A 43,108-nucleotide genomic window follows, 5' to 3' on the forward strand; every position below is an offset into this window, starting at 1 on the left:
CCTGGCGGCGCATGGCCTCGACCTGGCTGGCGGCAGCGGCCGCCGCTTCGCCGGGCAGGCGCTCGGCTTCGTTGGCGAGGATGGCGAGGGGCGTCTTGACGGCGTGGGCGAGGTCGGCCGCCTGGCGCCGCGAGCGCTCCAGCGCATCGGCGTTGCGCGCCAGCAAGGTATTGATCTCGGTGACCAGCGGCACCACCTCGGACGGCCACGTGCCCCCCAGCCGGCTCTCGCGGCGTGCCTGCAAGGTAGCCAGTGCCTGGCGCAGCCGCGCCAGCGGCGCGAGGCCAAACTTCACCTGGGCCGCCACCGCCAGCAGCAGGCCCGCGCCCAGCGCCGTCAGCGACCAGCCCAGCAGCCGGTTGAAGGCCTGGCGCGCCGCGCGCAGCTCGGTGCGATCCAGCGCCACCGACAGCATCACCGGCGTATCGGCCGACGCCAGCACGATGGGGCGCGACACTACCAGCAACGATTGCCCGCTTGGCCCGGGCCGGATCTCGGCATGGCTGCCCGCTACCTTGTTGCCCACCGTGGCTGGCATCTCGGCGTCCCAGAGCGAGCGTGAGCGCAGCGTGGCCCCTGGCGCCTGTGCCTGCCAGTAGGCGCCGGAGTAAGGCAGATCGAAGCGCGGGTCGGCCGGGGCGCGGGTCAGCGCGAGCTTGCCGTCGGCGCTCCAGTCCAGCGCGGCAGCCAGGCTGGTGAGCTGGTTGTCGAGCTGGCGCACATAGGTATCGTTGACATGGCGCGCAAACAGGGTGGAGAGCAGCCAGCCGGTGCCGCCCAGCGCCGCGGCCAGCCAGATGGCCGCGACCGCTAGCAGGCGGATGGCTAAGGACTGGCGCATGGGTAAGTTGGCGGGGGCTGCCGAAGCTTCGGGAGCGTCGGGAGACGCCGGCGGGCGCAGGCGGTAGCCCTGTCCGCGCACGGTCTCGATCACGTCCACGCCGAGCTTGCGCCGCAGCCGTCCGATGAAGACTTCGATGGTGTTGCTGTCGCGGTCGAAATCCTGCGCGTAGATGTGCTCGGTCAGCACGGCCTTGCTGATGATCGCGCCCGGGTGGTGCAACAGGTAATCCAGCACCTTGAACTCATGCGCGGTCAGCATCACCGCGGCGCCGTCGACGGTCGCCACGCCCGTGCGCGCGTTCAGGCGCACCGGGCCGCATGCGAGCTCAGGCGCGGGCATGCCGTGGGCGCGGCGGATCAGCGCGCGAATGCGGGCCAGCAACTCCTCCATGCGGAAGGGCTTGGCGAGATAGTCGTCGGCCCCGGCATCGATGCCTTCCACCTTGTCGGTCCAGCTGTCGCGCGCGGTCAGGATCAGCACCGGCAGGCTCACCTGCGCCGCGCGCCAGCGGCGCAGCACGGACAGTCCATCCAGCCCGGGCAGGCCGAGGTCGAGCACCACGGCATCGTAAGGCTCTTCGGCGCCCAGGTGCCAGGCATCGATGCCGTGCGCGGCCGTATCGACCGCGTAGCCCGCGCTGACCAGGCTGGCGTGGATCTGGGCGGCCAGCACGGCCTCGTCTTCTACCAGGAGGATGCGCATGGGGGGGCAGGGCTTCTTGCGAGCCTGGTCAAGGTCGCGCCCCTTGGCCTTGAGCAGGGTGGCGGTCTTTGCGTCGTACTCGAGCTTGGCCACCGAGCCGCTCGCCAGCAGCAGCTTGACCTCGTACTGCCAGACGCCATCGTCGCGGTCGAGCTTGACGCCGATCACATCGCCCGTGTACTGCGCCGACACCGTCTCCAGGATGCGCGTGAGCGGCAAGATCTCGCCGGACTGCACGGCGGCGCGGGCGCGGTCGGCGTCCTTGTCGGCATGGGCGTGCGGCGGTGCCGCCAGCAGCAGCGACAAGGCAGCTAGAAACGGCAACAGTGCGCGAGGCAGGGATGAGGTGCGCGGGGAACGCGCGGTGCGGGACGAAGGCAATGGCGTGAGGGAGCGGGGCAATACGATTGTGAGCAAGCCTTGATGGAACGAAGCAGTCTGCCGTGCCTTGCCTGAACGCAAGCTGAACGGCGCGCTCAGCATGGGTTCAGGCAGGGATCACGACAATGGGCGCCATTGAATCGATTGTCATCGTCACAAGTTCCCAGGAGTCAGGCCATGCAAGGCGTCCGCGCTTCCAATGATAACCCTTCCGATATGCACCGCCGTGCCACGCGCGACTCCTCGCGCTGGCCGCCGCGGTGATCGTCGTCCTGTTGGGCGTCGTGTCCCTGTTCTGGGCGCAGGTCGATGCGCGCGCCGTGCTGCACGAATGGAAGCACATGGACAGCGGCCTGTCCATGATCGTGCTCGGGGCCCTGGTGCTCGGGCCGCTGCTGGCCTTTGGGCTGGGCGACTGAAGCGGGTCCCTGAAACCCTCGGACGGGTTTCCATGTGTGGACATTGTCCTGCGCCTGGTCCTACACTCGACCCACAATAAAACGCACGACCGTTCTAATTTATGTTCTCCACGCATGTTCGACCATGCACCGCGGACATGACCGGCACAGTGCGATCCCCCAGGGTCAATCCAAAAAGGAGACATGGCATGGAATCGAAGAACGTCCCGCTGGTAGCCGAGTTGCTGCGCGATGCACCGAAGAACTGGGGCAAATGGGGGCCGGATGACGAGGTCGGATCGCTGAACTATCTCACCCGGGCGGAGGTGCTGCGCGGCGTGGCTTGCGTGCGCTCCGGCAAGACCTTCACCCTGCAGATCCAGATGGGAAACCCCGCCGGCGACCCGGTCTGGCCGGGGCGTTCGCAGGCACGCCGCCTCAACGTGATGGACAAGGGCCACTACCTTTGCGGCAAGGGCCCGAAGTTCCCCGGCGAGGCCGAGTACGCGGACGACATGATGATCATGTACCTGCAGGGCTCGACCCAGTACGACGCCCTGGGCCATGTCTGGTACGGCGATCAGCTGTGGAACGGCTACGATGCCAAATCCACCATCGGCGGCCTGGAAAAGGCCAGCATCCTGCCGATCGCGGAGCGCGGCGTGGTCGGGCGCGGCATCCTGATCGACATGGCGCGCCATCGCGGCAAGGACGTGTTCGGCCCGGGCGAGACTTTCACCCACCTGGACTTGCTGGCCGCGGCCGAGATGCAGGGCGTGCGCATCGAGAAGCACGACATCCTGGTGATCCGCACCGGCTGGATCGGCTCCTTCTACAAGCGCGACCAGGCCGAGTTCTATCGCGAGTTCGTCGAGCCGGGCCTGACCTACAGCCCCGAACTGGTCGAGTGGTTCCATCGCATGGAGATTCCCAACCTCGTCACCGACACGATTGCCAACGAGGTGACGGTGGACCCGGTCTCGGGCGTGGCCTTGCCGCTGCACAATGCGCTGATGCGCAACCTGGGCGTCACCCTGACCGAGATCGCGCAGCTGGACCCGCTCGCGGCGGACTGCGCGGACGATAAGCAGTGGACCTTCCTCTATACGGCAGCGCCGCTCAAGGTCGTGAACGGCAGTGGCGCGCCGGTCAACCCGGTGGTCATCAAGTAAACCAAGCAGAAAACCAGCCCTCGGCGCCGCCCGGTGGAGAAGCCTCAATGGCCTCTTGCGCCGGGCGGCGCCAGCTTCGTTTCGACCAAGCGCAATTCTTGACACTACCCGCCGTGCCTATCGAGGTGCCTCATGACGCCCTATGAAGAGAAACCCTGGCTCTCCAGCTACAACGCCGGCCAGCCGCACACCATCACCCCGCAGTTTACCGACGCGCTGTCCATTTTCCGGGCCGCCGCGGAGCGCGCGCCGGCCAGCCCGGCAATCCACTACTTCGACGCCACGCTCAGCCATGCCGAGGTGGATGCGCTTTCCGACGCGCTGGCGGTAGCGCTATCATCGCGCGGCTGTACGCGCGGCGAGCGGGTTGCACTGTACCTGCAGAACGTGCCCCAGTTCGTCATCGGGCTGGTTGCCGCGTGGAAGCTCGGCGCCATCGCGGTGCCGGTCAACCCCATGAACCGGGCGCGCGAACTGCGCCTGGTGCTGGCCGACTCCGGCGCGAAGGTACTGATCTGCCACGAATCGCTCTATGCCGATGTGGTGAGCGGGCTGTTCGATGCTGAGCGGCGCGGCCAGGGCGACGGCAGCGCGCCCCTTGCGCTGCCAGCGGTGATCACCACGTCCGAGCTGGATTTCCAGACGCGCGCCGATCCGCGCTTGTTTGCCGCGACCAAGCGCCAGCCCGCCGAGGGCGTGCCCGATCTGCTGGCGCTGGTGCAAGAGTACCTGGGCCAGAGCCCTGCGCCGGTCACGCTCGAGGCAAACGATATCGCGATGCTGGTGTACACCTCCGGCACCACCGGTGTGCCCAAGGGTGCGATGAACACCCATGGCAATGTTGCTTTCAATGCGCAGGTGTACCGCGACTGGATCGGATTGCGGGAGGGGGGACCGATCCTCGGCGTGGCGCCGCTCTTCCATATCACCGGCCTGGTGGGCCACGTGGCGGCGGCCTTTATCTGCGCCGCGCCCCTGGTGCTTGCCTGCCGCTTCGAGCCGGGCGTGGTGCTGGAGGCCATCCGCGACCGGCGGGTCGAGTTCACCATCGGCTCGATCACGGTCTTCATCGCGCTGATGAACCACCCCGAGGCTACCCGCGAGCATTTCGCCACGCTGGGCAAGATCTACTCGGGTGGCGCGCCGATCCCGCCGAGCGTGGTGGAGCAGTTCCGCGCCAGGTTTGGCCACTATATCCACAATGGCTACGGCCTGACCGAAACCAACTCGCCCACCCACGTGGTGCCGCTGGGCCGGGCGGCACCGGTGGATCCGGCCTCCGGCACGCTGGCGATCGGCGTGCCCGCCTTCAACGTCGATTCCTTCATCGGCGACGATGCGGGCGCGCCGGTGCCGGTGGGCGAGGTCGGCGAGATCATTTCGCGCGGGCCGATGATCGTGCCGGGCTACTGGAACAAGCCGGAGGAAACAGCAAAAGCCATGGCGGGCGGCTATTTCCACACCGGCGATGTTGGCTTCATGGACGCGCAAGGCTGGTTCTACCTGGTCGACCGCAAGAAGGACATGATCGTTGCCGCCGGCTACAAGGTCTGGCCGCGCGAGGTGGAAGACGTCTTGTATACGCACCCCGCGGTGCGCGAGGCGGCGGTGGTGGGCATCCCCGACGCCTATCGCGGCGAGACGGTGAAGGCCGTGGTCAGCCTGAAACCGCAGGCCAGTGTCACGCCGGAAGCGCTGCTGGCCTGGTGCAAGGAGCGCATGGCCGCCTATAAATACCCGCGCGTGGTGGAGATCATCGACGAGCTGCCGAAGACGGTCACGGGCAAGATCCTGCGGCGCGAGCTGCGCGGCTAAGGGTGCCGCGCGCGCAAGAAGGCGGCTGAAATCCTCGGCGCGCGCGCGGCATCCGGCGTGGCAAAAAAGACGAAATCGCGCGTTTACCCCTTGTAAATAGAGTCCACGGACGCATCCACTGCTGCGTCCGCGCGACACAACGGCAGGCCGCGCGAGGTAAAACATCGAAAAAACCCGGGGAAAACCCCGGTTTTTACACTCGCACACACGAAAACCCCTTGACGTGCCGTTGTTTCCGCTATGATTCAGTCGATGCCGCGCGCCGCCGATAGTCGATCGACGAAGCGTCGAGCGACATCGGATGCCACATCCCGTGCGACATCATTCTGTTCAACTCATATTTATCGATATGGCGACCAAAGCGAATCCGACCGCGAAGACTGCAACCAAGACCGCTGCCAAGAAGGCACCGGCAACCAAAGCCGCTCCCGTAAAGGCTGTTGCCAAGAAGGCCGCGCCGGCCAAGAAGGCTGCTCCGGCTGCCGCGGTGACCCCGCGCCCGCTGAAGGACACCTTCAACAAGTCGAGCCTGGTCGCTCACCTGGTAGCACAGACCCAGCTGGACGCAAAGGCCGTGAAGACGGTGCTGGCCCATCTGGAAAACACCATCGTCAGCGCATTGCACAAGAAGGGCGCAGGCGAATTCACGCTTCCCGGCCTGATGAAGGTCACGGCTCAGCAAGTACCGGCCAAGAAGAAGCGCTTCGGCAAGGACCCGTTCTCCGGTGAAGAGCGTTGGTTCCCGGCCAAGCCGGCGAGCGTCAAGGTCAAGGTACGCCCGCTGAAGAAGCTGAAGGACGCAGCTGCCGCCTGATAGGGGCCCTGATTCCAGCTTGAAAAGGAGCCGCTAGCCGGCTCCTTTTTTGTATGCGGGATGCGCCCAAGCCGTCTGGAATGACGAGGGCTGTCGCTCCCTTTCCCCCGGCCCCTCCCGCGAGCGGGAGAGGAGAGCAAACCGGTTGCGGAAGTGGGACGTTTTTCGCTTCCTTCCCGCGTTGCAATCGACCAGCCGGCCAGCACGAAGCCGATGCAAGACTCCGGGAGATCGTCATGCCTAGCATCCAGTGCCGCCTGTGGCGGCTTGCCTTGCGCCTGGTCCGGCGCAAACAGCGTTTTTCCAGCGCGCAGGCGCTGCATGAGGAAATTCGCCGCCGCCGCAAGATCGGCCGCGCGGATCCCACGCCGCGCTTGATGGCGCGTCATGCGGTGAGCATGGAACCCGTGGCCGGCGTGGAGGTCTACACCGTGCGCCCGCGGGACGGCGACAGCGGCAGGCAGATCCTTTACCTGCATGGCGGCGGCTACGTCTTCGATATCGTCAGCCAGCACTGGGACTTCATCGGCAAGCTGGTGGACGCGCTCGGCGCGACGGTGACCGTGCCGATCTATCCGCTGGCGCCCGAGCATACCACCGTGAAGTCTTTGCAGGATTACTGCCGCTCTACGACCAGCTGGTCCGCGGCAAGCCGCCCGCCAGCCTGACCGTCATGGGCGACTCCGCCGGCGGTGGCATGGCGCTCGCGCTGGCGCAAGTGGCCCGGGATACCGGGCGCGCGCTGCCCGGCCGCCTGGTCTTGCTGTCGCCGTTCCTGGATGCCACCGGCAGCAACCCGGCCATCGATGCGCTCGAACCCCTCGATCCGATGCTGTCGAAGCTCGGCGGCATCGAGTGCGGCCGCGTCTATGCCGGCGGCGATCCGGTCACGCTCCCACAGGTCAGCCCCATCTACGGCAGCCTGCGTGGCCTGCCACCAGTGACGCTTTTCATCGGCACCCACGACGTCCTGCTGCCAGACTGCCGCACCTACCGCGCGCTTGCGGAGCAACAGGGCTTGCCGCTGCGGTATTACGAGTACGAGGGCATGTTCCACGTGTGGATGCTGTTGCCGATGCCGGAACCGATGCCGCCTTCGCGCAGATCGTCGCGGCCGTGGAGGCCGATCAAGCCCCGCAGCGGCCACCGGAGGTGCGCGCCGGGCAGGGCGGTGCAACCGGGTATCAGCCCATGTAACAAGGAACGGCGATAATCGTGGGGTTGCCGGCCGTGTGCCGGCCATAAGGAGTCAAGGAGTCCCCATGCTTTCTCGTCGTTACGGCGCGGTCTGGCTGACCGCGCTCGCCTTGCTGGTCCTTGCGGCACTCGCCGCCGTTCAACGCATCTCCCCGGCGTGGCTGGCAGCGCCGGTCGTGCTGCTGCTGGTGGGCATGCATGACATCGCGCAGTCGCGTCACTCCATCCTGCGCAACTATCCGATCTGGGGCCACCTGCGCTTCTTGTTCGAGTTCATCCGCCCGGAGATCCGCCAGTATTTCATCGAGGACGACACCAATGAGATGCCGTTCTCGCGCCAGCAGCGCAGCCTGGTCTACCAGCGTGCCAAGAACGAGGTCGACAGCCGGCCCTTCGGCACCGAGATCGATGTGCGCCTGGCGGGCCACGAGTGGATCAGCCACTCGCTCGCGCCGACCCGCATCCCCTCCGCCGACTTCCGCATCACCGTAGGCGAGGGCCGCGCCCAGCCTTACTCGCTGTCGATCTTCAACGTCTCGGCCATGAGCTTTGGCGCGCTGTCGGGCAATGCGATCCGCTCGCTCAATCGCGGCGCCAAGCTCGGCGGCTTTATCCACGATACCGGCGAAGGCTCCATCTCGCCGTATCACCGGGCCGAAGGCGGCGACCTGATCTGGGAGGTGGCCTCCGGCTACTTCGGCTGCCGCCGCCCGGACGGTGGCTTCGATCCCGACAAGTTCGCCGAACAGGCGCGCTCGCCACAGGTCAAGATGATCGAGGTCAAGCTCTCGCAAGGCGCCAAGCCGGGCCACGGTGGCGTGCTGCCGGCGGCCAAGGTGACGCCGGAGATCGCCGCCACGCGCGGCATCGGCATGGGCGAGGATTGCATCTCGCCGGCCACGCACAGCGAGTTCTCCACGCCGCTGGGCCTGCTGCAGTTTGTCGACCGGCTGCGCACGCTGTCCGGCGGCAAGCCCACCGGCTTCAAGCTTTGCATCGGGCACCCGTGGGAATTCTTCGGCATCGTCAAGGCCATGCTGGAATCCGGCATCCTGCCGGACTTCATCGTGGTGGATGGCGCCGAAGGCGGCACGGGAGCGGCGCCGCTGGAGTTTGTCGACCATATCGGCGTGCCGCTGCAAGAGGGGCTGCTGCTGGTGCACAACACGCTGGTGGGCGTGAACCTGCGCGACAAGATCCGCATCGGCGCGAGCGGCAAGATCATCACCGCCTTTGACGTGGCGCGCACGCTGGCCACCGGTGCCGACTGGTGCAACTCGGCGCGCGGCTTTATGTTTGCGCTCGGCTGCGTGCAGGCGCAGAAGTGCCATACCGACCGCTGCCCCGTGGGCGTGGCCACGCAGGATCCAGTGCGCCAGCGCGCCATCGTGGTGCCTGACAAGGCGGATCGCGTAGCCAGCTTCCACCGCCAGACGCTGCATGCGCTGCTGGAAATCCTGCAGGCAGCCGGCCTGAAGCATCCGGGCGATCTCAAGCCGCACCATATCGTGCGGCGCATCTCGCCCAACGAAGTGCGGCTGATGTCCGAGTTGCTCAAATTCCTCACGCCGGGGGACCTGATCAACGGGAACTTCCGCTACCAGCTCTACGAGAAGTACTGGCCGCTGGCGCGTTCCGACAGTTTCTCGTTGTAAAGCAAGGGGCTAGCGCGCGGCTTGCGGCGCCGGCAGGCGAGCGCGCCCGTGCTGCCGGAAAGCGCTCGGTGTCTGGCCCACGTGCTTGGCAAAGAAGCGCGCGAAATACGCGGCATCCGCAAAGCCCAGCGTCGAGGCGATCTGCTTGATGTCGAGATCGCTATAGAGCAGGTCGCGCTGCGCCTCCACGATCAGGCGCGAATGAATCAACTGCAGCGCACTCCTGCCGGCCAGTTGCTGGCAGATGCGGTTGAGCTGGGTGGGTGAGATACCGAGCGTGTCGGCATAGCCCGCCAGGTCCTGGTGATTCCGAAAACGCGCCTCCACGAGTTGCTGGAACTGCTGGAAGTGGCGCGCGGTCCTGCCCGCCGGCTGCGCCCCGGTTGCACCCGCGCCGCAAGCGCGCCGGGCAATGCCCACCAGCAGCAAGGACAGCAGCGCCGACAAGGCAGCGCCGCGCCACAGCGATACCGCGTTCATCTCCGCGCGGAACAGTTCCAGCGCTCCGGCAAGCACGGTGGCGTCATCGCGTTCGCTGCCGACCGGGCCACCGAACTGGTCATGGTAGGGCCGCTCGAACAGCGGTAGCGCATCCGGCACGCCAGCCAGCAGCGTGTGCAGGTAGTGGTCGGTCATGGTGATTACGATGCCATCCACGTCCGGCGTAAACCGAAAGCCATGCACGCAACGCGGCGGCACCGTCACCACGGTACGCGAGCCCAAGGGATACTCGCGGTCATCGAGCAGCGCGCGGCCGCCGCCCTGGTGCACGTAAAGAACCTGGAAGAAGCGTTCGTGGCGGTGCGGCTTGATTTCCCAGTCGTTGACGCCGCTGCGCTCCGGGATCGACTCGAAATGCAGTTGTTCCAGCAGGGGCTCGTTGGAGTTGACCCCGTAGAGGGAGTAGGTCGGGACGGTTTTCATGGGGCGGGGGCGGGCACCGGGATGGCAATTGTCCCGCCGGGGGTCGGATCTGTCCATCGGCGCTGCCGCCTGCCACGGCAGCGCGCCGATGGCTATTGATCCGCCTTGGCGCCCGACTTGCGCACGATCTCGGCCCACTTGTTGCCCTCTGCCACGGTGTAGCGCGCGAACTCGGCGGGGGAGGAGCCCACCGGCTCGGCGCCCATGTCGGCGTACTGGCGCTGCACGTCCGGCTGCCGCAGCGCTTGCGCGGCGTGGGCCGCCAGCTTCTGGACGATCGGGGCCGGCGTGCCGCGCGGCGCCCACAAGCCGTACCAGGTGCTGATATTGAAGCCTGGCAAGCCGGATTCCGCCACCGTGGGCACGTCCGGCAGGGCACGCGCGCGCTTGAGCGTGGTGACGGCCACGGCGCGCAGCTTGCCGGCCTTGATGAACGGCATCGCGGACGGCATCGAATCGAACATCAACTGGATCTGGCCGCCCATCAGGTCGGTCAGCGCGGGCGAGCTGCCTTTGTACGGCACGTGCTGCATCGAGACATTGGCGGCGAACTTGAACGATTCGGCCGCCAGTTGCTGGGCCGACGCATTGCCGGCCGAGCCGAAGTTGATGCTGCCGCCCCTGGCCTTGGCATAGGCGATCAGGTCCTGCACGGTCCTGACCGGCGAATCGTTGTTGACCACCAGCACCAGCGGCACATCCGCCAGTTGCGTGATGGGCACAAAATCGCGGAAGGCGTCGTAGCGCATCTTGGGGTAGATGCTCGGGTTGATCACATGCAGCGAGGCATTGGCCAGGATCGTGTAGCCATCGGGCGCCGCCTTGGCAACCACCTCCGCGCCGATCATGCCGCTGGCGCCCGCTTTGTTGTCGATCACCACCGTCTGCCCGAGCGTGTCGCCCATCTTGACGGCGACCACGCGCGCGAGCAGGTCGGTAGGGCCGCCCGGGGGGTAAGGCAGCACCATGCGGATCGGGCGCTGCGGGAAATCGTCGGCGCCGCGGGCGGGCGACGTGCCCAAGGCAGCAAGGGCGGCTGTTGCCAACGTTGCCATCAGAGCAAGGCGTAGCGCGGATCGGCGATGTTTGGTGTGCTGTGTACTGCGCTGCGTGTTCAGGACCCTGAATCGGAATGGCATGAATTTGTCTCCTTGATTTTTAGCACGACTTTGCCGACGACCTGCCTGGCTTCCAGAGCGCCCAGCGCCTCGGCCAGCCCGGTCATCGGGTACACCTTCGACACGGTCGGTCGAATCTTGCCTTCGCTGGCCCAGCCGCACAGCGTCTGCATGACGGCCTGCAGCGCAGGCGCATGCTGTGCCCGCTCGTTGGCAGGCGTCCAGCCGATATAGCGGCCTGCAAAAAATCCATGCAGCGTCAGGTTCTTTACCAGCAGCAGGTTCAGCGGCGCCTGCGGGATGCGGCCGCTGGCAAAGCCGATGCTGAGTATCCGCGCATTGGCCGCCGCCGCGCGCAGCGCCTGGTCGAACAGGTCGCCGCCTACCGGGTCCACCACCACGTCGGCACCGCGCCCGCCAGTCACGCGTTTGACGGCGGCGGCGAGGTCGTCCGGTGCAAGTGCATGCATGGCGCCGCGGCGCAGGGCCTGCGCGCGTTTCGCTTCGGTGCTGGCACAGGCGATCACCTGCGCCCCGAGCTGGTGGGCGATTTCCACCGCCGCCAGGCCGACGCCGGCGCCGGCGCCAAGCACCAGCACCGTGTCGCCGGGCTGCACCGCGCAGCGCCACACCAGGCCGCAGTAAGCGGTGCCGTAGGAGAGCGGGATCGGCAGGGCTTGCAGCGCGTCGAGCGTATCGGGAATGGGGTAGACGGTGTATTCCGGCAGCGTGACTTCTTCTGCAAAGCAGCCCCAGTCGGCAATGGCTACCACGCGGTCGCCAGGGTGCAGGCGGGTTACGGCGGCGCCGCAAGCCACCACGCGGCCGACCGCCTCGGTGCCAGGCACGAATGGCAATGGCGGCTTGGTCTGGTAGCGGCCCGCCACCATCAGGCCTGTGGCATGGCTTACGCTGGCGTATTCCACGGCCAGAGTGACCGCGTGCGGATCCGCAAGCGCCGGCCGCGGGATGCTAGCAAGGCGGACGTCCTGCGCTTCGCCGAAATGTTCGCAGAGCAGGGCCCGCATCATGCCGTGCCTCCCGTGGTGGTTTTACCCGCCAGAGGGCTGGCCTGCCTGGCCACGCCCGTCGCCAGTAATTGCGCGAGCTGGTCCGGGGTGACACCGAATTCACGCAGCACGGCTTCGGTGTGTTCTCCGACACGCGGCGCGGCGGTGGCCGCTCGCCGCAGGCCCTTGGTGGGGATGCCGGCAAACGGCAGGGCGCCCAGCCCCGCCTGCTCGACCGTCTGGAAGGTCCCCTGCTGCGCCGCTTGCGGGTGGTCGAGCACTTGCTGGTAGTCGCGCACCGGCGCATGAAGGATGTCGTGCGCCTGCAAGATGCCGAGCCAGTGCGCCGTGCTTTGGCTGCTGAGCACCGTAGCCACGGCGTCCTGCAGCCAGGCCGCGTGCGCCATGCGGCTGGCGTTGTCCGCAAAGCGCGCATCTTCCGCCCAGCCTGGGCGATCCAGCGCGCGGCAGAGCCTGCCGAATTGCGCATTGTTGAGCGCCAGCAAGGTGAGGCTGCCATCTCTGGTGGCAAAGACGCCATTCGGTGCGCTCACCGGCCCGGCGGCCACGGCGCCCTGGATGGCGTACTCTAGGATGTTGTTGGCCTGCAGCGCCACGCAGGCGTTGAACAGGCTCAGCTCGACATGCGCGCCCACGCCGCTGCGAAAGCGCCTGCACAAGGCGGCGGCACAGGCCTGCGCCGCGTACAGGCCGGTGGCCGCGTCAGCCAGCAGCATGCCGATGCGGCGCGGCGTGCCGTCGGCCATGCGGTTCGTATGCATCAGGCCGCTGTCGGCCTGCATCACGGAGTCCGAGGCGGGATAGTCGGCATAGGGGCCGTCCGCGCCGTAGCCGCTGATGGACACATAGACCAGCGCCGGGTTGCGCGCGGACAGCGCGGCGTAGCCCACGCCAAGCCGCTCGGCAACCTGCGGCCGGAAGTTCTGCACCACGATATCCGCCTGCAGCGCGAGGTCGAACAACAACGCCTTGCCGGCGTCGGTGGCCGCATCGATGCAGACGCCGCGCTTGCCGGCGTTGTACGCGATCGACAGCGCGCTGTGCTCGCCGCGTACCACGCCGACATGCCGGCCCCAGTCTCCGGCGGGCGGATCGACCTTGATGACGTCCGCGCCTTGTTGCCAGAGGATATGCGCGCAATACGGGCCCGCAATGCCCTGGCTGATATCCAGGATGCGCAGGCCGGCGAAGGGCAGGTCGGCGTCGGCTTCGGATGAAGGAACGGAATGCGATGGTAGTGGGTGTTGCGAGTTGGTCTGGGTCATCGGTAGGGATCGAAGAGTCGTAAGGTGGCGTCGGATGCTTTATGCTAGGGCGTACTCCTGGCCGCGACAATCCGCCGACCTGTGCCATCCGTGTTGACTCATGATTGACAATAACGCTAGCTTCGACCTGAACCTCATCCGGCTGTTTGTCACCCTGGTGGAATCCAGGACACTCACGGCCGCTGCCGTGCGCGGTGGCATGACCCGCTCCAATGTCTCGCGCCGGCTCAAGGCGCTGGAGCAGCACATGGGCGCGCAACTGATGCGGCGCACCACCCGCCACGTGGAGTTGACCGAGGCCGGGCGCCTGCTGTATGCGCACGGCGTGCGCATGCTGGATGAGTTGCAGGCGGCGGGCACCTCCATCGACAGCCTGGGCCAGACCGTGCGCGGCGATGTGCGGATCCGCCTGCCAACCGGGCTCGGGCACCTGTACCTGGCGCAGGTATTGCTGGAATTTGCCCGGCAGTACCCGGCCATCTCCCTGCGCGTGCTGATCAACGACTATATCGGCGACCTGATTTCCGCCGAGGTGGATGTGGCGCTGAAGATCACCTCCCTGCCGCCGGAGGATCACGTGGCGCGCAAGATTTGCGAGGTGGGCTGGTGCCTGTGCGCATCGCCCGGCTTCCTGGCGGAGCGCGGGCCGGTGAGCCGCGCGGAGGATCTCGGCCACTGCGACCTGATCGCGCCGGCGTCGCTGGGGCGCCGCTTCGATCTCAAGCTGAAGCTGGCCGGCACGCCGCTGATCCTGCGGGTCGCCCCGCGCATCCAGTCCGGCGACTACCCCTTCTTGTTCGAGTCGATGATGGCGGGGCTTGGCGTTGCCTTGCTGCCGCGCTATGCCGTGTGGCAGCAGATCGGGCGCGGCGAAGTGGTGGAGGTGCTGCCGGAGTACGAGCCCGAAGGCGTGGGCGACAGCATCTACATGCTGACCGCGCCGAACCGGTTTCCCACGCTGGCCACCCGCACGTTGATGGACTTCATCCGGGCGCGGCTGGAAAGCCAGGCGGGGAATTGGGTTGGGCGTGGGGCCTTATCGATCCCGTAGCCAGGATGCGCGGCGCGCTCGCATAGCGGACACACGCGCATCAGCAATGGCCCATCGTAGCGCCGCCGTCCATCTGCGTAGGGCGTCTCGGTAAAGGAGGGCTCATCTGTTAGCGGGAATGAGCTTGATCGGATGCGCGTCAAACCTCGGCCTTCAGGCCGAGGAAGGATAGCGCGGACGGCGTAGGCGTCCAATGCTGAGCCTAGTGCGGCGTTTTCTGCTGTTCGATGTATTGCCGCACAATCTCGATAGGCGCACCGCCACAGCTTCCAGCGAAGTAGGACGGCGACCAGAGAGCGCCTCAGTTTCTTGCGGATGCTGAGGTATCCCTTTTGTCGAATCGGGCGGCTGGACATGCCTTTCAGGCTGTTCACCAAGAATGACACTGAGACCTAGGGCGGATAGTTCACCAGCAAGTGAACATGGTCGTCCTCGCCGTCGAACTCCACCGGTTCGGATTCGAAATCCAAGCAGACGCTGGCAAAGATGCCGCGCATGTCGCCGAGTATCTCCTTGGTGAACACATTGTGCCGATACTTGGTCACGAAGACCAAATGCACGTGCATCAGGAAAACGCAATGCGATCAGCCAAAACCACGCGATGGTGTGCATCGCATCTGCGTAGCGCCGTAGGAATCCCCTCCCTTTCCACCGAAAGGCGGCGGCCGCAGGTCGAGGGAGGGGAGGATGTCAACATCTGTCGCCAAGGTCAAGATCGGCTTCACGCCACGGCTGGGCAAATCCGGCCGCGACAACGAAGACGACGTGGTCACCGCCGTCGTGGTGATGAACCGGACTTTGCGGACCAATGAGGTGGTCGCACGCGTCAAGGCCGAGATCGAGAAGATCAATAGCGACGGCACTTTGTCCGCCGGCGTCAAGGTCGAGTCCTACTACGATCGCTCCAGCCTGGTGTCGGTCACCACCCACACCGTCCTGCACAGCCTTTTCTTTGGCTGCCTGCTGGTGTTCTTCATCCAGTCGGATGCGGCCAATGCTGATGACCGCGTTGTCGGCATGTATCGGCTTGCTGCCGGCGGCGATCTCCACCGGCATCGGCAGCCAGGTGCAGCGCCCGCTGGCGACTGTGGTGGTGGGGGGGATGCTGGTGGGGCCGTTGATGCTGCTCGTGATCGTGCCTGCGCTGCGGATGGTATTCCTCGGCAAGGATGCGGACTCGGACAATGCTCTCACCGTGGTCAAGCCTACCGTCCCCCATTGATGGATGCCCATCAGGCCCATGTGAGCAGAGCCTGATGGGCAAGGGCTACCAGTAGGTCCGAGATGGCCGCGCGAGCGGCGAAAATCATGCAAGAGGCGTGGTGCGTCACTAGCTATGCCGGGGCGCAACAATGCCTCGCTGGACGACGAGGCAATAGCGCATGTTGCGTTACCTCGTCGGCGGAACGTGTGAAGATCGACTACAACTACTGTCCATACTGGTCTCCTTACTCCTTATTGGTAGTGGGTTGCGTTACCCGGCGCAAAGCTTGGAACGCTCTCCCATAGCACAGAGCGCACGTTGCGCTCCAGGCCAAGTTGCCCTACCGGTCGCGACAGCGCGGCCCGCCCGGGTGCCACGCAGTATCCGGCCCGAATCCAACCGTGTTCCGTGCCCGGGCTTTCCCGCGCCAGACCTGGGGCCTGGGTGGGGGCGAAGAGAAGGTGGAGGCGGATTTCAACCAGCTCGCAACCACCGTCGACAAGCGGCGGGTGGTGCTGACGGCCGGCAACGTTCCCGTGCTCGACATCTTCAATGCGGTTGAGTACGCGCACGATCCGCGCATGCGGTTTCTCATCTGGTCATTCATGACGCACGGCTCGTTCGACTACGCGGCAGATGCACGCGGCTACAACTGGGGGATCGCGCTCGAATACATCGACGATGACTGGGCGGTTCGCATCGGGCGTTTCCTGCAGCCAATCGAATCCAATGGCCTGCCGCTCGATACCCGCTTCCTGCAGCACTACGGCGACCAGATCGATTTGGAGAAGGGCTACCGGCTGTTCGGCCAAGAGGGCAAGGCGCGCTTGCTGCTATGGCGCAACAAGGCGAAGATGGGCAACTTCCGCGACGCCATCGCCTTTGGCAATGCCAACGGCAGCACGCCAGGTGTGGGTGATGTGCGCAGGGAGCATGCCAAGGTCGGCGTTGGCCTGAGTTTCGAGCAAAAGGTCGGGCAAGACCTTGGCCTGTTCGCGCGCGCGGACTGGTCGGACGACAAGACCGATACTTACGCCTTTACCGAAGTTGGCCGCAGCGTTTCCTTTGGCGGCATTTACCTCATGCCATCCCTGTTCAGCCAGCCCTTGCAGAGACGCTAGTTCGCGCGATGGGTCTCAGCGCTCGCGCCAAGAATGCGAACGACTCTAATTGCGCTTTTCATTGGTGAATTCGGATATGCATGACAAGCCAGGTGCGCGGAGCTAATATTCCGGCAGCTTCGCCGCGAGCCTCCACGAGTCAGCGCTGAATGAACGCCTTGTCCCGCGTATCCGCCGTTCTTTGCCTGTGCTCCGCGTTGCCCGGCTTCATGGTCCATCCAGCGTGGGCGGTGCTGCCGGATGAGTTCCAGGTGTACACCGGCGATATCAACGCGCCGGGCAAGTTCGGCCTCGAGCTGCATCTCAACACCACGCCAAGCGGCCATTCACAGCCATCGTATCCAGGCGAAGTCACCACCCCGCACGGCTGGCGTGTGACCGCCGAATTCTCTTACGGCCTCTCGCCTTCCTGGGAGCTTGGGCTTTACATCCCTACCATGCTGTCGCGTGACAACAGCTACTACGTGACGGGACCCAAGCTTCGTGTGAAATGGATGCCGGTCCGCGCGGTGGATGGCGCTGGATACTTTGCTGGCGCAAACGTGGAACTCGCGCGAGTTGGACAGCGATTCGAGAGCGCCACCAAGGCGCTGGAGCTGCGACCCATCATCGGCTATCAAGACGCGAGCTGGCTCTTTGCCTTTAACCCTGTGCTCGGATGGGACCTGGCCGGCGTGGACAAGAGCGCGGCACCGAGCGCAACGCCTAGCTTCAAGGTGGCCCGAACGGTGTTGCCAGGCTTGCGCGCGGGCGCCGAGTATTACATGGATCTGGGCCGCGTCAATCATCCGGCGACCGGGCCCGGGCAAGCGCAAACCGCCTATCTTGCTTTCGATGTGGATCGCGGCCCAATCGTCTTCAACTTTGGCATCGGCCGCGGGCTGTCGCGCGCGGCTGACCGTTGGACGCTCAAGTGGATCTTCGAAATACCATTCTCCTGAGCGGCCGGCGTCCAGAGGGGCGAGCGAGAATGGAGCTGGGCATGGCCGCACCGGCGCTTGTGCACGCCGGCGCGGCTAACCGGCCCCTTACTGCGGGCCCAGCTTCTTGATCAGCGCATCCAGCATCGCCAGTTCCTGCTCGTCCAGGTCCGTCAGCGGCGCGCGGACCGGGCCGGCATCGTGCCCGACCAGCTTGGCGCCGGCCTTGACGATGCTCACGGCGTAACCTGCGCGGCGATTACGGATGTCCAGGTAGGGCAGGAAGAACTCGTCGATCAGGCGGTTGGTGGTGGCGTGGTCGTCTGCGGCAATCGCGCGGTAGAAGTCCATCGCCGTCTTGGGGATAAAGTTGAACACGGCCGAGGAGTACACGGGCACGCCCAGCGCCTTGTAGGCGGCGGCGTAGACTTCCGCGGTGGGCAGGCCGCCCAGGTAGGACAGGCGGTCGCCCAGCTTGCGGCGGATGCGCACCATGCCTTCGATCTCGCCTACGCCATCCTTGAAGCCGATCAGGTTGGGGCAGCGGTCGGCCAGGCGCTCGAGCATTTCCGCGTTGATGCGGGAATTGCCGCGGTTGTACACGATCACGCCGATATTGACCGACTTGCAGACTTCTTCGATATGGTTGGCAATGCCGTCCTGGCAGGCTTCGGTCAGGTAGTGCGGCAGCAGCAGGATGCCCTTGGCGCCCAGGCGCTGGGCTTCCTTGGCATAGGCGATGGCCATGCGGGTCGGGCCGCCGGCGCCGGCCAGGATGGGCACCTTGCCTGCGCAGGTTTCCACCGCGGTACGGATGACATTGGAGTAGTCGTCCGGCGTCAGCGAGAAGAACTCGCCGGTGCCACCGGCGGCGAACAGGGCGGTGGCGCCGTAGGGGGCCAGCCATTCCAGGCGCTCTACATAGGTCTCGGGGCGGAAGTTGCCTTGCGCGTCGAAGTCGGTCACGGGGAAGGAAAGCAGGCCTTCCGAGACGATCTGCTTGAGTTCTTGTGGTGTGGTCATGATGGCTGGTCCTGATACCCGCAAGGGCAGGGTTGGTTCACTGGGTCTTGTGCTTGATTTTTGCAGGCACAATTTCGAGATACGTCATCGTACAACTACGAATTTGAATGTGCAAGTATTTTTGCTCGGGTGCGGTTGGATCCCCGGGGTTGCTTGCGTGGCACTTTGCCTGAAGGCGGCGGCAGTCATCTGAGACGGCCTGGGCGAGGCGTCGAGCGGCGCGAGCAGAATCTCCGTAAATCACTGTGAAAGCTGGCTGAAAGCTTGTCGCGTCCCGTTTTTCGGGAGAAGGGCGCGGGTGCGATCACGGCTGGGCGGTTAGGACGGTCTCGCTGAGGGTGTTGCATCCTAATTCGGGTAAACACTTAATGTTGTCGACCAAGCCGGATGCCTATAATTCCGGTCATACGATGACATATCACGTAGCCGACCAAGCACGCGAGAAGGAGGCCAGCCGCAAGCCTGCTTCCAGATCTTCCAGCCGGCTCCGTGCAGGAGACCCCATGAATCTCAGCAATACCATCAGCGTGGCCGGCGAGGCCACGCGTCGCAGCAATGTTCGTTACTGGATCCTGCTGATGATCTTCGTGGTGACGACGGTGAACTATGCCGACCGTGCCACGCTCTCCATCACCGGCCCGGCGATGCGCTCGGAGTTCGGTTTCGATGCCGTGCAGATGGGTTTCATCTTCTCGGCCTTCAGCTGGGCCTATGTGATGGCGCAAATCCCGGGCGGCTGGCTGCTAGACCGCTTTGGCGCGCGCCGCATCTATGCCTGCAGTATTTTCCTGTGGTCGCTCTTCACGCTGCTGCAGGGTTTTATCGGCGTATTCGCCACGGTCGGCGCGGCCGTGACCACGTTGTTCGTGCTGCGTTTTGCCGTGGGGCTGGCCGAGTCGCCGGCGTTCCCGGCCAATGCCAAGGTCGTGGCCAGCTGGTTTCCCACGGCGGAGCGCGGCACGGCTTCGGCTATCTTCAATTCCGCGCAGTATTTTGCCGCGGTGCTGTTTACGCCCCTGATGGCCTGGCTGACCCACGCGTTGGGCTGGCACCACGTCTATATGTGGATGGGCGCGCTGGGCATGGTGCTGGCCGGTCTCTGGCTCAAGGTGGTACGCAGCCCGGCGACCCACCCGGGCGTGAATCGCGCCGAACTGGACTATATCAAGCAGGGCGGCGGCCTGATCGAGATGAGCGGGGACGCTGGCAAGAAGGACAAGGAAGCACCCGGCACGCGCTGGTTCTACGTGCGCCAGCTTCTCTCCAACCGGATGCTGCTGGGCGTGTACCTGGGCCAGTACTGCATCAACGTGCTGACGTACTTCTTCCTAACGTGGTTCCCGGTGTACCTGGTGCAGGCGCGCGGCATGTCGATCCTGAAGGCGGGTTTTGTCGCTTCGTTGCCGGCGATCTGCGGCTTCCTGGGTGGCGTGCTGGGCGGCGTGATTTCCGATGGGTTCCTGCGCCGGGGCTATTCGCTGACGGTAGCCCGCAAGGTGCCGATCGTCGCCGGCATGCTGCTGTCGGTCAGCATGATTGCCTGCAACTACGTGGATAGCGAATGGCTGGTAGTGGGCTTCATGGCGCTGGCCTTCTTCGGCAAGGGCATCGGCGCGCTGGGCTGGGCCGTGGTGGCGGATACGGCACCGAAGGAAGTGATTGGCCTGGCCGGCAGCATCTTTAACATGTTCGGAAATATCGCGGGCATCGTCACGCCGATCGTGATCGGATATATCCTTGGCACCACCGGTTCCTTCAATGGCGCGCTGGTCTTCGTCGGCGCCAACGCGCTGGTGACCGTGATCAGCTACCTGGTGATCGTCAAGGAAATCAAGCGCGTCGAGCTCAAGCATCCCTGAATTCAGTGGCGCCGGCTGCGCGGGTGCAGCCCCGGCGCAGCGGCCAAGCGTTTCGGAAGGAAAAAAAAGACATGTCGGTTATCGATATCAAGGTAGAGCAGCCAGCCGGTGCGCAGCCGGCTGCGCAGGTGCAGGGCACCCCGCTGTACATCCGCATCCACGAGCTGGATAACGTGGCGATCGTCGCCAACGATGGCGGCCTGCCCGAGGGCACGGTGTTTCCCTGCGGGCTGACCCTGCGCGAGCGGGTGCCGCAGGGCCACAAGGTGGCGCTGGCGGATCTGGCAGCCGGTGATGCCGTGGTGCGCTACAACGTGGTGATCGGCTATGCGCTGCGCGACCTGCCCAAGGGTAGCTGGGTCAACGAGCGCGTGATCGAGATGCCGGTGGCGCCCGAGCTGGACAACCTGCCGATCAGCACGCGCGTGGCGGACCCGCTGCCGCCGCTGGAAGGCTATAGCTTCGAGGGCTTCCGCAATCCGGACGGCTCGGTCGGCACCCGCAACATCCTCGCCATCACCACCACCGTGCAGTGCGTGTCGGGCGTTGTTGCGCACGCGGTGCGGCGCATCAAGGCCGAGCTGCTGCCGCGGTATCCCAATGTGGACGACGTGGTGGGGCTGGAGCATACCTACGGCTGTGGCGTGGCCATCGATGCGCCGGACGCCATCGTGCCGATCCGCACGCTGCGCAATATCGCGCTGAACCCGAATTTCGGCGGCACCGCCATGATGGTGAGCCTGGGTTGCGAGAAGCTGCAGCCGGAGCGCCTGTTGCCGGCCGGCAGCTTGCCCGGCGGCCTGGATGTTGGCGTGGTGTGCCTGCAGGACGACGAGCACGTTGGCTTCGAGAGCATGATCGATTCCATCATGGCGATGGCGCATACCCACCTGGCCAAGCTTGACCAGCGCCGCCGCGAAACCTGCCCGGCCTCGGAGCTGGTGGTGGGCGTGCAGTGCGGCGGCAGCGATGCGTTTTCAGGTGTGACCGCCAATCCCGCCGTGGGGTTTGCCACCGACCTGCTGGTGCGCGCCGGCGCGACCGTGATGTTCTCGGAAGTCACAGAGGTGCGCGACGGCATTGACCAGCTCACGGCGCGCGCGGCCACGCCCGAAGTGGCGCAGGCGATGATCCGCGAGATGGACTGGTACGACCGCTACCTGGAGAAGGGCCGGGTCGACCGCAGCGCCAACACCACGCCCGGCAACAAGAAGGGCGGGCTGTCCAATATCGTCGAGAAGGCCATGGGCTCGATCGTCAAGTCGGGCAGCACGGCCATCACCGGCGTGCTCTCGCCCGGCGAAAAGCTCAAGCACAAGGGCCTGATCTACGCAGCCACGCCTGCCAGCGATTTCATCTGCGGCACCTTGCAGCTGGCCGCCGGCATGAACCTGCATGTGTTCACCACCGGCCGCGGCACGCCGTACGGCCTGGCCGAAGTGCCCGTGATCAAGGTGGCAACGCGTAGTGATCTTGCACGCCGCTGGCACGACCTGATGGACGTGAATGCCGGGCGCATCGCCACCGGCGAGGCCACTATCGAGGACGTTGGCTGGGAGTTGTTCCGGCTGATGCTGGATGTGGCGAGCGGGCGCAAGAAGACCTGGGCCGAGCACCATAAGCTGCACAATTCGCTGGCGCTGTTCAACCCGGCGCCGGTGACCTGACCCGTTTGCACGGCCAGCGCGCCCGGAAAAACCGGGACAACGCTACACGGCCGGGACCAGTGTCCCGGCCGCTTTACATTCGTCCGGGGCCAACCTTAAATGAGGAAGGATTCGGCCCCCCTCCTGGCTCCCACGCCTGCCGCTTTTCCCCCTTCAGTTCGCCATGCCATCCTTTGCCCCGACATGACGCCGGAGACGGATCAAGCCGCGCCTTGTGGCATGCGGCCAGTACCGCGGCCGAACCCATATCCGGGATTCCGTCGCGAGGTGCATCATGGCCGATCTGTCTAGTGAGCTGGTCAGTGGTTTGAAGTCGAAACTCAGAGGCCAGGTGCTGCAACCTGGCGAGGCGGGCTATGAGGCGGCGCGAAAAGTCTGGAACGCCATGATCGACCGGCGCCCCGCGCTCATCGTCAAAAGCGCCGGCGCGGCCGATGTCATCGATACGGTAGCGTTCGCGCGGGACAACGGCGTGCTGCTGTCGGTACGCGCCGGCGGCCACAATATCGGTGGGCTGGCCCTTTGCGAGGGCGCGGTCACGCTGGACCTGTCGGACATGAAATCGGTGCGGATCGATCCCAGCGCACTGCGCGCCTATGTCGAGCCCGGCGCCACGCTGGGCGATTTCGACCACGAGGCGCAGGCCTTCGGGCTGGCCACGCCGCTTGGCATCAACTCCACCACCGGCGTGGCGGGACTCACGCTGGGCGGCGGCTTTGGCTGGATCAGCCGCAAGTACGGCACCACCGTGGATAACCTGGTGAGCGCGCAGGTGGTGACAGCCGATGGCAAGCTGGTGCACGCCAGCGCCACCGAGCACCCCGACCTGTTCTGGGCCATACGCGGCGGCGGCGGCAACTTCGGCGTGGTCACCATGTTCGAGTTCGCCCTGCGGCCGGTCGGCCCGGAGATCTACGGCGGCCTGATCGTCTATCCGCTGGAGCAGGGCGTGGCCGTGTTGCAGGCCCTGCGCGACCGCTTCGACGGCATGCCCGACGAGCTGACCGTGTGGGCCGTGCTGCGGCTCGCGCCGCCGCTGCCGTTCCTGCCGCCGGAGACACATGGCAAGCCCATCGTGGCGCTGGCCATCTGCTACATCGGGCCGCCAGCCAACGGGCCGCAACTGGTCGAGCCATTGCGCCATCTCGGCACGCCCTATGGCGAGCATGTCGGGCCCATGCCGTTTGCCGCCTGGCAGCAGGCGTTCGATCCCTTGCTCACGCCGGGGGCGCGCAACTACTGGAAATCGCACAACTTCGCCGGCCTGGACGATGGCCTGCTCACGTTGTTGACGGACTACGTCAGCAAGCTGCCCTCGCCGCACACGGAGATCTTTATCGGCGCCATGGGCGGGCAGACCAACCGGGTCGCGGCGCACGCCACGGCGTATCCCAATCGTGATGCCAACTATGTGATGAACGTGCACGGACGCTGGACCGAGCCGGCCGACGACGACGCCTGCATCGCCTGGTCGCGCGAGGTCTTCCAGGCTGCGGCGCCGTACGCGCTTGGCTCGGTATACGTGAATTTCCTGACGCAGGAAGAGGGCGATCGCGTCAGCGCGGCGTACGGGCCGAACTATGCCCGGCTGGTCGAGGTCAAGCGGCGTTACGATCCCGACAACCTGTTCCGCCACAACCAGAACATCAAGCCTTAGTCCTGGTGGCGAGCTGGCTCGCTATGCCGCCGGCCCCGCGCCGACGGCATGGGTAACGCCGATCTGTGTTCCGCCGGCGAGCGTCTGGTACACCACGCAGTAGCGCTCGGTCAGCCGCAGCAGTGTTTCAACCTGGTCGGGCGGCGCGTCCGTATCCAGCTCAAACCGCACCCGGATTGCCTGGAAGCCCACGGCGGTTTCCTTGCTCACGCCAAGCGTGCCGCGAAAATCGAGATCACCCTCCACCAGCACGCGAGCGCTGCGCAGCGCAATGCCCAGCGCCGTCGCCACCGCATTCAGCGTGACACCGGCGCAGGCGGCCAGGGCCTCCAGCAGCATGTCCCCGGAGCAGGCGCTCAGCCCGGTGCCGCCGGTGGCGGGATGCAGGCCGGCTTCGACCAGCGCCTTGCCGGTTTCGACATTGCAGGTAACGCCTTCGCCTAGACGGCTCGATGCACGCAAGGTGATCGAGGCCGCCTCGGGGTGTTCGCGATACTTCTCCTTGAGCGGGGCCTGGATGGTGCGGAGTTGGTCGGCGTTCATGGGGGCTCCTGACGCTTGGTATTTCGAGTGCATCATGCGGCGCGTATCGTGCGATATGTTGAGCGGTATTGCACTCAGTGCTAGACTTTGTTATCCGAATTCTGGCGATTCACATGAAAGTCCTTTCCCCGCGTGTCTTCAAAACATCCTGGTTCAGCAAGGCCGCCGGCAAGGCTGGAATAGACGATGCCGAATTATGCGGGACTGCACAAGGGTTGCAGCAGGGCCAGGGCGATGACCTAGGCGGCGACGTCTGGAAGGCGCGGCTCAACAAGAACAGGCATCGCACAATCGTCCTCCACAAAGTCGAAAAGCGATGGATATTCACCTACCTGTTCGCAAAGAAAGATCGAGAGAACATCAGCGTCAAAGAGCTGGAAGGGTCCAAGAAGCTGTCGAGGGATTATGCGGCCGCCTCCCTCTCGCAGATCGCTGGACTGCTCGATCAAGGTGAACTATTGGAGATCTGCCATGACTACTAAACGCGTCAAAACCGACGCCTTCGAGGCAATCCACAGCGCTGCATCAGGCCTCTTGAGGGTGAAGGCCATCAACAAGAAGACCATGCGCGAGTATGACGACCTGTGCCTGGAGGCACCGCCACACTTCGGGGCTGAGGACATCGTCAAGATCCGCAAATCGGTCAACGTGAGCCAGCCCATTTTTGCCCGCTACCTGAACACAAGCACGTCGACGATTCAGAAATGGGAGACCGGGCAGAAGCAGCCCAGCGGGATGGCCGCGCGGCTGCTGCAGGTAGTCCAAAAGCATGGTTTGGAAGTACTTGCCTGAACGCCACTTTCCACTTTCAGGACAGCTTAGCGGTTTCAAATCAACCGCGCCCCCGGCCAGGCCCCCGACATCACAATATTGCGCACCGACTGCCTCACCGTCTGCATGATGTCCCACAGCTCAGGCACCGGCGTGCGGTTACGCGCGGTGGCAAGCGCCACCTGCCGCGTCACCACCGGATCCACCAGCCGGGCTGAATGCAGCCGGCCTTGCGCCACGCGATCCGCGACGGCGGCAAAGGGCAGCAGGGTGGCGCCGCAGCCGTCTTCCACCAACCGCATCGACACGGTATTGGACGCGTCGCACTCCAGCGCCAGTTGCAGGCTGGTGCCCGCCCGAGCCGCGAGCGATTCGGCCAGCACGCGCAAGCCGTGTCCCGTGCTGGGCAGGATCAGCGGCACTTCGCCAAGGCGGCGTACGGGAAAGGTCGGGCCGAGGTGGCTCCAGGATGTCGGCGTGACCAGCGTCAGGTCTTCTTCCAGCAGGATGTCGACCTTCAGCGCGCCTTGCTGCTCAGGCAGATAGAGCAAGGCAACGTCAATCTCGCCAGCCGCCAGCCAGGCCAGCACAGGGCTGGCCAGTCCTTCGACAAAGCGCACCTTGGTCGCGGGAAAGCGCTGTTTGAGCGCGGTGCCGATGCTGGCGAACGCGGTGTTGGCGATGGTGGGCTGCGCCGCGATCACCAGTTGCGCCGGGCCTTGCGCGGAGGACGCGCGGATGGCTTCACGGGCTTCGGCCAGCGTGGCCGCTACCTGCCGCGCGTAGACGATCAACGTCTGGCCAGCTTCGGTCAGCACCACGCCGCGTCCGCTGCGGTGGAACAGGCGGGTATCCAGCGCGGCCTCCAGCCGGGCGATCTGCCGGCTTACGGTGGACTGGTCCGCGCCCATTTCGAGCGCGGCGCGCGAGATGCTTTGCGTGTTGGCGACGCAGACGAAGCAGGCCAGATCCTCGGAGTTCATCGCGGTGGTCATGTCGTCGTGCCGGCGGCCGCAGTCCCTGGCATCAGGCCTTGTCGCCGATGGCGTGCCCGGACATATGCTCGAGCGCGCGCACCAGGCCGGAATGGTCCCATTTGGCGCCGCCGAGCGCGCCGCACACATTGAACAGTTGCTGGCACGAGGCGGTGTTGGGCAGGCTCACGCCCAGCTTGCTTGCCGTGGAGAGCGCGAGGTTGAGGTCCTTCTGGTGCAGTTCGATGCGGAATCCCGGGTCGAAGGTGCGCTTGATCATGCGCTCGCCATGCACTTCCAGGATGCGCGAGCTGGCGAAGCCGCCCATCAGCGCCTCGCGCACGCGGGCGGGGTCCGCGCCGGCCTTGGCGGCGAGCACCAGGGCTTCGCCCACGGCTTCGATGGTGAGGGCCACGATGACCTGGTTGGCCACCTTGGCGACCTGGCCGTCGCCCACGCCGCCCACCAGCGTGATGTTCTTGCCCATGAGCTTGAGCAGCGGCAGCACGCGGTCGAACACGTCCTGCTTGCCGCCGGCCATGATCGATAGCGTCGCAGCCTTGGCGCCGACTTCGCCGCCGGACACGGGGCCGTCCACATAGTCGCAGCCCAGCGCTTCGATCTTCCCGGCAAAGATGCGCGTGTCGATTGGCGAAATGGAACTCATGTCCACCACGGTCTTGCCTTTGGAGAGGCCCGCCGCCACGCCGTTCTCGCCGAACAGCACGCGCTCCACGTCGGGTGTGTCGGGCAGCATGAGGAAGATCACATCGCTTTGCTGCGCGACCTCGGTGGCGTTGGCGCAGGCTTTGGCGCCGGCATCTAGCAACGCCTTGGGCGGGCCGCTGCGCGAGTGCACATAAAGCGTGTTGCCGCCTGCCAGCAGGTGCTGCGCCATGGGCGTACCCATCACGCCCAGTCCGATGAATCCGATCTTGCTCATGTCAGTCCTCTCTTGGTGCCGGATGCAGCTAGATGCCACCCGATGCAGCGCTTAGCTGGCGAAACGATCGCGCAGCGCTTGCGTCGCGCTACGGAAGATATTCTGGTCCAGGCCTACCGCCACGAAGCTCGCGCCCATGTCCAGGTAGCGGCGCGCGTCGGCTTCTACCGGTGTCAGCGTGCCCACGGCCTTGCCGGCGCGCTTGGCGGCCTCGAAGATGCGCGCCACCTGCGCCTGCACTTCGGGGTGATTCGGATTGCCGAGGTGGCCGCAGGCAGCCGCCAGGTCGTTCGGGCCGATAAAGATGCCGTCCACGCCATCCACCGCGCAGATCTCGTCGGCCGCATCCACGCCCTTCTGGCTTTCGATCTGTACCAGTACGCAGATATTGTCGTTGATCTGGCTGAAGTACTCCGGCACCGTGCCATAGCGGTTGCTGCGCTGGACCGACGACACGCCGCGCACGCCTGCAGGCGGGTAGCGGGTGGCGCTGACCGCGCGCTCGGCCTGTTCGGCGCTTTCCACAAAGGGAATCAGGAAATTATAGAAGCCGATGTCCAGCAGGCGCTTCATCAGGACCGGATCGTTGGCGGGCGGGCGCACTACCGGCGCGCTCACGCTGCCTTGCAGGGCCATCAGTTGCGGGATGAAGGTGAGCACGTCGTTGGGCGAGTGCTCGCCGTCGAGCAGCAGCCAGTCGAAGCCGGCCAGGCCCAGGATCTCGGTGGTGGTGGCGTTGCCCAGCGAGCACCAGCAGCCGATCACGCGCTTGTGAGCCAGCACGTCGGCACGGAAGCGGTTAGGCAGGGGCGAGGGCAGGTTCGAGTACGGGAGGGTGGACATTGCGTTGGTATTCCTGTTTTCAGTGTCGAAGGCGAATGCGTCAGCCTGTGATGCCGATCTGCCAAGGCGCGAACTCCTGGGCGCCCAGGCCCAGCAACTCACTCTTGGTGCGCTGGCCGGAGGCCGCGGCAAGGATCTGCAAGAAGATGCGTTCGCCCATGCTTTGTATGGTGGCGGTACCGTCGAGGATCTCGCCGCAGCTGATGTCATCCAGCCTCGGGGAGGCTTCGGGGCCATCGTTGCTGCTTGTCTGCCTGTCTGCTGGCTTGCCCGGTGCTTCAGTGCGAGCCGCTGACGATCTGCTTGGTGAAGCTGGCGCGTTCCATCTCGACCACTTCCACGCTGACCTGCACGCTGTCTTCCGCGTTGGCAGGGCGCACGGCGTCGGCGATGACCTCGCAGATCGCTCTGCTCAGCGCCTGGCGCACGTCCAGCTCGCGGCCGTCCAGGATGTGCAGGCGCGCATGGACGAAGGCGCGTTCGCGCGCTTCGGTGCCCTGGCGGTAGGAGGTCAGCGTGATGCAGCGCGACTTGATGTCCGGCTCGCCGAACTGGCCGGAAGCCAGCAGCGCAGCATTGGCTTCGTCCAGCAACTCTTCCTGCGAGCAGGTGAGGCGGGTGTTTTCGGTAATTTCAATGATTAGGTGCGGCATGATGGCTAGGCCTGAAAGGTTCGGTGGGTCGCCGGGGCGGGTGGATCAGTCCACCGCCAGCCGGGACAGCGGGCCGGGCGATTTGCCGCGTGCTGCCTGCACGCGCGCCGCGGCGTCGTCGAGCTGGGCCAGCGTGCCGCTGTCCACCGGCATGAACTCGGCGCGGGCGCAGCGCCATGCGCGCTCGGGCTCGCCGGGCAGCAGGATGGCGTCGGTGCCGGGCTGCAGGTGCGATGAGCGCAGCCAGTCGACGAAGGCCTGCACTTCATGGCCGAAGGTGGTGCTGCTGCCCAGGCGCTCGGGATCGAACACGATGGCCAGCATATTGTTCCAGACCGCGTGCTCGTGGGTCAGGGTCTGCGGGCGGATGGTGTGGCCGCCCGTGACGGCCGCGCCTAGTAACTCGCACATTACCGCCAGCACATAGCCCTTGTGCTCGCCGAAGGGGCGCAGCGCGCCTTGCGCCTCGCCGGCGGGCGGGAACATCACGGCGGGGTCGTCGGTGGGATGGCCTTCTGTGTCGAGCAGGCAGCCCGGGGGCACTGGCACGCCCTTGTTGTTGGCCACGCGCACCTTGCCCAGTGCGATCGCGCTGGTGGCGAAATCCATCACCAGCGGCTCGCCGCCGGCCACCGGCACGCCGATGGTGAACGGGTTGGTGCCATAGCGTGCCTCGTAGCCGCCATGCGGGGCCACGATCGGCTTGGATAGCACATTGACGAAGTGGATAGAGATCATGCCGGCAGCGGTCGCCTGCTCGGCCCAGTGGCCGACCCGGCCAAGATGGTGCGCACTGCGCAGGCCCAGCACGCACACGCCGTGCTCGCGCGCGCGCTCGATGGCCAGGCGCATGGCTTCCTCGGTCACCGCCTGGCCCATGCCGCGATTGCCGTCCAGGCTCAGGATGCCGCCGGCCTCGTGCACTACGCTCACGCGCTGGTTCAGCTGAAGCTGCTCGCCCAGCCAGGACATCACGTACTTCGGGATCATGCCGACCCCGTGCGAGTCGTGGCCGGACAGGTTGGCGCCGACCAGGTGGTCGGCGGTCAGGCGGGCCTCGCGAGCATCGGAGCCGGCGGCGAGCCAGAGATCGACCACCCATTGATGGAGGGCGGGAGTCGGGATGCGGTGTTCACTCATGGGCTTGCGGTTCGAAAGAAGAAGGAGGGATGGGCGGGACAAGGCGGCCCCCATGATAAGCCGCCGGGCCCGGCTTGGGTACCCGGCAAGCCATGCGAGCCATGCGCTGGCGTCATTCCGGCCGGATGTTGGCGCTCTTGATCAGTTGCGCCCACTTGGCCACTTCGCTCTTCTGGAACGCGCCCAGTTCGGCCGGGCCGGCGCCGGACGGCTCGATGCCGAGCGAGGCAAGGCGTGCGCGCATGTCGGGTTCCTGGATGATCTTGCCGATGTCCGCGGCAAGGCGGTTGACGATGGGCGCGGGCGTGCCGGCGGGGGCGAACACGGCTTGCCAGGAAACGATCTCGTAGCCTCGCAGTTTCGGGCCGCCGGCCTCTGCCACGGTCGGCACATCCGGGAGCTCGCGGGCGCGCTTGGCGGCGGTGGTGGCCAGCGCGCGGAACTTGCCGGACTGGATCATCGGCATGGCGGCCACGCTGTTCTCGAACAAGACATCGACCTGGTTGCCCAGCAAGGCCTGCACGGCCGGGCTGCTGCCCTTGAACGGCACGTGGAGCAGCTTGACGCCCGCCATGCTGGAGAACAGCTCGCCGGCCAGGTGCTGCGAGGTGCCGTTGCCGGCCGAGCCGAAGGAGATCGCATCGGGCTTGGCCTTGGCAGCGGCGATTACGTCCTGCACGCTCTTCCACGGGCTGTTGGCGTTGACCACCAGCAGGTTGGGCAGCGTGCCGATCAGGGCCACGGGCTGGAAGTTCTTGATCGGGTCGTATGGCATCTTCGGGTACAGGCTCACATTGATCGAGTGCGAGCTGATGGTGCCGCCGACCAGGGTGTAGCCGTCCGGCGCGGCCTTGGCCACGTAGTCGGAGCCGATGTTGCCGCCCGCGCCGGCGCGGTTCTCCACCACCACCGGCTGCCCGATCATCTGCGACAGGCGCTGGCCGATCAGGCGGCCCAGCACGTCGGTGGTACCGCCCGCGGCAAAGGGAACCACATAGTTGACCGGCTTGGTCGGCCAGGCGTCCTGCGCGTGGGCCGGCAGCGCGCCAACGGCGGCCAGGGCGCTGGCGAGCAGGCCGAAGGCGAGGCGATAACGGAAAACCGGATGGGACTGATGGGCTGGCTGGCTGGCCCGGAAGGGCCGCAGGTGCAGAAGCATGTCTTGGTCTCCGTTGTATTTTTGTCTTGGCCATCGTCCTTTGCGCTGCGTGACGCGGCCGCTATGCTCTTGCAAGCGGCGCATGTGGCAGGGTGGGATCGCCTGGCAACAATCTACACGCGTGCCGCGGCAGTAGCCTTGCGTTTTACGCATAACAGAAATGCGCCTTAAGCCAAGCGCCCAAGGCGTCTGCGACATAACAATCGCTACGTTCCCGGTCCTTTCCGGTTCCGTCCCATTCCGGCCTCGGCCTGATCGCACTGCACCATTTCTTCTCTGCCATGACCAGCCCATCCGTTGCAGCTACCACGCCTTCCTCTTCATCTTCCACCAAGCCGGCGGCGCGCTCAGGCGGCCGGGTCCTGGTGGACGCGCTGCGCATCCACGGCGCCGAGCGCATCTTCTGCGTGCCGGGGGAGAGTTTCCTGGATGTCCTTGATGCGCTGCACGACCAGCCGGCCATCGACCTGATCGTCTGCAAGCACGAAGGCGCGGCGGCCAATATGGCCGAGGCCGACGGCAAGCTCACGGGCCGGCCGGGCATCTGCTTTGTCACGCGCGGCCCGGGCGCCACCCACGCCAGCATCGGCGTGCATATCGCAGCGCAGGATTCCACGCCCATGCTGCTCTTCGTTGGCCAGATCGCCCGCGGCCACAAGGGCCGTGAAGCCTTCCAGGAAGTCGACTACGGCGCCATGTTCGGCTCCATCGCCAAGTGGGTGGTGGAGATCGAGGATCCGGCGCGCATCCCGGAACTGGTGGCCCGGGCGTTCCAGTGCGCCACCTCGGGCCGGCCCGGCCCGGTGGTGATCTCGCTGCCCGAGGACGTGCTGGACGGCCTGTGCGAAGTGGCCGATACCGGGCGCTATCGCCCGGTGGCGGCAGCACCGCGCGCGGCCGATGCCGATGCGCTGGCCGCCGCGCTGGCCGGTGCCAAGCGCCCGCTGGTGATTGCCGGCGGGGCTAACTGGAGCGCGCGGGCGGCTGCCGATTTCGGGGCCTTCGTGCAGCGCTGGAACCTGCCGGTAGCCTGCGTCTTCCGCCGCCAGGATGTGTTCGACAACCGCGATCCGCACTATGTCGGCCACCTCAGCCTGGGGGTCAACCCCGCGCTGGCCCAGCGCGTGCGCAATGCCGACGTGATCCTGGCCTTCGGCACGCGGCTGGGCGATATCGCCACCGACGGCTACACCTTGCTGGAAGCGCCGCAACCGCGCCAGCGCCTGATCCACCTGCATGCCGACAGCGCCGAGCTGGGCCGCGTGTACCAGCCAGAGCTGGCCATCCACGCCGGCATCGAGCCCGGCGCGGCCATGCTGGCCGCGCTTACGCCGCCGGCTGCCGTGCGCTGGGGCGAATGGACCAGCGCCGCGCGCGACGCGCATTGCGCATTCGCGGCTTCGGCCAAGCCGCATCCGCAGCTCACCGGCGTGGATATGGGCGCGGTGATCGCGCACCTGGACCGGGTCTTGCCCGATGACGCCGTGCTGACCAACGGCGCCGGCAACTACACGGTCTGGCTGCATCGCTACTATGCCTATCGCCAGCCGCGCACCGAGCTGGCCCCAACCTGCGGCGCCATGGGCTACGGCCTGCCCGCGGCGGTCGCGGCCAAGCTGCGCGACCCGCAGCGCACGGTGGTGTGCTTTGCCGGCGACGGCTGCTTCCTGATGTACCCGCAGGAGGTGGCCACGGCCGCGCAGTACGGCGCCAACCTGATCGTGGTGGTGGTCAACAACGGCATGTACGGCACCATCCGCATGCACCAGGAGAAGCGCTATCCAGGGCGCGTCAGCGGCACGGATATCCCGAGCCCGGATTTCGTGGCGATGGCGCAGTCGTGCGGGGCCTGGGCAGAGCGCGTGACGCGTACGGAGGACTTTGCCGCGGCCTTTGCCCGGGCCCAGGCAGCGGGCAAGCCCGCGGTGCTGGAACTGGTCACGGACCCGCGCCAGATCACCCCGACGATGCGGATCGCGGACTAAAAAACAAAAAAGCAAAATACAAGACAGGAGACACCCCATGACCGATGCCACGCTGGCCGACTTGCGCAGCCGGTTTGCCGGCCGCTTGCTGAGCGCACCTGAAGACACCGCGCCGTTTCTCACCGACTGGCGCCGCAGCTGGACCGGCCGCGCGCTGGCGGTGGCCCAGCCCGATACCACGGCCGACGTGGCGGCCGTGGTGCGCTGGTGCGCGGCGCGCCAGGTGCCGCTGGTGCCGCAGGGCGGCAATACCGGCATGGTGGGCGGCGCCATCCCCGACGACGGCGGCCGCGCGCTGGTGCTGTCCACGGCGCGGCTGAACCGTATCCGCGAGATCGATCCGATCAACAACACGCTCACCGCCGAGGCGGGCTGCATCCTGGCCGCCGTCCAGCAGGCGGCGCAGGAAGCGGGCCGCTTGTACCCGCTGTCGCTCGGCGCGGAGGGCAGTTGCACCATCGGCGGCAATCTCGCCAGCAATGCGGGCGGGGTGCAGGTGCTGCGCTACGGCAATACGCGCGAGCTGTGCCTGGGGCTGGAAGTGGTGACGCCGGATGGCGAGATCTGGGACGGCCTGCGCGGCCTGCGCAAGGACAACACCGGCTACGACCTCAAACAGCTCTTTATCGGCGCGGAGGGCACGCTGGGCGTGATCACCGCCGCCACCCTCAAGCTGTTTCCGCGCCCGGCCGCGCGCATGACCGCGCTGGCGGCGGTGAGCGATCCGCACGCGGCACTGCGCCTGCTGGAACTGGCCCAGCGCCGGCTGGCCGCCACGCTGACGGCGTTCGAGCTGATGAGCGGCGTGTGCGTGGCCCTGGTGGCGCGACATTTCCCGGACTGCCGCGCGCCCTTCGAACAAGCGCATCCCTGGTATGTCCTGCTGGAAAGCAGCGACCCGCACAGCGAGGCGCGCGCCACGCAGGCTTTCAGCGAACTGATGGAAGAGGCTTTCGAGGCGGGCATCGTGGCGGACGCCGCCATTGCCGCCTCGCACGCGCAGTCTGATGGCCTGTGGCGGATCCGCCATCACCTGCCCGAAGCCCAGTCGCTGGAGGGCGACAACCTCAAGCACGATATCTCGGTGCCGATCTCTGCGATTGGCGAGTTCATTGCGCACACCAGCGCCGCCATCGTGGCCGCCAACCCCGGCGCACGCGTGCTGGCCTTTGGCCATCTGGGCGACGGCAACCTGCACTACAACGTCAGCGCGCCGTACGGCGTGCCGCAGCCGGCGTTCGTGCGGGCCAACGGCGCGGCCATCAGCGCGCTGGTGTACGAGGCCGTGCACCGCGTGCGCGGCTCGATCTCGGCCGAGCATGGCATCGGCCAGTTGAAGGTCGACAAGAACGCGCACTACAAATCCGGCGTGGAATTGGCGCTGATGCAAAAGATCAAGCAGGCGCTGGACCCGCACGGCCTGATGAACCCGGGCCGGCTGCTGCCGGGTGCATCGCACTGAGCGCACCGGGTACCGTGCACCACGCACCACGCACCACAACAAGAACCACAAAGGAGACACCCATGCATCAAAGCTACAAGCCGTCGCGCCGCGCGCTGCTGGCCGTCCTGGCCGCCACCGCCGCGTGCGTGGCGTTGCCCGTGCAGGCGGACACCTATCCGTCCAAGCCGATCCGCGTGGTGGTACCGTTTGCCGCCGGCGGCAATACGGATATCGTGGCGCGGCTGATCGGGCGCGACCTGCAGAAGGCGCTGGGCCAGCCGGTGGTGGTGGAAAACCGCCCGGGGGCCTCGGGCAATATCGGCGCGGACATCGTCGCCAAGTCGGCGCCGGACGGCTACACCTTCCTGATGGGCACGGTTGGCACCAATGCGATCAACGCCAGCTTCTATCGCAAGATGCCCTACGATACGACCAAGGATTTCACCGCCGTAGCGATGGTCGCCTCGGTGCCGAATATCCTGGTGGTCAATCCCGCCGTGCCGGCGAAGAACGTCAAGGAGCTCACGCAGTTCGTGAAGAGCGAAAACGGCAAGGCCACCTTTGCCTCGTCGGGCGCGGGCAGCTCGATTCACCTGTCGGGCGAGTTATACAAGGTCATGACCGGAACCCAGATGGTGCACGTGCCGTACAAGGGCAGCGCGCTGGCGGTGACGGACCTGATGGGCGGGCAGGTGCAGATCATGTTCGATAACGCGCCGACCTCGCTGCCCTTCGTCAAGTCCGGCAAGCTCAAGGCGCTCGCCGTGACCGGCACCCAGCGCATGAGCGCGCTGCCCAATGTGCCGACGATGGAAGAGGCCGGCCTGCCGGGCTTTGTGACCGGCTCGTGGTTCGGGCTGTTTGCCCCCGCCGGCACGCCGCGCGAGATCGTGTCCAAGGTGAGCGATGCGGTGATGGCAGCCATGCGCAGGCCCGAGTTCCGCGAGCAGCTGGTCAATGCCGGCGCCGAGCCGGACCCGAAGCCCGCCGCTGAATTCCAGACCTTCGCGCTGGCCGAGAAGGCGCGCTGGGAAAAGGTCGTCAAGGCGGCCGGCGTATCGGTCAACGAGTAAAACCCTGGGCGCGCCGGTCGCGCCCGATCTGACGGAGCCCCTATGCAAAGCCAACCCCCAGTCATCGTGCGCCATGACGCCGCCGCGCTGCGCACCATGGCACAGGCCATGTTCGAGCGCGCGGGCATGCCCGCCGACCGGGCCGCCGACGTGGCGGACATCCTGGTCGAAGGCGACCTGATGGGCCACGACACGCACGGCCTGCAATTGCTGCCCACCTACCTGGCAGAGATCGAAAGCGGCAGCATGGCGGTCAAGGAGGACTACGACGTGCTGGCCAACCGCGCCGCCGTGGCCACCTGGGACGGCAAGCGCCTGCCGGGGCCGTGGCTGACGCTGCGCGCCATGGAAAGCGCGATGGCGCGGGCGCGCGACTACGGCACCGGTACCGTCACCATCCGCCGCGCACACCATATTGCGTGCCTGGCGGCGTACCTGGAGCGCGCCACGCGGGCGGGCTTTGTCATGCTGCTGTACTCGTCGGCGCCTGCCGCCATGACCGTGGCGCCATTCGGCGGCACCCGCCCGGTGTTCTCGCCCAGCCCGGTGGCGGCGGGTTTCCCCACGCCCGACGGCCCGGTGCTGATCGATGTTTCCACCTCGATCACCACGGTTGGCTTGACCACGCGGCTCTACAAGGAAGGCAAGCGCCTGCCGCATCAGTGGCTGATCGATGAGAACGGCAACGCCAGCGACGACCCTGCCGTCATGTTCCCGCCGCACGCGGGATCGATCCTGCCGCTGGGCGGGCTGGACGCCGGCCACAAGGGTTATGCGCTGTCGCTGATGGTGGAAGCGCTGACCGCCGGCCTGTCCGGCCATGGCCGCGACGATCCGGGCAAGCGCTGGGGCAATACCGTGTTCCTGCAGATACTGGACCCATCTGCCTTTGCCGGCGAAGACGCCTTTGCGGAACAAATGGGCTGGATTGCGCGAGCCTGCACGGACAATCCGCCGCGCCCGGGCGTGGATCGCGTGCGCCTGCCGGGACAGGGCGCGCTCGAACGCAAGGCGCGCCAGCTGCGCGATGGGGTGGCGCTGAACCCTGCCATCCTGCCGCAGCTCAAGCCCTGGCTGGAGAAGTTCGGCATGTCGGCGCCGGCGCCGCTGGCTTGATGCAAGCGCTAGGCTGGGCCTGGGCGAGGCGAGTTCAGCCCTGCCAGAAGCCCGCGTGCGCCCGCGCCGCTTCGTCCTCCAGCGCGGGGCCCAGCACGACAACGCTGTGCTGCCCGCGCGCGAAGACCTCGCGGCAGGGCAGGGAGAAGGTGGGGTTCTCGGGGTGCGCGCCGGTCAGCGTCAGCAGCCGGTGCTCGGATAGCGCGTACACCACCCGGCCGATGTTGCACCAGTAGATGGCGCCGGCGCACATGCAGCAGGGCTCCGCGCTGGTGTAGAGCGTAGCGCTGGCGAGCGCCTGCGCGGACAGCTTGCGGGCGGCTTCGGCCGCGGCGGCCAGTTCGGCATGCTGGGTAGGGTCGCCCTCAGGCGGCATTGAGTTGTTGCCGGCGCTGGCGATGATATTGCCGTCGGCGTCCGGCACCAGCGCGGCAAAGGGATGCCGCCCGCGCGCGCGGGACGCCTCCGACAGGCGGATGGCCTCGCGCAGCAGGCGCAGGTCCTGCTCGCTCAGTGCGGTGGTGGCTGCGGCGTTCGCGTCGGCGGCAATCAGTGTGGCCATGGTCGGGTTCCGGTTGGTTGGTAAATTGCGTGGATGGCGTGGGGCTGTGCGTCTCGACAATGGTACCGGGAGCCAGAAAGGTGACCCGCCGCCCGGCGCGGATGGCCGCTGAGGCGTCGGCGCCTAGCGCTCCTGCGCGCGCAGCGCGGCTTCGATGCCGCGAATGCTCTCGACCAGGCGCGGACGCACCGTCTCAAGCAAGAGCCCGGCCGGCACGATGGCACTCGGGCCGCTGCATGACAGCGTCATCGGCGGCAGCGCCGGGCCGGGCCGGAACGCGGCGGCGATCGAGTTGATGTCCGGCAGCCATTCGCCAAACGACGTGGTGCAGCCCTGGCCTTCCACCTCCGCGCGGCTGCGCGCCACAATGGCTTGCGCGCTGGCGGCATCGATCCCGTCGTGTTGCCGGAAGGCAGCCAGCGCTTGCCGTTGCTCCAGGGCGGGCAACGCTTCCAGGTAGGCACGCCCGGCGGCCGAGGTCAGCCCGGAAATGCGCGTGCCGACCGCCACCCGCAACGTCAGGTACGACTCCGACTGGCAGTTCTCAAAGATCAGCATCTGCGCCCGATCGCGCACGATCAGCGACGTCACGCCCTGGGACAGGTCGGCCAGCTCCTGCATGAACGGCCGCACCACGGCCAGCATATCCACGCCATGCTGCGCCGCGGGCGCCAGGGCCAGCGCCGAACTGCCGAGCTGGTACTTGGCCTGCTGCGGGTCCAGCCGCAGGTAGCCCAGCTCGGTCAGCGTATGCGTGAGGCGCGACACGGTCGATTTCGGCAAGCCGCAGCGCTGCGCCAGCTCGGCGTTGCCCAGCCGCGTCTCGAAGCTGCGGAAACTCGCCAGCACGTCGAGGCCCCGCGCCAGCGCGGTCACGAAATGCCGGTCTTCCTTGTGCTGCGGTATGGCTTCGGTCTGCGGGTCGGACATGGGTGGCCTCGGCTGGCTTGGGGTTGCTGGCTTTCCGTCTCAGCCTGCGCTGGCCAGCAACTCGCGCAGCTTGGCCTTGAGGATCTTGCCGGACGGCGCGGCCGGCAGGTGGGCCACGATCCTGACTTCGGCCGGGATCTTGTAGGGCGACAGCTGCTCACGCAGGAACGCGCGCAGCGCGGCCTGGTCCAGCATCATGCCCTCGCGCACTTCCACGAAGGCGATGACTTCCTCGTTGCCTTCCACCGCGCGTCCCACCACCGCCGACTGCAGCACGGCCGGGTAGGCGTTGATCGATTGCTCGACTTCCTCCGGGTACACGTTGAAGCCGGAGTGGATGATGATTTCCTTGGAGCGCCCCACGATGGAGACGGCGCCGTCGGCGTCGATGCGGGCCAGGTCGCCGGTGTGCAGCCAGCCGTCGGCGTCGATCACCTGCGCGGTCAGGTCGGGGCGGCGGTAGTAGCCCTTCATCACGTTGGGGCCGCGCACCAGCAGCTCGCCACTGCCATCGGGCAGGGGCTCGCCCAGGCGGATCTCCACATCCGGTACCACCAGGCCCACCGAGCAATCCGTGCGCGGCGACTCCACCCGGGTCTGGCAGACCGTGGGCGAGGTCTCGGTCATGCCATAGCCGTTGTGCAGGATGATGCCGAAGCTGGCTTCAACCGCCGCCTTGAGCGTGGCGGTGAGCGGTGCGCCGCCCGATTGCGCCATGCGCAGCGCGGGCGCTTGCAGCGGGGTTGCCTGGGCGCGGCTCCATTCGATCAGCTTGGCGTACATGGCGGGCACGCCATGCAGCACGGTGAGCTGCTCCGCGACCAGCGCGTGCGCCAGCTTCTCGGGGCGGAAACGCGGTTCGTAGAACACCGTGGCGCCGTTGGAGAGCGGGCCCACCAGCAGCACGGAGAGGCCGTAGACGTGCGAGATCGGCAGCACGCCGTAGACCCGGTCTCCCGGCTGCACGCGCGCCTGCAGGCGGTTGGAGCGGCCGATGAACATCAGGTTGGCGTGCGTCAGCATCACGGCCTTGGCGGCGCCGGTGGTGCCGGTGGTGTAGATCAGCGCGGCAACCTGGTCGCGCGCCGCTGCGTCCACCGGCTCGGCCACGGCGGCTGCATTGAGCACGCCGAGCAGCAGCTTGCCCGCATGCGGCCATGTGGCCGGCTGCGCGCCGCGCGCGAGACCGTGCTCGCGCGCGTCAGGATGGGCGTTGTCAAGGTAGAGGGCGACGCGCGCGCCCGAGTGCTCGATGATGTTGTCGATCTCGCGGGCGGACAGGCGGGCATTGACCGGCACGGCCCACGCGTCCAGCGCGCTAAGCGCCAGGATCAGCACCGCGCAGCCCACGCTGTTCTCGGTCACCAGCACCACGCGATCGCCGCCGCGCACGCCGACGTCAGCCAGTGCGCGGGCGGTTTCGGCAATGGCGCCGTCCAGCTCGCCGTAGCGCAGGGACCGCTCGGTGTCCATCAGGGCCACGCGCTCGGGATGGCTCTGGACCCAGGGGCCGATGGTCTGGTGCAAGCGAGAGAATGAAGTGGAAGGCGAGGTGGAGGGGGCGGCAGCCGGCGCGTGCGCGGCGGGCGTGGGGGTGCTACTCATCACGGTCTCCAGATAAGGCGTCCGGCGTGGGCCGCCGGATTTTTCGATGGCGGAATGGTCCCACCGATCGCCTCATGCGTCAACTGCACCGTGGAATCAGTGTTCTGCATTGCAGAACACTGATTGTCCAGCCTCAGAACCGAAAGCGCGCGACCCCAGCTGACAGGCCTGCCGCTTGCTCATCCAGGCTGGCCGCCTGCACGGTGACGGCTTCGACCAGTTCGGCGTTCTGCCGGCTGGTCTGGTCGAGCTGGGCCACCGCCTCGCCAACCGAGCGGATGCCGCGCGCCTGCTCGTCAGCCACCCCGCACAGCCGCTCGGCCAACCGGTGGCTTTGGCCTACCGCCTGCTCGATGCCGCTCATGGCGCTGACCACTTGCCCGCTAAGGCGTGCCCCACGGGCGATCTCCGAGCTGGCTTGGCCAATGGTGGTACGAATCTCGCGGGCGGAGTTGGCGCTGCGCTGCGCCAGCCCGCGCACCTCCTGCGCAACCACGGCGAAGCCGCGCCCGGCCTCGCCCGCGCGGGCCGCTTCCACGGCGGCGTTGAGCGCCAGGATGTTGGTCTGGAAGGCAATGCTCTCGATCACCTCGACCATTTCCGCGATATTGCGCGAGTGCTGGTTCACCGTATCCATGGCACCGCTCATCTCGCTCACCACGGCCATGCCGGCGTCGGTGGCTTCGCGTGCCTGGCGTGCCATGGCGCTGGATTCGGTGGCCTGGGCGTGGGCTTGCCCTACCAGCGTGGTGAGGCCGGCGACGCTGTCGGCGGCGGCGGCCAGGGCGGCCGCCTGCAGTGCGGTCCGGCGCGACAAATCGTGGTTGCCGCTGGCAATGCCTTCGCTGGCCGCGGTGATCTCGGCGGCGGAGAGCTGGATCCCTTCCAGCACGCCGGCGAGCTGGTCGCGCATGCGCGCCAGCAGGCTCATCAGGCTGTGGTCGTCGCCGGGGCGCACGCGCACGGCTTGCTGCAGGTCTCCCGAGGCGATGCGGCTGGCGACCTTGGCCGCGTCCGCCGGCTCGCCGCCCAATTCCGAAAGCAGCAGGCGCGAGGCAAACCAGGCCAGCGCCGCCGCCGCGGCAAGGCTCGCCACCAGCATGCCAACCATCATGGCCTGGGCGCGTAACTGGCTGGCAGTCACCGTGGCTACCGTATCGGCGGCCTGCTGCTCCTGCTGCTTGCGCGTGACCTCGACCAGATCGGCCAGCTTCTGCAATTGCTCGCCAAGAAAATGGCCGTCGACCGAGACCGCGCTGTCGAACTGCAGGGCGTCGAGCGGCTGCTTGCGCAGCAGCGTGACATAGTCGCGCAGCATCGCCGCGGCGCTGTCGCGTTCGGCTTGCAGCGCCTTTGCCTGCGCGGGCGCGGCCGTGCGGACCGTGGCAAGGGCCTGGTCGAGGCGGGCGAGGGCGCTATCGATGTCGGCCGCTGCGCCATCGCGCTCGGTGCCGCTGGTGGCCATGGTCAGCGCAAGCTGGGCGCGGCCCAGGCGGGCAAGCGCCGATTGCGCGCGTTCCGCGGCGATGGCGCCCTGCATATCGCGTTGATAGAGCGTATCGGTCATCTGCTTGACCGAGACCAGGCTGAAGATGCCCGTGAGCCCCACCACGGCGCCGAACACATAGACCAGTGCAAACGCCGCGCACATGCGCGCGCTGAGCGGAAGCCGGCCCAGCCAGGCGGGCATGCGCCGGCCGGCGCGGCGTGGAAGGCGAAGGTTGATGGCTTGCAACACGGTTGAGACTCCGATGGACCACGCGGCCCATATGCTGACCCTGGGGTGCCGCCATCTCGCGCGCCAGCTTGTAGCGCCGGCTTGCCGCGGGCGACGGCATGACTTTGTTATGGCTTGCATGCTCGCTGCAACCTGTGACGCATGGATGACATCCCGGCATTGCGCAGGGGTAATCGGCTTTGTCATCCGCGTGACACATCCTTGACATGAAATAGAGGGCGAGTCACATCGACTCACCAGCTTCTTGCGCCTGGCGCCGCGCCTCCCCACGTCACGTTCACTCCGTCCATGCAGATTGCCTCCCCCTTGGCTGGCGCGCCCGTGCCGCGGCTACGCTTGCCGCCGCTCCACGCCGTCTTCCAGCCGATAGTGCTGCTCGGCACCGGCCAGGTGCTGGGCTACGAGGCGCTGGTCCGGGGGCCTGCCGATTCGCCTCTGGCCATGCCGGATGCCTTGTTCCGCCTGGCTCGCGACGAGGCCGAGACCATCGAACTGGAGTTGCAGGCGGCGCGCACGGGGCTGTCCACTTGCCTTGCGAATGGCTTGCACGGCAAGCTGTTCCTCAACTTCAGCGCCATGGCGCTGCGCTACCTGCTGGCCGACGGCGGGAGTGCCATGCGGGCACTGGTGGCGAACAGCATCGCACCGGATCGGGTAGTGATCGAGGTCACGGAGCAAACGCCCATCGAGGACGCGGAGCGCTTCGGGCAGGCCATGGCCGTGCTCTGCGAACTGGGCATGCAGTATGCGCTGGACGATTTCGGTACCGGCCATGCCAATCTTGACCGGCTGGTCCACCTCGCGCCGCATTACACCAAGCTCGACAAATCGCTGGTGCGGGGCATCGGCACTTGCCCGCGCCGGCTTGAGGTAGTGCGCACGGTGCTGGCCCTGGTCAATGCGTTGGGCGGCGCGGTGATCGCCGAAGGCATCGAGGACGCCGATGAGCTCGCGGTGCTGCGCGATCTCGGCGTGCCCTTTGGGCAGGGCTACTACCTCGGCCGGCCGGCGCCGCGCCCAGCGCTCGGCGGGCCAGGCCACGACGTCCGCGCGCCGGCCTCATCCAGGCGATAGCCCTGGCCATACACCACCGTGATCACCAGGCCATTGCGCGGATGCAGCTCCAGCGCCCTGCGCAGGCGCGATACCAGGCTCGCCGGCGCGCGGGATAACGGCGGCAGCGAATAGCCCCAGATCGCGCGTTCGATATGGGCGTGGGACAAGACACGGCCGACGTTGGCAAACAGCAACATGGCCAGGTCGAACTCCTTCGGGGTCAGCGAGAGCCGGCGCCCCTGGAACACGGCCTCGTGCGCCAGGCAATCCAGTGAATAGAGCCCGACTGTCATGTCCGGGTTCGGCGCTTGCCGGCGCGAGGCGGTGCGGCGCTGCAGCGCCTGCAGCCGGGCTACCAGCTCGCGCGCGCGCAGCGGGCGGATCATGTAGTCGTCGGCGCCCGCCTGCAGGGTACTGACGACCGAGTCTTCGTCGCGCCGGTTGGAAACCACCATGACCGCCACCTCGTTGCGCCAGGCGCCGCGCACCGCGCGCACGGCTTCCAGGGCAGGCATGTCGGCGAGCTCGTGGTCGATCAGCAGGACGTCGTAGCCGGACTGGTCGATGCCACGGAAGAGTTCCCGGCTTGCGTGATAGGTGTGGCAATACACGCCGGCGCGAGAGAGGGCGTCTGCGATGGCCTTGGCCTGAAGCGACAGATCCGCTAGCAGTGCAATCTTCATCAGTTCGCGCGGGAAACATCGGCCTTCAGGCCGGTGAGGGATAGCGCGCGACGCGAAGCGTCGCCCCTGTGC

38 protein-coding genes and 4 pseudogenes are annotated in these 43,108 nt (G+C 66.7%); 22 read left to right on the top strand and 20 right to left on the bottom strand.

What is annotated here, in order from left to right:
• Window positions 1-889 precede the first annotated feature (889 nt).
• Window positions 890-1,546: pseudogene (locus ACGLHR_RS30255) on the bottom strand (response regulator); the annotation flags it as partial.
• Window positions 1,547-2,187: 641 nt separating this feature from the next.
• Here ACGLHR_RS30255 and ACGLHR_RS30260 point away from each other — a divergent pair.
• The 7 genes from ACGLHR_RS30260 to ACGLHR_RS30290 all read left to right on the top strand — a co-directional run bounded on the left by ACGLHR_RS30260 (window position 2,188) and on the right by ACGLHR_RS30290 (window position 8,978).
• Complete coding sequence (locus tag ACGLHR_RS30260) at window positions 2,188-2,346, top strand: hypothetical protein (RefSeq protein WP_400098231.1); 159 nt, start codon at window positions 2,188-2,190, stop codon at window positions 2,344-2,346.
• A gap of 188 nt (window positions 2,347-2,534) precedes the next feature.
• Window positions 2,535-3,497, top strand: coding sequence for a cyclase family protein (locus ACGLHR_RS30265; RefSeq protein WP_400098233.1), 963 nt, complete (start codon window positions 2,535-2,537; stop codon window positions 3,495-3,497).
• Window positions 3,498-3,629: 132 nt separating this feature from the next.
• A complete protein-coding gene (locus ACGLHR_RS30270; protein WP_400098235.1) occupies window positions 3,630-5,312 on the top strand; it encodes a class I adenylate-forming enzyme family protein in 1,683 nt (560 codons plus the stop codon).
• Between the two features lie 349 nt (window positions 5,313-5,661).
• Window positions 5,662-6,126: an HU family DNA-binding protein gene (locus ACGLHR_RS30275; protein WP_400098237.1), complete on the top strand. Its 465-nt coding sequence runs from the start codon at window positions 5,662-5,664 to the stop codon at window positions 6,124-6,126.
• 236 nt (window positions 6,127-6,362) lie between these two features.
• Window positions 6,363-6,794 carry an alpha/beta hydrolase gene (locus ACGLHR_RS30280; RefSeq protein WP_400098239.1) on the top strand — a complete coding sequence of 144 codons (432 nt, stop codon included), beginning with the start codon at window positions 6,363-6,365 and terminating at the stop codon, window positions 6,792-6,794.
• 5 nt (window positions 6,795-6,799) lie between these two features.
• The gene (locus ACGLHR_RS30285) at window positions 6,800-7,339 is read left to right on the top strand and encodes an alpha/beta hydrolase fold domain-containing protein (RefSeq protein WP_400098240.1); all 540 of its coding nucleotides are present in this window, start codon (window positions 6,800-6,802) and stop codon (window positions 7,337-7,339) included.
• Window positions 7,340-7,388: 49 nt separating this feature from the next.
• Window positions 7,389-8,978: an FMN-binding glutamate synthase family protein gene (locus tag ACGLHR_RS30290; protein ID WP_400098242.1), complete on the top strand. Its 1,590-nt coding sequence runs from the start codon at window positions 7,389-7,391 to the stop codon at window positions 8,976-8,978.
• 9 nt (window positions 8,979-8,987) lie between these two features.
• On the opposite strand, the gene ACGLHR_RS30295 is transcribed toward ACGLHR_RS30290, so the two are convergent.
• From ACGLHR_RS30295 to ACGLHR_RS30310, 4 genes are all read right to left on the bottom strand, one after another.
• The gene (locus ACGLHR_RS30295) at window positions 8,988-9,902 is read right to left on the bottom strand and encodes a helix-turn-helix domain-containing protein (protein ID WP_318232288.1); all 915 of its coding nucleotides are present in this window, start codon (window positions 9,900-9,902) and stop codon (window positions 8,988-8,990) included.
• A 92-nt stretch (window positions 9,903-9,994) separates the two neighbouring features.
• Window positions 9,995-11,041, bottom strand: coding sequence for a tripartite tricarboxylate transporter substrate binding protein (locus ACGLHR_RS30300; protein ID WP_400098244.1), 1,047 nt, complete (start codon window positions 11,039-11,041; stop codon window positions 9,995-9,997).
• A complete protein-coding gene (locus tag ACGLHR_RS30305) occupies window positions 11,017-12,048 on the bottom strand; it encodes an NADPH:quinone oxidoreductase family protein (RefSeq protein WP_400098288.1) in 1,032 nt (343 codons plus the stop codon). The genes ACGLHR_RS30300 and ACGLHR_RS30305 overlap by 25 nt, the downstream gene beginning before the upstream one ends.
• Window positions 12,048-13,316 (bottom strand): CaiB/BaiF CoA transferase family protein, encoded by a 1,269-nt coding sequence (locus tag ACGLHR_RS30310; RefSeq protein WP_400098246.1) that lies wholly within the window; start codon window positions 13,314-13,316, stop codon window positions 12,048-12,050. Before ACGLHR_RS30310 ends, ACGLHR_RS30305 begins: the two co-directional genes overlap by 1 nt.
• Window positions 13,317-13,416: 100 nt before the next feature.
• Here ACGLHR_RS30310 and ACGLHR_RS30315 point away from each other — a divergent pair, with 100 nt between their 5' ends.
• Window positions 13,417-14,367 (top strand): LysR family transcriptional regulator, encoded by a 951-nt coding sequence (locus ACGLHR_RS30315; RefSeq protein WP_400098248.1) that lies wholly within the window; start codon window positions 13,417-13,419, stop codon window positions 14,365-14,367.
• Between the two features lie 202 nt (window positions 14,368-14,569).
• Here ACGLHR_RS30315 and tnpA read toward each other — a convergent pair.
• Window positions 14,570-14,933 (bottom strand): annotated as a pseudogene (tnpA, locus tag ACGLHR_RS30320) (IS200/IS605 family transposase).
• Window positions 14,934-15,066: 133 nt separating this feature from the next.
• Between tnpA and ACGLHR_RS30325 the strand changes: the two are divergent.
• The 4 genes and pseudogenes from ACGLHR_RS30325 to ACGLHR_RS30340 all read left to right on the top strand — a co-directional run.
• Window positions 15,067-15,348: pseudogene (locus ACGLHR_RS30325) on the top strand (efflux RND transporter permease subunit); the annotation flags it as partial.
• 19 nt (window positions 15,349-15,367) lie between these two features.
• A complete protein-coding gene (locus ACGLHR_RS30330) occupies window positions 15,368-15,589 on the top strand; it encodes an efflux RND transporter permease subunit (RefSeq protein ID WP_400098290.1) in 222 nt (73 codons plus the stop codon).
• A gap of 362 nt (window positions 15,590-15,951) precedes the next feature.
• Window positions 15,952-16,647 (top strand): annotated as a pseudogene (locus ACGLHR_RS30335) (carbohydrate porin); the annotation flags it as partial.
• A gap of 254 nt (window positions 16,648-16,901) precedes the next feature.
• Entirely contained in the window at window positions 16,902-17,633 is a 732-nt protein-coding gene (locus ACGLHR_RS30340; protein WP_400098292.1) for a hypothetical protein, read from the top strand.
• Between the two features lie 87 nt (window positions 17,634-17,720).
• Here ACGLHR_RS30340 and kdgD read toward each other — a convergent pair whose 3' ends face one another.
• On the bottom strand, window positions 17,721-18,635 hold the full coding sequence (gene kdgD / locus ACGLHR_RS30345; RefSeq protein WP_400098250.1) for a 5-dehydro-4-deoxyglucarate dehydratase: 915 nt from the start codon (window positions 18,633-18,635) through the stop codon (window positions 17,721-17,723).
• Window positions 18,636-19,138: 503 nt separating this feature from the next.
• Here kdgD and ACGLHR_RS30350 point away from each other — a divergent pair.
• From ACGLHR_RS30350 to ACGLHR_RS30360, 3 genes are all read left to right on the top strand, one after another.
• Window positions 19,139-20,494 (top strand): MFS transporter, encoded by a 1,356-nt coding sequence (locus ACGLHR_RS30350; RefSeq protein WP_400098252.1) that lies wholly within the window; start codon window positions 19,139-19,141, stop codon window positions 20,492-20,494.
• 128 nt (window positions 20,495-20,622) lie between these two features.
• Entirely contained in the window at window positions 20,623-22,161 is a 1,539-nt protein-coding gene (garD, locus tag ACGLHR_RS30355; RefSeq protein WP_400098294.1) for a galactarate dehydratase, read from the top strand.
• 274 nt (window positions 22,162-22,435) lie between these two features.
• Window positions 22,436-23,818 (top strand): FAD-binding oxidoreductase, encoded by a 1,383-nt coding sequence (locus ACGLHR_RS30360; RefSeq protein WP_400098254.1) that lies wholly within the window; start codon window positions 22,436-22,438, stop codon window positions 23,816-23,818.
• A 21-nt stretch (window positions 23,819-23,839) separates the two neighbouring features.
• On the opposite strand, the gene ACGLHR_RS30365 is transcribed toward ACGLHR_RS30360, so the two are convergent.
• Window positions 23,840-24,361, bottom strand: a complete 522-nt coding sequence (locus tag ACGLHR_RS30365; protein WP_400098256.1) for an OsmC family protein — start codon at window positions 24,359-24,361, stop codon at window positions 23,840-23,842.
• A 113-nt stretch (window positions 24,362-24,474) separates the two neighbouring features.
• Here ACGLHR_RS30365 and ACGLHR_RS30370 point away from each other — a divergent pair, with 113 nt between their 5' ends.
• Together ACGLHR_RS30370 and ACGLHR_RS30375 are read left to right on the top strand one after the other, a co-directional pair.
• Window positions 24,475-24,843, top strand: a complete 369-nt coding sequence (locus tag ACGLHR_RS30370; protein ID WP_400098258.1) for a type II toxin-antitoxin system RelE/ParE family toxin — start codon at window positions 24,475-24,477, stop codon at window positions 24,841-24,843.
• Window positions 24,833-25,153 (top strand): helix-turn-helix domain-containing protein, encoded by a 321-nt coding sequence (locus tag ACGLHR_RS30375; protein ID WP_400098259.1) that lies wholly within the window; start codon window positions 24,833-24,835, stop codon window positions 25,151-25,153. Before ACGLHR_RS30370 ends, ACGLHR_RS30375 begins: the two co-directional genes overlap by 11 nt.
• Before the next feature lie 35 nt (window positions 25,154-25,188).
• On the opposite strand, the gene ACGLHR_RS30380 is transcribed toward ACGLHR_RS30375, so the two are convergent.
• The 7 genes from ACGLHR_RS30380 to ACGLHR_RS30410 all read right to left on the bottom strand — a co-directional run bounded on the left by ACGLHR_RS30380 (window position 25,189) and on the right by ACGLHR_RS30410 (window position 30,844).
• Window positions 25,189-26,127, bottom strand: a complete 939-nt coding sequence (locus tag ACGLHR_RS30380; protein ID WP_318232301.1) for a LysR substrate-binding domain-containing protein — start codon at window positions 26,125-26,127, stop codon at window positions 25,189-25,191.
• Window positions 26,128-26,158: 31 nt separating this feature from the next.
• Window positions 26,159-27,049 carry a 2-hydroxy-3-oxopropionate reductase gene (locus tag ACGLHR_RS30385; RefSeq protein ID WP_400098261.1) on the bottom strand — a complete coding sequence of 297 codons (891 nt, stop codon included), beginning with the start codon at window positions 27,047-27,049 and terminating at the stop codon, window positions 26,159-26,161.
• Window positions 27,050-27,100: 51 nt separating this feature from the next.
• Window positions 27,101-27,892 (bottom strand): 2-dehydro-3-deoxyglucarate aldolase, encoded by a 792-nt coding sequence (garL, locus tag ACGLHR_RS30390; protein ID WP_400098263.1) that lies wholly within the window; start codon window positions 27,890-27,892, stop codon window positions 27,101-27,103.
• Window positions 27,893-27,932: 40 nt separating this feature from the next.
• Window positions 27,933-28,265: a hypothetical protein gene (locus ACGLHR_RS30395; protein ID WP_400098296.1), complete on the bottom strand. Its 333-nt coding sequence runs from the start codon at window positions 28,263-28,265 to the stop codon at window positions 27,933-27,935.
• Window positions 28,171-28,545 carry a 5-carboxymethyl-2-hydroxymuconate isomerase gene (locus ACGLHR_RS30400; RefSeq protein ID WP_318232304.1) on the bottom strand — a complete coding sequence of 125 codons (375 nt, stop codon included), beginning with the start codon at window positions 28,543-28,545 and terminating at the stop codon, window positions 28,171-28,173. Before ACGLHR_RS30400 ends, ACGLHR_RS30395 begins: the two co-directional genes overlap by 95 nt.
• A gap of 45 nt (window positions 28,546-28,590) precedes the next feature.
• Window positions 28,591-29,685: a malate/lactate/ureidoglycolate dehydrogenase gene (locus ACGLHR_RS30405; RefSeq protein WP_400098266.1), complete on the bottom strand. Its 1,095-nt coding sequence runs from the start codon at window positions 29,683-29,685 to the stop codon at window positions 28,591-28,593.
• Between the two features lie 112 nt (window positions 29,686-29,797).
• Window positions 29,798-30,844 (bottom strand): Bug family tripartite tricarboxylate transporter substrate binding protein, encoded by a 1,047-nt coding sequence (locus tag ACGLHR_RS30410; protein WP_400098268.1) that lies wholly within the window; start codon window positions 30,842-30,844, stop codon window positions 29,798-29,800.
• Between the two features lie 281 nt (window positions 30,845-31,125).
• On the opposite strand from ACGLHR_RS30410, the gene ACGLHR_RS30415 reads away from it, so the two are divergent.
• The 4 genes from ACGLHR_RS30415 (at window position 31,126) to ACGLHR_RS30430 (ending at window position 36,462) form a co-directional block, all read left to right on the top strand.
• The gene (locus ACGLHR_RS30415; protein ID WP_400098270.1) at window positions 31,126-32,829 is read left to right on the top strand and encodes a thiamine pyrophosphate-binding protein; all 1,704 of its coding nucleotides are present in this window, start codon (window positions 31,126-31,128) and stop codon (window positions 32,827-32,829) included.
• A gap of 37 nt (window positions 32,830-32,866) precedes the next feature.
• The gene (locus tag ACGLHR_RS30420; protein ID WP_400098272.1) at window positions 32,867-34,291 is read left to right on the top strand and encodes an FAD-binding oxidoreductase; all 1,425 of its coding nucleotides are present in this window, start codon (window positions 32,867-32,869) and stop codon (window positions 34,289-34,291) included.
• Window positions 34,292-34,353: 62 nt separating this feature from the next.
• A complete protein-coding gene (locus ACGLHR_RS30425; RefSeq protein WP_400098273.1) occupies window positions 34,354-35,346 on the top strand; it encodes a Bug family tripartite tricarboxylate transporter substrate binding protein in 993 nt (330 codons plus the stop codon).
• Window positions 35,347-35,388: 42 nt separating this feature from the next.
• Complete coding sequence (locus tag ACGLHR_RS30430) at window positions 35,389-36,462, top strand: Ldh family oxidoreductase (RefSeq protein WP_400098275.1); 1,074 nt, start codon at window positions 35,389-35,391, stop codon at window positions 36,460-36,462.
• Window positions 36,463-36,496: 34 nt separating this feature from the next.
• Here ACGLHR_RS30430 and ACGLHR_RS30435 read toward each other — a convergent pair whose 3' ends face one another.
• The 4 genes from ACGLHR_RS30435 to ACGLHR_RS30450 all read right to left on the bottom strand — a co-directional run bounded on the left by ACGLHR_RS30435 (window position 36,497) and on the right by ACGLHR_RS30450 (window position 41,297).
• A complete protein-coding gene (locus ACGLHR_RS30435; RefSeq protein WP_400098277.1) occupies window positions 36,497-37,024 on the bottom strand; it encodes a nucleoside deaminase in 528 nt (175 codons plus the stop codon).
• Between the two features lie 123 nt (window positions 37,025-37,147).
• Complete coding sequence (locus ACGLHR_RS30440; protein WP_400098279.1) at window positions 37,148-37,954, bottom strand: IclR family transcriptional regulator; 807 nt, start codon at window positions 37,952-37,954, stop codon at window positions 37,148-37,150.
• 39 nt (window positions 37,955-37,993) lie between these two features.
• Window positions 37,994-39,559, bottom strand: coding sequence for a class I adenylate-forming enzyme family protein (locus tag ACGLHR_RS30445; RefSeq protein ID WP_400098281.1), 1,566 nt, complete (start codon window positions 39,557-39,559; stop codon window positions 37,994-37,996).
• A 133-nt stretch (window positions 39,560-39,692) separates the two neighbouring features.
• The gene (locus ACGLHR_RS30450; RefSeq protein WP_400098283.1) at window positions 39,693-41,297 is read right to left on the bottom strand and encodes a methyl-accepting chemotaxis protein; all 1,605 of its coding nucleotides are present in this window, start codon (window positions 41,295-41,297) and stop codon (window positions 39,693-39,695) included.
• Window positions 41,298-41,585: 288 nt separating this feature from the next.
• Here ACGLHR_RS30450 and ACGLHR_RS30455 point away from each other — a divergent pair, with 288 nt between their 5' ends.
• Window positions 41,586-42,371, top strand: a complete 786-nt coding sequence (locus tag ACGLHR_RS30455) for an EAL domain-containing protein (RefSeq protein ID WP_400098284.1) — start codon at window positions 41,586-41,588, stop codon at window positions 42,369-42,371.
• Here ACGLHR_RS30455 and ACGLHR_RS30460 read toward each other — a convergent pair.
• A partial coding sequence (locus tag ACGLHR_RS30460) for a response regulator transcription factor (RefSeq protein WP_400098286.1) occupies window positions 42,290-43,108 on the bottom strand: 819 nt, incomplete at its 5' end. The two genes, ACGLHR_RS30455 and ACGLHR_RS30460, sit on opposite strands and share 82 nt — an antisense overlap.

Origin of the sequence: Cupriavidus sp. CuC1, from assembly GCF_044627735.1 — a bacterium.
Taxonomy (GTDB): domain Bacteria; phylum Pseudomonadota; class Gammaproteobacteria; order Burkholderiales; family Burkholderiaceae; genus Cupriavidus; species Cupriavidus ulmosensis.

Excerpts from the sequence above, each read along its gene's own strand:
- ACGLHR_RS30435 (WP_400098277.1), bottom strand. The coding sequence starts at position 37,024 with ATGGCCACACTGATTGCCGCCGACGCGAACGCCGCAGCCACCACCGCA.
- ACGLHR_RS30380 (WP_318232301.1), bottom strand. The coding sequence starts at position 26,127 with ATGACCACCGCGATGAACTCCGAGGATCTGGCCTGCTTCGTCTGCGTC.
- ACGLHR_RS30365 (WP_400098256.1), bottom strand. The coding sequence starts at position 24,361 with ATGAACGCCGACCAACTCCGCACCATCCAGGCCCCGCTCAAGGAGAAG.
- ACGLHR_RS30415 (WP_400098270.1), top strand. The coding sequence starts at position 31,126 with ATGACCAGCCCATCCGTTGCAGCTACCACGCCTTCCTCTTCATCTTCC.
- ACGLHR_RS30405 (WP_400098266.1), bottom strand. The coding sequence starts at position 29,685 with ATGAGTGAACACCGCATCCCGACTCCCGCCCTCCATCAATGGGTGGTC.
- ACGLHR_RS30410 (WP_400098268.1), bottom strand. The coding sequence starts at position 30,844 with ATGCTTCTGCACCTGCGGCCCTTCCGGGCCAGCCAGCCAGCCCATCAG.
- ACGLHR_RS30445 (WP_400098281.1), bottom strand. The coding sequence starts at position 39,559 with ATGAGTAGCACCCCCACGCCCGCCGCGCACGCGCCGGCTGCCGCCCCC.
- ACGLHR_RS30360 (WP_400098254.1), top strand. The coding sequence starts at position 22,436 with ATGGCCGATCTGTCTAGTGAGCTGGTCAGTGGTTTGAAGTCGAAACTC.
- ACGLHR_RS30440 (WP_400098279.1), bottom strand. The coding sequence starts at position 37,954 with ATGTCCGACCCGCAGACCGAAGCCATACCGCAGCACAAGGAAGACCGG.
- ACGLHR_RS30290 (WP_400098242.1), top strand. The coding sequence starts at position 7,389 with ATGCTTTCTCGTCGTTACGGCGCGGTCTGGCTGACCGCGCTCGCCTTG.
- ACGLHR_RS30270 (WP_400098235.1), top strand. The coding sequence starts at position 3,630 with ATGACGCCCTATGAAGAGAAACCCTGGCTCTCCAGCTACAACGCCGGC.
- ACGLHR_RS30275 (WP_400098237.1), top strand. The coding sequence starts at position 5,662 with ATGGCGACCAAAGCGAATCCGACCGCGAAGACTGCAACCAAGACCGCT.
- ACGLHR_RS30385 (WP_400098261.1), bottom strand. The coding sequence starts at position 27,049 with ATGAGCAAGATCGGATTCATCGGACTGGGCGTGATGGGTACGCCCATG.
- ACGLHR_RS30425 (WP_400098273.1), top strand. The coding sequence starts at position 34,354 with ATGCATCAAAGCTACAAGCCGTCGCGCCGCGCGCTGCTGGCCGTCCTG.
- ACGLHR_RS30420 (WP_400098272.1), top strand. The coding sequence starts at position 32,867 with ATGACCGATGCCACGCTGGCCGACTTGCGCAGCCGGTTTGCCGGCCGC.
- ACGLHR_RS30330 (WP_400098290.1), top strand. The coding sequence starts at position 15,368 with ATGACCGCGTTGTCGGCATGTATCGGCTTGCTGCCGGCGGCGATCTCC.
- ACGLHR_RS30370 (WP_400098258.1), top strand. The coding sequence starts at position 24,475 with ATGAAAGTCCTTTCCCCGCGTGTCTTCAAAACATCCTGGTTCAGCAAG.
- garL (WP_400098263.1), bottom strand. The coding sequence starts at position 27,892 with ATGTCCACCCTCCCGTACTCGAACCTGCCCTCGCCCCTGCCTAACCGC.
- ACGLHR_RS30400 (WP_318232304.1), bottom strand. The coding sequence starts at position 28,545 with ATGCCGCACCTAATCATTGAAATTACCGAAAACACCCGCCTCACCTGC.
- ACGLHR_RS30310 (WP_400098246.1), bottom strand. The coding sequence starts at position 13,316 with ATGACCCAGACCAACTCGCAACACCCACTACCATCGCATTCCGTTCCT.
- ACGLHR_RS30280 (WP_400098239.1), top strand. The coding sequence starts at position 6,363 with ATGCCTAGCATCCAGTGCCGCCTGTGGCGGCTTGCCTTGCGCCTGGTC.
- ACGLHR_RS30315 (WP_400098248.1), top strand. The coding sequence starts at position 13,417 with ATGATTGACAATAACGCTAGCTTCGACCTGAACCTCATCCGGCTGTTT.
- ACGLHR_RS30300 (WP_400098244.1), bottom strand. The coding sequence starts at position 11,041 with ATGCCATTCCGATTCAGGGTCCTGAACACGCAGCGCAGTACACAGCAC.
- ACGLHR_RS30295 (WP_318232288.1), bottom strand. The coding sequence starts at position 9,902 with ATGAAAACCGTCCCGACCTACTCCCTCTACGGGGTCAACTCCAACGAG.
- ACGLHR_RS30265 (WP_400098233.1), top strand. The coding sequence starts at position 2,535 with ATGGAATCGAAGAACGTCCCGCTGGTAGCCGAGTTGCTGCGCGATGCA.
- ACGLHR_RS30340 (WP_400098292.1), top strand. The coding sequence starts at position 16,902 with ATGGTCCATCCAGCGTGGGCGGTGCTGCCGGATGAGTTCCAGGTGTAC.
- ACGLHR_RS30285 (WP_400098240.1), top strand. The coding sequence starts at position 6,800 with ATGGGCGACTCCGCCGGCGGTGGCATGGCGCTCGCGCTGGCGCAAGTG.
- ACGLHR_RS30350 (WP_400098252.1), top strand. The coding sequence starts at position 19,139 with ATGAATCTCAGCAATACCATCAGCGTGGCCGGCGAGGCCACGCGTCGC.
- ACGLHR_RS30375 (WP_400098259.1), top strand. The coding sequence starts at position 24,833 with ATGACTACTAAACGCGTCAAAACCGACGCCTTCGAGGCAATCCACAGC.
- kdgD (WP_400098250.1), bottom strand. The coding sequence starts at position 18,635 with ATGACCACACCACAAGAACTCAAGCAGATCGTCTCGGAAGGCCTGCTT.
- ACGLHR_RS30305 (WP_400098288.1), bottom strand. The coding sequence starts at position 12,048 with ATGCGGGCCCTGCTCTGCGAACATTTCGGCGAAGCGCAGGACGTCCGC.
- ACGLHR_RS30455 (WP_400098284.1), top strand. The coding sequence starts at position 41,586 with ATGCAGATTGCCTCCCCCTTGGCTGGCGCGCCCGTGCCGCGGCTACGC.
- ACGLHR_RS30430 (WP_400098275.1), top strand. The coding sequence starts at position 35,389 with ATGCAAAGCCAACCCCCAGTCATCGTGCGCCATGACGCCGCCGCGCTG.